The 56,479-nt window shown below is 62.1% G+C and carries 49 protein-coding genes and 1 pseudogene (1 of these 50 cut by a window edge); 25 read left to right on the forward strand and 25 right to left on the reverse strand.

Annotated features, from left to right (window positions below):
* Window positions 1-10 carry the end of an ATP-binding cassette domain-containing protein gene (locus tag C4K40_RS10005; RefSeq protein WP_053138606.1) on the forward strand. The gene continues 1,919 nt to the left of window position 1, outside the view, so only the last 10 of its 1,929 coding nucleotides appear in the window; the start codon falls outside the window, past its left edge; it ends in the stop codon at window positions 8-10.
* A gap of 90 nt (window positions 11-100) precedes the next feature.
* Here C4K40_RS10005 and C4K40_RS10010 read toward each other — a convergent pair whose 3' ends face one another.
* A complete protein-coding gene (locus tag C4K40_RS10010; protein WP_022643343.1) occupies window positions 101-538 on the reverse strand; it encodes a universal stress protein in 438 nt (145 codons plus the stop codon).
* Between the two features lie 97 nt (window positions 539-635).
* Between C4K40_RS10010 and C4K40_RS10015 the strand changes: the two genes are divergently transcribed.
* The 10 genes and pseudogenes from C4K40_RS10015 to C4K40_RS10065 all read left to right on the forward strand — a co-directional run bounded on the left by C4K40_RS10015 (window position 636) and on the right by C4K40_RS10065 (window position 11,755).
* A complete protein-coding gene (locus C4K40_RS10015) occupies window positions 636-1,073 on the forward strand; it encodes a hypothetical protein (RefSeq protein WP_053138609.1) in 438 nt (145 codons plus the stop codon).
* Window positions 1,074-1,637: 564 nt separating this feature from the next.
* The gene (gene fadB / locus C4K40_RS10025) at window positions 1,638-3,785 is read left to right on the forward strand and encodes a fatty acid oxidation complex subunit alpha FadB (protein ID WP_053138613.1); all 2,148 of its coding nucleotides are present in this window, start codon (window positions 1,638-1,640) and stop codon (window positions 3,783-3,785) included.
* A 28-nt stretch (window positions 3,786-3,813) separates the two neighbouring features.
* Entirely contained in the window at window positions 3,814-4,989 is a 1,176-nt protein-coding gene (gene fadA, locus C4K40_RS10030; RefSeq protein WP_031321318.1) for an acetyl-CoA C-acyltransferase FadA, read from the forward strand.
* An 86-nt stretch (window positions 4,990-5,075) separates the two neighbouring features.
* Window positions 5,076-5,312 (forward strand): DUF1653 domain-containing protein, encoded by a 237-nt coding sequence (locus C4K40_RS10035; RefSeq protein ID WP_019093731.1) that lies wholly within the window; start codon window positions 5,076-5,078, stop codon window positions 5,310-5,312.
* Between the two features lie 113 nt (window positions 5,313-5,425).
* Window positions 5,426-8,035 (forward strand): type I DNA topoisomerase, encoded by a 2,610-nt coding sequence (gene topA, locus C4K40_RS10040; protein WP_053138616.1) that lies wholly within the window; start codon window positions 5,426-5,428, stop codon window positions 8,033-8,035.
* A gap of 160 nt (window positions 8,036-8,195) precedes the next feature.
* Window positions 8,196-8,717: a DUF6586 family protein gene (locus C4K40_RS10045; protein ID WP_053138660.1), complete on the forward strand. Its 522-nt coding sequence runs from the start codon at window positions 8,196-8,198 to the stop codon at window positions 8,715-8,717.
* Between the two features lie 62 nt (window positions 8,718-8,779).
* Entirely contained in the window at window positions 8,780-9,808 is a 1,029-nt protein-coding gene (locus C4K40_RS10050) for a hypothetical protein (RefSeq protein ID WP_256224318.1), read from the forward strand.
* Window positions 9,808-10,824 carry a hypothetical protein gene (locus C4K40_RS10055; protein WP_053138623.1) on the forward strand — a complete coding sequence of 339 codons (1,017 nt, stop codon included), beginning with the start codon at window positions 9,808-9,810 and terminating at the stop codon, window positions 10,822-10,824. The genes C4K40_RS10050 and C4K40_RS10055 overlap by 1 nt, the downstream gene beginning before the upstream one ends.
* 4 nt (window positions 10,825-10,828) lie before the next feature.
* Window positions 10,829-11,385 (forward strand): annotated as a pseudogene (locus C4K40_RS10060) (LemA family protein).
* Between the two features lie 136 nt (window positions 11,386-11,521).
* Complete coding sequence (locus C4K40_RS10065) at window positions 11,522-11,755, forward strand: hypothetical protein (protein ID WP_083457029.1); 234 nt, start codon at window positions 11,522-11,524, stop codon at window positions 11,753-11,755.
* A 105-nt stretch (window positions 11,756-11,860) separates the two neighbouring features.
* Here C4K40_RS10065 and sulA read toward each other — a convergent pair whose 3' ends face one another.
* Together sulA and lexA are read right to left on the reverse strand one after the other, a co-directional pair.
* Window positions 11,861-12,334 carry an SOS-induced cell division inhibitor SulA gene (gene sulA / locus C4K40_RS10070; protein WP_053138626.1) on the reverse strand — a complete coding sequence of 158 codons (474 nt, stop codon included), beginning with the start codon at window positions 12,332-12,334 and terminating at the stop codon, window positions 11,861-11,863.
* Window positions 12,335-12,344: 10 nt separating this feature from the next.
* The gene (lexA, locus tag C4K40_RS10075; RefSeq protein WP_031321324.1) at window positions 12,345-12,950 is read right to left on the reverse strand and encodes a transcriptional repressor LexA; all 606 of its coding nucleotides are present in this window, start codon (window positions 12,948-12,950) and stop codon (window positions 12,345-12,347) included.
* Window positions 12,951-13,201: 251 nt separating this feature from the next.
* Here lexA and C4K40_RS10080 point away from each other — a divergent pair, with 251 nt between their 5' ends.
* Together C4K40_RS10080 and nagZ are read left to right on the forward strand one after the other, a co-directional pair.
* The gene (locus C4K40_RS10080) at window positions 13,202-13,909 is read left to right on the forward strand and encodes a TetR/AcrR family transcriptional regulator (RefSeq protein ID WP_022643354.1); all 708 of its coding nucleotides are present in this window, start codon (window positions 13,202-13,204) and stop codon (window positions 13,907-13,909) included.
* A 177-nt stretch (window positions 13,910-14,086) separates the two neighbouring features.
* A complete protein-coding gene (gene nagZ, locus C4K40_RS10085) occupies window positions 14,087-15,085 on the forward strand; it encodes a beta-N-acetylhexosaminidase (RefSeq protein WP_172681696.1) in 999 nt (332 codons plus the stop codon).
* Between the two features lie 23 nt (window positions 15,086-15,108).
* On the opposite strand, the gene C4K40_RS10090 is transcribed toward nagZ, so the two are convergent.
* From C4K40_RS10090 to mfd, 3 genes are read right to left on the reverse strand one after another with little or no spacing between them, the layout of a single operon-like run.
* On the reverse strand, window positions 15,109-17,799 hold the full coding sequence (locus tag C4K40_RS10090) for a DEAD/DEAH box helicase (protein WP_053138630.1): 2,691 nt from the start codon (window positions 17,797-17,799) through the stop codon (window positions 15,109-15,111).
* An 11-nt stretch (window positions 17,800-17,810) separates the two neighbouring features.
* Entirely contained in the window at window positions 17,811-18,380 is a 570-nt protein-coding gene (locus C4K40_RS10095) for a CsiV family protein (RefSeq protein WP_022643356.1), read from the reverse strand.
* A gap of 10 nt (window positions 18,381-18,390) precedes the next feature.
* Entirely contained in the window at window positions 18,391-21,840 is a 3,450-nt protein-coding gene (gene mfd / locus C4K40_RS10100) for a transcription-repair coupling factor (RefSeq protein WP_053138633.1), read from the reverse strand.
* A 353-nt stretch (window positions 21,841-22,193) separates the two neighbouring features.
* On the opposite strand from mfd, the gene C4K40_RS10105 reads away from it, so the two are divergent.
* Window positions 22,194-23,657 (forward strand): glyceraldehyde-3-phosphate dehydrogenase, encoded by a 1,464-nt coding sequence (locus C4K40_RS10105; protein ID WP_053138637.1) that lies wholly within the window; start codon window positions 22,194-22,196, stop codon window positions 23,655-23,657.
* A 70-nt stretch (window positions 23,658-23,727) separates the two neighbouring features.
* On the opposite strand, the gene C4K40_RS10110 is transcribed toward C4K40_RS10105, so the two are convergent.
* The gene (locus C4K40_RS10110) at window positions 23,728-25,029 is read right to left on the reverse strand and encodes an MFS transporter (protein WP_053138641.1); all 1,302 of its coding nucleotides are present in this window, start codon (window positions 25,027-25,029) and stop codon (window positions 23,728-23,730) included.
* A 291-nt stretch (window positions 25,030-25,320) separates the two neighbouring features.
* Here C4K40_RS10110 and C4K40_RS10115 point away from each other — a divergent pair, with 291 nt between their 5' ends.
* Both C4K40_RS10115 and sthA read left to right on the forward strand, forming a co-directional pair.
* On the forward strand, window positions 25,321-26,316 hold the full coding sequence (locus tag C4K40_RS10115) for an FAD:protein FMN transferase (protein ID WP_053138644.1): 996 nt from the start codon (window positions 25,321-25,323) through the stop codon (window positions 26,314-26,316).
* A 201-nt stretch (window positions 26,317-26,517) separates the two neighbouring features.
* Entirely contained in the window at window positions 26,518-27,912 is a 1,395-nt protein-coding gene (sthA, locus tag C4K40_RS10120; RefSeq protein ID WP_031321327.1) for a Si-specific NAD(P)(+) transhydrogenase, read from the forward strand.
* Window positions 27,913-27,954: 42 nt separating this feature from the next.
* On the opposite strand, the gene C4K40_RS10125 is transcribed toward sthA, so the two are convergent.
* Window positions 27,955-28,677: a glycerophosphodiester phosphodiesterase family protein gene (locus C4K40_RS10125; RefSeq protein ID WP_022643361.1), complete on the reverse strand. Its 723-nt coding sequence runs from the start codon at window positions 28,675-28,677 to the stop codon at window positions 27,955-27,957.
* A gap of 50 nt (window positions 28,678-28,727) precedes the next feature.
* Entirely contained in the window at window positions 28,728-29,315 is a 588-nt protein-coding gene (locus C4K40_RS10130) for a PilZ domain-containing protein (RefSeq protein WP_031321328.1), read from the reverse strand.
* Window positions 29,316-29,409: 94 nt separating this feature from the next.
* Here C4K40_RS10130 and C4K40_RS10135 point away from each other — a divergent pair, with 94 nt between their 5' ends.
* The 3 genes from C4K40_RS10135 (at window position 29,410) to C4K40_RS10145 (ending at window position 32,667) form a co-directional block, all read left to right on the forward strand.
* Entirely contained in the window at window positions 29,410-30,660 is a 1,251-nt protein-coding gene (locus C4K40_RS10135) for a lipoprotein-releasing ABC transporter permease subunit (protein WP_053138647.1), read from the forward strand.
* Between the two features lie 7 nt (window positions 30,661-30,667).
* Window positions 30,668-31,351, forward strand: coding sequence for a lipoprotein-releasing ABC transporter ATP-binding protein LolD (lolD, locus tag C4K40_RS10140; protein ID WP_022643364.1), 684 nt, complete (start codon window positions 30,668-30,670; stop codon window positions 31,349-31,351).
* 71 nt (window positions 31,352-31,422) lie between these two features.
* Window positions 31,423-32,667: a lipoprotein-releasing ABC transporter permease subunit gene (locus C4K40_RS10145; protein ID WP_053138649.1), complete on the forward strand. Its 1,245-nt coding sequence runs from the start codon at window positions 31,423-31,425 to the stop codon at window positions 32,665-32,667.
* A 36-nt stretch (window positions 32,668-32,703) separates the two neighbouring features.
* Here the strand turns inward: C4K40_RS10145 and C4K40_RS10150 are convergent, their stop codons facing one another.
* Window positions 32,704-34,065 carry a heavy metal sensor histidine kinase gene (locus C4K40_RS10150; protein WP_053138653.1) on the reverse strand — a complete coding sequence of 454 codons (1,362 nt, stop codon included), beginning with the start codon at window positions 34,063-34,065 and terminating at the stop codon, window positions 32,704-32,706.
* Window positions 34,065-34,745, reverse strand: coding sequence for a heavy metal response regulator transcription factor (locus C4K40_RS10155; RefSeq protein WP_022643367.1), 681 nt, complete (start codon window positions 34,743-34,745; stop codon window positions 34,065-34,067). Before C4K40_RS10155 ends, C4K40_RS10150 begins: the two co-directional genes overlap by 1 nt.
* Window positions 34,746-34,938: 193 nt before the next feature.
* Between C4K40_RS10155 and C4K40_RS10160 the strand changes: the two genes are divergently transcribed.
* Complete coding sequence (locus tag C4K40_RS10160; RefSeq protein ID WP_371263536.1) at window positions 34,939-35,469, forward strand: plastocyanin/azurin family copper-binding protein; 531 nt, start codon at window positions 34,939-34,941, stop codon at window positions 35,467-35,469.
* Window positions 35,470-35,537: 68 nt separating this feature from the next.
* Entirely contained in the window at window positions 35,538-36,368 is an 831-nt protein-coding gene (gene queF / locus C4K40_RS10165) for an NADPH-dependent 7-cyano-7-deazaguanine reductase QueF (RefSeq protein WP_022643369.1), read from the forward strand.
* A gap of 58 nt (window positions 36,369-36,426) precedes the next feature.
* Here queF and C4K40_RS10170 read toward each other — a convergent pair whose 3' ends face one another.
* Both C4K40_RS10170 and C4K40_RS10175 read right to left on the reverse strand, forming a co-directional pair.
* Complete coding sequence (locus C4K40_RS10170; protein WP_022643370.1) at window positions 36,427-36,690, reverse strand: DUF4404 family protein; 264 nt, start codon at window positions 36,688-36,690, stop codon at window positions 36,427-36,429.
* Between the two features lie 124 nt (window positions 36,691-36,814).
* Complete coding sequence (locus C4K40_RS10175; RefSeq protein ID WP_124421281.1) at window positions 36,815-37,435, reverse strand: HAD family phosphatase; 621 nt, start codon at window positions 37,433-37,435, stop codon at window positions 36,815-36,817.
* 191 nt (window positions 37,436-37,626) lie between these two features.
* On the opposite strand from C4K40_RS10175, the gene C4K40_RS10180 reads away from it, so the two are divergent.
* Window positions 37,627-38,313 (forward strand): VacJ family lipoprotein, encoded by a 687-nt coding sequence (locus tag C4K40_RS10180; RefSeq protein WP_031321331.1) that lies wholly within the window; start codon window positions 37,627-37,629, stop codon window positions 38,311-38,313.
* Window positions 38,314-38,392: 79 nt separating this feature from the next.
* Here C4K40_RS10180 and C4K40_RS10185 read toward each other — a convergent pair whose 3' ends face one another.
* A complete protein-coding gene (locus tag C4K40_RS10185) occupies window positions 38,393-38,692 on the reverse strand; it encodes a PilZ domain-containing protein (RefSeq protein ID WP_053138669.1) in 300 nt (99 codons plus the stop codon).
* 273 nt (window positions 38,693-38,965) lie between these two features.
* Between C4K40_RS10185 and rssB the strand changes: the two genes are divergently transcribed.
* Together rssB and rssC are read left to right on the forward strand one after the other, a co-directional pair.
* On the forward strand, window positions 38,966-40,147 hold the full coding sequence (rssB, locus tag C4K40_RS10190) for a two-component system response regulator RssB (protein ID WP_031321348.1): 1,182 nt from the start codon (window positions 38,966-38,968) through the stop codon (window positions 40,145-40,147).
* Window positions 40,147-40,629 (forward strand): anti-sigma factor antagonist RssC, encoded by a 483-nt coding sequence (rssC, locus tag C4K40_RS10195; protein WP_022643406.1) that lies wholly within the window; start codon window positions 40,147-40,149, stop codon window positions 40,627-40,629. The genes rssB and rssC overlap by 1 nt, the downstream gene beginning before the upstream one ends.
* A 75-nt stretch (window positions 40,630-40,704) precedes the next feature.
* Here rssC and tal read toward each other — a convergent pair whose 3' ends face one another.
* From tal to C4K40_RS10215, 3 genes are all read right to left on the reverse strand, one after another.
* The gene (tal, locus tag C4K40_RS10200; protein WP_022643376.1) at window positions 40,705-41,631 is read right to left on the reverse strand and encodes a transaldolase; all 927 of its coding nucleotides are present in this window, start codon (window positions 41,629-41,631) and stop codon (window positions 40,705-40,707) included.
* A gap of 178 nt (window positions 41,632-41,809) precedes the next feature.
* Window positions 41,810-42,820 carry a tRNA dihydrouridine(20/20a) synthase DusA gene (gene dusA, locus C4K40_RS10205; protein ID WP_053138672.1) on the reverse strand — a complete coding sequence of 337 codons (1,011 nt, stop codon included), beginning with the start codon at window positions 42,818-42,820 and terminating at the stop codon, window positions 41,810-41,812.
* A gap of 261 nt (window positions 42,821-43,081) precedes the next feature.
* The gene (locus C4K40_RS10215; protein ID WP_053138675.1) at window positions 43,082-43,969 is read right to left on the reverse strand and encodes a serine hydrolase; all 888 of its coding nucleotides are present in this window, start codon (window positions 43,967-43,969) and stop codon (window positions 43,082-43,084) included.
* Between the two features lie 211 nt (window positions 43,970-44,180).
* On the opposite strand from C4K40_RS10215, the gene C4K40_RS10220 reads away from it, so the two are divergent.
* On the forward strand, window positions 44,181-44,663 hold the full coding sequence (locus tag C4K40_RS10220) for a hypothetical protein (protein ID WP_053138678.1): 483 nt from the start codon (window positions 44,181-44,183) through the stop codon (window positions 44,661-44,663).
* A 96-nt stretch (window positions 44,664-44,759) separates the two neighbouring features.
* On the opposite strand, the gene C4K40_RS10225 is transcribed toward C4K40_RS10220, so the two are convergent.
* The 8 genes from C4K40_RS10225 to C4K40_RS32205 all read right to left on the reverse strand — a co-directional run bounded on the left by C4K40_RS10225 (window position 44,760) and on the right by C4K40_RS32205 (window position 56,048).
* Complete coding sequence (locus tag C4K40_RS10225) at window positions 44,760-45,263, reverse strand: SPOR domain-containing protein (protein ID WP_053138681.1); 504 nt, start codon at window positions 45,261-45,263, stop codon at window positions 44,760-44,762.
* Between the two features lie 138 nt (window positions 45,264-45,401).
* Complete coding sequence (locus C4K40_RS10230) at window positions 45,402-46,280, reverse strand: glycosyltransferase family 2 protein (protein ID WP_256224321.1); 879 nt, start codon at window positions 46,278-46,280, stop codon at window positions 45,402-45,404.
* 1 nt (window position 46,281) lies between these two features.
* A complete protein-coding gene (locus C4K40_RS10235) occupies window positions 46,282-47,385 on the reverse strand; it encodes a hypothetical protein (RefSeq protein WP_053138688.1) in 1,104 nt (367 codons plus the stop codon).
* Entirely contained in the window at window positions 47,382-49,463 is a 2,082-nt protein-coding gene (locus C4K40_RS10240) for a glycosyltransferase (RefSeq protein ID WP_053138693.1), read from the reverse strand. Before C4K40_RS10240 ends, C4K40_RS10235 begins: the two co-directional genes overlap by 4 nt.
* 25 nt (window positions 49,464-49,488) lie before the next feature.
* The gene (locus C4K40_RS10245) at window positions 49,489-50,505 is read right to left on the reverse strand and encodes a bifunctional 2-polyprenyl-6-hydroxyphenol methylase/3-demethylubiquinol 3-O-methyltransferase UbiG (RefSeq protein ID WP_256224323.1); all 1,017 of its coding nucleotides are present in this window, start codon (window positions 50,503-50,505) and stop codon (window positions 49,489-49,491) included.
* A gap of 38 nt (window positions 50,506-50,543) precedes the next feature.
* Window positions 50,544-52,700 (reverse strand): glycosyltransferase, encoded by a 2,157-nt coding sequence (locus C4K40_RS10250; RefSeq protein WP_022643410.1) that lies wholly within the window; start codon window positions 52,698-52,700, stop codon window positions 50,544-50,546.
* Between the two features lie 16 nt (window positions 52,701-52,716).
* Complete coding sequence (locus C4K40_RS10255) at window positions 52,717-53,409, reverse strand: 2OG-Fe(II) oxygenase family protein (RefSeq protein ID WP_031321353.1); 693 nt, start codon at window positions 53,407-53,409, stop codon at window positions 52,717-52,719.
* Window positions 53,410-53,525: 116 nt separating this feature from the next.
* A complete protein-coding gene (locus tag C4K40_RS32205; RefSeq protein ID WP_022643412.1) occupies window positions 53,526-56,048 on the reverse strand; it encodes a polysaccharide pyruvyl transferase family protein in 2,523 nt (840 codons plus the stop codon).
* Window positions 56,049-56,479: the final 431 nt, after the last annotated feature.

Consider the following 56,479-nt stretch of genomic DNA (forward strand, 5'->3'; position numbering starts at 1 on the left):
GGATGCCTGATTGCTGGATGCCTGATGCAAAAAGCCCGACTCCAGAGTCGGGCTTTTTGTCGGTGTGGTTGTCGCTTCATCAGTTCGGCAACGGCAAGCTTCAGCGCTTGGCCAGGTGTACCGCCAGCACGTCGCAAGGTGCTCCGTGCAGGACGTCGTTGGCGGTGGAGCCGAGCAACAGGGCCAGGCCATGGCGACCGTGGCTGCCGACCACGATCAGGTCGCACTCCTGCTCCTTGGCCAGGTGATGGATTTCCTGGCGCGGCTGGCCATAGGTCAGGTGGCTGTATTCCTTGGTCAGTTCCGGGTACTTGTTGATCAGGCGGTCGAGGCGTTCCTTGGCCTGGTCGAATTGTTGCTGCTGCAGTTGCGAGAGATCCATGGGGACGTCGCCACCGAAGGCCATCGCCATCGGTTCCACGATGTGCACCAGCGATAGCTTGGCGCCATTGCTCACCGACAGTTCGCGGGCCCGGTGGATAACAGGATCGCACTCTTCGGTTAGATCTACGGCGACCAGAATATGGTGGTAGGGCATGAGGCGCTCCTCCAGAGGATTGCAATAGCTTCAAGTATGGCTGGTTTAAAGCGGGTTGGTTGCAACGACCCGCTCATTGAGAATCGAGAGTACAGATATGACGGTCTGGATAGTGGTGTCAATCCTTGTGGTGGTCTTGAGTCCCTGGGCATGGCTACGACCTTCGCGTCGCCAGAGTGGCTTGATCGCCGTGCGCATGGAGGCTCGGCGCATGGGCCTGGCCATGCAGTTGGCGCCCCAGGAGTGGCCGCACTGGCTGGGCCAGCAGCCTCCGGACCCGTGCCCGCAATACCACCGCTCACGGCGTGGGGGGGCGGTGGCGTGCTGGAGTTATTGGCAAGTGGCCCCGGGAAGTTGGGTCAACCAATGGCGCGAGCCATGTGACGATGAGTCGCTGCTCCAGCACCTGCGAACCCTGCCCGCTGGTGTGTTCAAGGTGGAGGCCGACAAGCAGCTGATCGCCCTGTACTGGAATGAGCGGGGTGAGCCCCGGGTGTTGCAGGATATCGCCGCAGTACTCAAGGCCCTGGCTTGAGCGCCGAGCAAGTTGGGCGAGCCTGTGTGCCAGGCAATAAAAAGCCCGACTCAGCATCGGGCGGGGTGGCCAGGCAGGCCGGAAACTCTCATGAGGCCACCTTCGGGTGGCTTTTTGTTGCCTGGGACTCGGGTTTGAGACGGCATGCAGTTCCAGCAGCCATGCATGCGGCGTTGTTCGGATTTATTCCTGAAGCTTAGCCAGGGGTTGTCATGTCGGCGGGAGATTTAGGGCGATTTTTCTAAATATTGATCTTATGAATGACTGCAGATGCAGGGGCGTGTTGGTGGTCCGCAGCACCCAGGAATGACCGCAAAGTCGCGTTTCAAACAGCATTTCGGACGATTGACAATTAGCGGATTTTCCGTGAATGTGGCGTACCCAAATCAAACGGGCGTATGAAATGAGCGTTTGTATCTCAAGCGTCTCTATACAGATTCCCGATTATCGCGTTGGCGGGTGTGCCTGGCGGATTGGCGTTAGCATCGACGGTGACGTCAGTGCCATGCCAGAAGTTAGCGTCCGACGTGTACTGTTCAGCTTCCATATCGTGGAGATCAGTTGATGATTTACGAAGGTAAAGCCATCACGGTTAAGGCTCTTGAAAGCGGCATCGTCGAATTGAATTTCGACCTCAAGGGTGAGTCCGTCAACAAGTTCAACCGTCTAACCCTGAACGAATTGCGTCAGGCTGTTGACACCATCAAGGCAGATGCGTCGATCAAGGGCGTGATCGTCAGCAGTGGCAAGGACGTGTTCATCGTCGGCGCCGACATCACCGAGTTTGTCGACAACTTCAAGCTGCCGGATGCGGAGCTGGTGGCAGGCAACCTCGAAGCCAACAAGATCTTCAGCGATTTCGAAGACCTTGGCGTGCCTACCGTTGCCGCCATCAACGGCATCGCCCTGGGCGGCGGCCTGGAAATGTGCCTGGCAGCGGACTACCGCGTGATGTCCGCCAGCGCCAAGATCGGCCTGCCGGAAGTCAAGCTGGGCATCTACCCGGGCTTCGGCGGCACCGTGCGCCTGCCACGCCTGATCGGTACCGACAACGCCATCGAATGGATCGCCGCCGGCAAGGAAAACCGTGCCGAAGACGCGCTGAAGGTTGGTGCTGTGGATGCGGTGGTGGCCCCTGAGAAGCTCAAGGATGCTGCCCTGACCCTGCTCAAGGGCGCCATTTCCGGCGAGTTCGACTACAAGGCCAAGCGCCAGCCGAAGCTGGAGAAGATCAAGCTCAACGCCATCGAGCAGATGATGGCCTTCGAAACCGCCAAGGGTTTCGTGGCTGGCCAGGCGGGTCCTAACTACCCGGCTCCGGTCGAGGCGATCAAGACCATCCAGAAGGCCGCCAACTTCGGCCGCGACAAGGCCCTGGAAGTGGAAGCCGCAGGCTTCGTCAAGCTGGCCAAGACCTCGGCCGCCCAGAGCCTGATCGGCTTGTTCCTGAACGACCAGGAGCTCAAGCGCAAGGCCAAGGCCTACGACGAGATCGCCCAGGACGTGAAGCAGGCCGCTGTACTTGGCGCCGGCATCATGGGTGGCGGCATCGCCTATCAGTCGGCCTCCAAGGGCACGCCGATCCTGATGAAGGACATCAACGAGCACGGTATCGAGCAGGGCCTGGCGGAAGCCGCGAAACTGCTGGTTGGTCGTGTCGAGAAGGGCCGCATGACCGCAGCGAAGATGGCCGAAGTGCTCAACGGCATTCGTCCTACCCTGTCCTACGGCGACTTCGGCAACGTCGACCTGGTGGTCGAAGCCGTGGTCGAGAACCCCAAGGTCAAGCAAGCCGTACTGGCTGAAGTCGAAGCCCAGGTCAAGGAAGACGCGATCCTGGCGTCCAACACCTCGACCATTTCCATCAGCCTGTTGGCCAAGGCCCTCAAGCGTCCGGAAAACTTCGTCGGCATGCACTTCTTCAACCCCGTGCACATGATGCCGCTGGTGGAAGTGATCCGTGGCGAGAAGTCCAGTGAGCTGGCCGTCGCCACCACCGTTGCCTATGCCAAGAAAATGGGCAAGAACCCGATCGTGGTCAACGACTGCCCGGGCTTCCTGGTCAATCGCGTGCTGTTCCCGTACTTCGGCGGTTTCGCCAAGCTGGTCAGCGCTGGCGTGGACTTCGTACGCATCGACAAGATCATGGAGAAGTTCGGCTGGCCGATGGGCCCGGCCTACCTGATGGACGTGGTCGGCATCGACACCGGTCACCATGGTCGCGACGTGATGGCCGAAGGCTTCCCGGATCGCATGAAGGACGACCGCCGTTCGGCTATCGACGTGCTCTACGAGGCCAAGCGCCTGGGCCAGAAGAACGGCAAGGGTTTCTACGCCTACGAGACCGACAAGCGCGGCAAGCAGAAGAAGGTCGCCGATCCGTCGGTGCTGGAAGTGCTCAAGCCGATCGTCTACGAGCAGCGTGAAGTCACCGACGAAGACATCATCAACTGGATGATGATCCCGCTGTGCCTGGAAACCGTTCGTTGCCTGGAAGACGGCATCGTCGAGACGGCTGCCGAAGCCGACATGGGCCTGGTCTACGGTATTGGTTTCCCTCCATTCCGTGGCGGTGCGCTGCGCTACATCGATTCCATCGGTGTCGCCCAGTTCGTTGCCCTGGCCGACCAGTACGCCGATCTGGGCGCGCTGTACCACCCGACCGCGAAGCTGCGTGAAATGGCCAAGAACGGCCAGAGCTTCTTCGGTTAAGCGCCCACACTAGAGCGAGAGTGAACATATGAGCTTGAATCCTAGAGACGTCGTGATTGTCGACTTCGGTCGTACTCCGATGGGCCGCTCCAAGGGCGGCATGCACCGCAATACCCGTGCCGAAGACATGTCGGCACACCTGATCAGCAAGCTGCTGGAGCGCAACGCCAAGGTCGACCCGGCGGAAGTCGAAGATGTGATCTGGGGCTGCGTCAACCAGACCCTGGAGCAGGGCTGGAACATCGCCCGCATGGCATCGCTGATGACCCAGATCCCCCACACCTCGGCCGGCCAGACCGTCAGCCGCCTGTGCGGTTCGTCCATGAGCGCCCTGCACACCGCGGCGCAAGCGATCATGACCGGCAACGGCGACGTGTTCGTCGTTGGTGGTGTGGAGCACATGGGCCACGTGAGCATGATGCACGGCGTGGATCCGAACCCGCACCTGTCCCTGTACGCGGCGAAAGCCTCGGGCATGATGGGCCTGACCGCCGAGATGCTGGGCAAGATGCACGGCATCACCCGCGAACAGCAGGATGCCTTCGGCCTGCGCTCCCACCAGCTCGCCCACAAGGCGACCCTGGAGGGCAAGTTCAAGGACGAGATCATCCCGATGCAGGGTTACGACGAGAATGGCTTCCTGAAGCTGTTCGACTACGACGAAACCATTCGTCCGGATACCACTCTGGAGAGCCTGGCGGCCCTGAAGCCGGCGTTCAACCCCAAGGGCGGCACCGTGACTGCCGGTACTTCGTCGCAGATCACCGACGGCGCTTCGTGCATGATCGTGATGTCCGCCCAGCGTGCCCAGGACTTGGGCATCCAGCCGATGGCGGTGATCCGCTCGATGGCGGTAGCAGGTGTGGATCCGGCGATCATGGGCTATGGTCCAGTACCGGCCACGCAGAAAGCCCTGAAGCGTGCGGGCCTGGGAATCGCCGACATCGACTTCTTCGAGCTCAACGAAGCTTTCGCCGCACAGGCCCTGCCAGTGCTGAAAGATCTGAAAGTACTCGACAAGATGGACGAGAAGGTTAACCTGCACGGCGGCGCAATCGCCCTGGGTCACCCGTTCGGTTGTTCCGGCGCGCGTATCTCCGGGACTCTGCTCAATGTCATGAAGCAGAATGGCGGCACCTTCGGTGTCTCCACCATGTGCATCGGCCTTGGCCAGGGTATCTCGACCGTCTTCGAACGCGTTTAAGCGTTGGGTTGATGGAAGCCGGGGCCCTGTGCCCCGGTTTTTGTTTTTCTGAAGATTTTTAATTTTTTTTGCACGAGGGCCAGAGCATGCAGTTACAACCCGGGCTCTACCAGCATTACAAAGGGCCGCAGTACCGCGTCTTCAGCGTGGCGCGGCATTCGGAAACGGAAGAAGAAGTGGTGTTCTACCAAGCCCTGTATGGCGATTACGGCTTCTGGGTGCGTCCCTTGAGCATGTTCCTGGAGTCAGTCGAAGTTGACGGCGAGCAGGTCCCACGCTTTGCTTTGGTGCAGGCCGAACCCAGTCTTTTTTCACCGGCTTGAGCGCAGGTCGCGCGGTACCCTGCGCTTGACCTCACCTTGTTGCCACTATATATAGCGGTGCCGCGTCAGGCGCCATCCGCCTCAACTTCTCGAATTCAGGAATTTTCCGATCCATGGGCAAATCGCTGGTCATTGTGGAATCCCCGGCTAAGGCCAAGACCATCAACAAGTACTTGGGTAACCAATACGTGGTGAAGTCGAGTATCGGCCATATCCGAGACCTGCCCACCAGCGGTTCGGCAAGTGCCGCCAAGGAGCCAGCCGCCAAGCGTGGCAAGGCCGCAGGCGAGGCTCCGGCCCTGTCGCCGAAGGAAAAGGCGCGCAAGCAGCTGGTGGCGCGCATGGGCGTCGATCCCGAGCACGGCTGGAAAGCCAAGTACGAAATCCTTCCTGGCAAGGAAAAGGTCATCGAAGAGCTGCGCCGCCTTGCCAAGGATGCCGACACCATCTATCTCGCGACGGACTTGGACCGCGAAGGGGAAGCCATTGCCTGGCACCTGCGCGAGGCCATCGGTGGTGACGACGAGCGCTACAAGCGCGTGGTGTTCAACGAAATCACCAAGAAGGCGATCCAGGACGCCTTCTCCCAGCCGGGCGAGCTGGATATCCATCGGGTCAATGCCCAGCAGGCCCGGCGCTTCCTCGACCGCGTAGTGGGCTACATGGTGTCGCCGCTGCTGTGGGCCAAGATCGCCCGTGGCCTGTCCGCCGGTCGCGTGCAGTCGGTGGCGGTCAAGTTGGTAGTGGAGCGTGAGCGCGAAATCCGCGCGTTCATCCCCGAAGAATACTGGGAGGTGCATGCCGACCTCGGTACCGCGAAGAACGCCAAGGTGCGTTTCGAAGTGGCTCGCGAGAACGGCGAGGCCTTCAAGCCGCTCAACGAAGCCCAGGCCATGGCGGCCCTGGAGAAGCTCAAGGCGTCGTCCTACAGCGTCGCCAAGCGTGAAGACAAGCCCACCAGCAGCAAGCCTTCGGCGCCGTTCATCACTTCCACCCTGCAGCAGGCGGCGAGCAACCGCCTGGGCTTCGGGGTGAAGAAGACCATGATGATGGCCCAGCGCTTGTACGAAGCGGGCTACATCACCTACATGCGTACCGACTCCACCAACCTCTCGGCCGACGCCGTGGCGATGGCTCGTAGCTATATCGAGAGCGAATTCGGTGACAAGTACCTGCCAGCCTCGCCCAATGTCTACAGCAGCAAGGAAGGGGCCCAGGAGGCGCACGAAGCGATTCGTCCGTCCGATGTGCACACCCATCCGAGCAAGCTGTCGGGCATGGAGCGTGATGCCGAGCGCCTGTATGAGCTGATCTGGCGCCAGTTCGTGGCCTGCCAGATGCCTCCAGCACAATACTTGTCCACTACCGTCAGCGTTGCCGCCGGCGACTTCGAGCTGCGCGCCAAGGGCCGTATTCTCAAGTTCGACGGTTACACCCGGGTCATGCCCCAGGTGAGCAAGCCGGGCGATGACGATGTGCTGCCCGACATGGCCCAGGGCGAAGTCCTGAAGCTGATCAAGCTGGATCCGAGCCAGCACTTCACCAAGCCGCCGGCGCGCTACTCCGAGGCCAGCCTGGTGAAGGAGATGGAAAAGCGTGGCATCGGTCGTCCTTCGACCTATGCGGCGATCATCTCCACCATCCAGGATCGCGGCTACGTGACCCTGCACAACCGCCGCTTCTATTCGGAAAAGATGGGCGATATCGTCACCGAGCGCCTCTCCGAGAGCTTCTCCAACCTCATGGACTACGGCTTCACTGCCGGCATGGAAGAGAACCTCGACGATGTAGCCCAGGGCGAGCGTGACTGGAAGAACGTCCTCGACGAGTTCTATGGCGACTTCAAGAACAAGCTAGAGGTCGCGGAGGGCGCAGAAAGCGGTATGCGCGCCAACCAGCCGGTCATGACCGATATCCCGTGCCAGACCTGCGGTCGGCCGATGCAGATCCGTACGGCCTCCACAGGCGTGTTCCTGGGCTGCTCGGGTTACAGCCTGCCACCCAAGGAGCGCTGCAAGGCCACGGTCAACCTGGTTCCGGGCGACGAGATCGCGGCGGACGACGAGGGTGAGTCCGAATCCCTGGTGCTGCGCGGCAAGCATCGCTGCCCGATCTGCAGTACGGCGATGGACGCTTACCTGCTGGATGAAAAGCGCAAGCTGCATATCTGCGGCAACAATCCGGATTGCGCCGGCTATGAGATCGAAGAGGGCAACTACCGGATCAAGGGCTATGAAGGCCCGAGCCTGGAGTGCGACAAGTGCGGTAGCGAGATGCAGCTCAAGACCGGCCGTTTCGGCAAGTTCTTCGGTTGCACCAACCCGACCTGCAAGAACACCCGCAAGCTGCTGAAGAGCGGCGATGCGGCGCCGCCGAAGATGGATCCGGTGAAGATGCCCGAGCTCAAGTGCGAGAAGGTCAACGACACCTATATCCTGCGTGACGGTGCGTCGGGGTTGTTCCTGGCCGCCAGCCAGTTCCCGAAGAACCGCGAGACCCGCGCGCCACTGGTGCTCGAGCTGATCCCGCACAAGGACGAGATCGATCCGAAGTATCACTTCCTCTGCGAAGCGCCGCAAAAGGACCCGGAAGGTCGTCCAGCGGTTGTGCGCTACAGCCGCAAGACCAAAGAGCAGTACGTGCAGACCGAAGTCGATGGCAAGCCTACTGGTTGGCGCGCCTTCTACGACGGCGGCAGCTGGAAGGTCGAGGACAAGCGCTGAAGTCCCGTGAGCGCTGGTGGGCGACCTCCGCGCGGTGACTGACAAGGCCGCATGTTCCCTTGGAACATGCGGTCTTTCTTTTGGCTTGCGGCTGGTGGGAGCGATCCCTGAAACTGTGATACCCGCATCCGGCTCTGTTCTTATGGTGGAGGCTGCCTACATGGCCCATGAGCTCTATACCCGTACCAATCAGAAAATCTATTTCGCCGGTTTGGCCCTGGAGGCTTTGGCGCGGGCGCAAGAGGGGCGGGCGATGAATGCCCAGGCCCTGGTCCAGGCTGGTCGCGAATCGGTGTTGTTTCACCTGTACGGGGCGCTGCTCGGGTTGTGCCACGAGATTGCCGGGTTCTACCGATTGCCCCAGGCAGGTGCTTCCCGCGTGGAGCAGATCCTCAACCGTGAGGTGCTGGAAAACATCGCTATTCCCGAGCTGGCGGAGTTGGTCGAGCTGGCGCAGAGCCCGCAAAGCTGGCTGGCGCAGTTGCTGGCCGCCTATGGGGCTTTGCTCCAGCCGCCAAGGGCGCCCCACAAGCCCAAGGGCGATGTCACCCAGCCGTTGATCGTGGCGGTCAGCCTGGATGAAGAGGCGCCGCCAGAGCTGGGGCGTGAGGAGCTGGAAAGCTGGCGGCAGAATCTCAAGGCCTTGGCTATTCGTTTTCGGGACGGCTTGAACGAGTGTTGAGCCCGGACGCCGGCTGATCCGCCGTACGACTATTTGATCAAGGAAGATTCATGCTGTTCTTCTTGCGTGACCAGGCATTGGTTCGCCTGCTGAATGACTCTCAGGTGCGGGTCGCCCGTGCCCGCTCCAACGCGGATTTGCTGGAGGTGCTCGACAGGCTCGAGGTGTTTCCCGGTGGGCTGGAGTTCGATCATGTGCAGTCGATAGTCCTTCTGGTGCTGGCCTTTGCCGCCTTCGCCACGATGTGGTTGATGGATGGCATGGGCGGGATGTTCTGGCTGGGTCTAGCCCTGGTCTTTTCCAGCTACTACATCGGTAAAGGGCTTTCTGGATCGTCGACGGACCTGGCCGCCAGCATTGCTCGCAAATGTGCACTGTTCTGCAATGAGTTGAGCGAATTCGACAGTACCGCCGACTGGCGCCTGAAGAAGCTCAATAGTGAATTCATCGAATATCAGCGAGGCAATGAGCGGCGTCACATCGTCGACTCGGTCCAGGGCGTCTATCGGGGAGGTTGCCACCGGCTGGCGTTCGAATACCACCACCTGCAGTACGTTACCTCCAGCAACCAGCGTGGGCCGGGTGGCAGCTACAGGAAGGTCTTCGATACCTTCAATCGCTATAGCCTGGTGGTGGAGTTCCCTTGGGTGATGGATATCGCGGTTCGTTCCAGCCCTTTGCCGGCCCCACAGACGTTGCAGCCGTTCAAGACCGGTTGCAGCGCTTTCGATGAGACCTTCGTACTGCGAGGCAATGATCAGGCCGGTTGCGAGCGATTCGCCACGGCCGCGACCCTGGCTTTTTTGCTGGAGCTTGCGCGTCGCCTGGATCAGGTCAACCTGGAGTTTTCCAGTCAGGGGCGGCTCTGCCTGAGCTTTGGCGATGAGATCATGGCCCATGCCGATCTCGGGGCTTTGAGCGATCTTGCCGTGTTTCGCCAGCGGATTGAGGAGGGGGTTGAACTGCCTGGGCTGTTTCCGGTACTGGAATGGGTGCACCAGTTGGCGCTGCTGCAAGATGGTTCGGCCGATCAGTCCGTGCAGGACGATGTCCGGCAGAAGAGTCCTGGTGATCTGGTCAGGGAGGAATGATGCAGTTGCTAAAGCACGATGCCGAGTTGGTGCGCTTGCTGGGCGATTGCGATTCGGCAGTGGCGCGGGCTCGATCCAACGCGGATTTATTGGTGATTATCGACAGGCTCAAGTCCTTCAAGGGAGGGCTGCATTTCGATCATGCCCAGCCCTGGGTGTTGTTGCTGCTCGCCATCATGGCGGCGATTCCCGCCCTGGCAGGCGTGCTGCTGATGTGGTTTGCCACGGCATGCCTGGTATTCGCCAGCCTGTACATCTGGATGAGCCGGAAGGCGGCCGTTGATGAGCTGCCGAAGAAAATTGCCCGCAAGTGTTCGTTTCTCAGCAATGGCCTGCAGGACCCGAGTGCTTCTGCGGATGAGCGTTTCAACCAGTTGAGTGAAGAGTTCGCTGATTATGACCGTGGTAATGACAGCCGTCGTATAGAGGCCTCGGCCAAGGGGCTCTATCAGGGCCCACGCCATCAGTTGTCGTTTGTTTTCCACCACCTTCGCTATGTGAATTCGCATATCAAGAACCAGCCCAATAACGAAAGTGAAAGGGTTTACGAGAACTTCGATCGATACAGCCTGGTAATCGATTTTCCTTGGATCAAAGACGTTGTGGTGCTCAGTAACGCGCTAGATCAGAAGAAAGCCAGGCTAGAGGCTTTCGAGACGACTTTCGCTGACTTCAACCGCGCTTTCATACTCAATGGTGAGAGTGAGTTGGTCTGCGCGAAATTCGCGAAGCCCGCCACGCTGGTTTTTCTTCTGGGGCTTCATCGGCGATTGAAGAATGTGAACCTGGAGTTTTCCAGTCGAGGGCGTTTGTGCCTGAGTTTCGATGATGCCGAGGTCATGGCTTATGACGACCCGGGCACGTTCGAGGACCTGCAAGGCTTCTATGACAACATCGAGCGGGGATTGGCGTTGCCGAACCTGTTCCCGGTACTGGCCTTGGTGCATGAATTGGCGGAGTTACAAGACGATAATTTTGATCGCCCGTTGAAAGTCACTGAAGAAATGGAGCAGTAGGTTTATGGAGTTGCTATTGGTCGCTGCGATTGTCTTGTGTGTTATTGCCTATACGCATTACAACAAGATAGTCGGTGCTCACAACAAGGCGCAGCGAGCTTGGTCGGATGTATTGGTATACGAGCGGCAGCGGACCAAGGTCCTGGATATGCTGGAGCCGCAAGTGGCTGGTTTCCAGGCATACGAAAGCCAGTTGCTGGAGCGGATAGTCGAATTGCGTACTGCTATTGCCGGTTTGCCATCGGCAGCCGATGGCGACGCATTGAAGTCGGTGAGTCAGAGCGCCAAAGCCTTGTTGGGGGCTTGAGCCTCGCCTTTGAGGCTTATCCCGATCTCAAGTCAGTAGAGCTATTGAGTAATCTGATGCGTGAGGTTGCCGAGCAAGAGAGCAATATTGGTGCCGCCATTACCCTGTTCAACCTGAACGTAGAGCATTTCAATAACAGCATTCAGTTATTTCCCGGTTCGCTGATCAATCGGTTGAGTTTGAACAAGTCTCTGATCACACCTTTCTCGGACAGTCAGGCCGCGTCGGGTTTTGAATACAAGCCAAATTTTTGAAGAGGCTGGGAGGTTCTTGCGCTATTGGCTGGTATCTGGTCCTTCGAGGGGCGGCCAGCCGGACGCAAGCGATTCCCGCGCGAGGTTTGGGCGATGGCTGGTATAATCCCTCGCCTTTCGTGGAGAACAGATCTATATGCCAACGTCCTTTCTAGAAATTGTCGAGTTGCCAGACGGCCGTATCGAGCTGCGCAGGGCTGAAGACGAGGGTTCTCTGGTGACTTTGGATTTCTCCGAGGATGCCAAGGCCTTTCTGCAAGGCCAGCATGTGGAAGTGGCCAAGGCCATGCTGAGCGTCGGCGTACAAATGGCCGGTCGCTTGGTCGAGGGCGAAATCGAGAAGGAAGAGGGGCCGCGGGTTCTTCATTAAGGCCCGTCCATCGGTTTCTTCAGGCCACTCGTCGCGTTGTTTGGGCTTCTCCGTCCTGGAGAAGCCTTGAATCATTCAAGCGTGTTCCCAGCTATTTTCCGTTGTTTATCCCAGGCGGATATTCAGGCTTTGCGCCTCGCCGGTGCGTGCAGCACCGACCAGTTGTTGCCTGGCGCTGCCGCTCAGTGGATTAAGCCAACTGACCACTGTATGGCTACGGCCCAGGCGCAGGGCTTCGCATGCCAATTGTTGCGGGCTCTGGTTGCCGCGGGGGTGCAGTAGAAGGATGCGTTCGCGATTCAGGCCGGCATCCCGCAGCCAGGCCTGGGTCACGCTGGAGGGCGGGGCGATCAGGGTGAGCCAGCGGGCATCCTGGTCCTGGCTCAGTTCCCTGAGAATGGGGGCCAACAGGTTCAGGCAGTTCCCGGCGGCGCCACGTAATGACAGTTCGCTGAAAGCTTCTGGTGCGTTGTTCCAGGGCGATTCGGCTGCTTCCTTGAGAGCCGGCGCCAGGGGTTGGGCCAGGAATGCTTCGAATAGCGGAAGCTGTGCTTGCTGGGGGATATGGGGGAACTGCATGGAGCCTCCTTCAGCGGCGAATGACGCCGACACTCAAGCCTTCGATCACCAGTTCCTGATCTTTCAGGTTGACTTCGATGGGGGCGAATTCGGGGTTCTCGGCGATCAGCCAGACCTTGCTGCCTTCGCGCTTGAAGCGCTTGACCGTGACTTCGTCGCCGATGCGTGCCACGACCACCTGGCCGTTGCGGGCTTCGCGGGTGGTGTGCACGGCCAGCAGGTCGCCGTCGAAGATGCCGATGTCCTTCATGCTCATGCCGTTGACTCGTAGCAGGTAGTCGGCGCGCGGATGGAAGAAAGCCGGGTTGATGTTGCAGGACTCTTCGATGTGCTGCTGGGCGAGGATCGGTGCACCAGCGGCGACCCGGCCGATGATCGGCAGGGTGTCGTCGCTCTTGGCTTCGAAGCCCGGAATACGGATGCCGCGGGAGGCGCCCGGGGTCATCTCGATGGCGCCCTTGCGTGCCAGGGCCTTGAGGTGTTCCTCGGCGGCATTGGGGGATTTGAAGCCCAGTTCCTGCGCGATTTCGGCGCGGGTCGGCGGGTAGCCGTTGTCTTCGAGGCAACGTTTGATAAAAGCCAGAATCTCAGCTTGGCGTGGCGTCAGTTTTAGCATGTCGATCGCTCTGTCTTTTTATACAGTTGCTGGGATTATATACAGTGGACATGGCTTGGCAATCCTCCTTTTGCCATGTCCGGCCCGACGGTTGTCGTCCTGGTGTCGGAATCTGCCGGCCCGGGCAGGCTACAGGGGCCGGCAGGTATGATTAAATAGCGCGCCGGAAGGCCTCCGGAAGGGCAGGCAGGCTTGACATTGCAGAGCCTGAAACGTATGTTTCAAACAAGTGTTTGTCAGGCGGAGTAGCCATGGCCCAGTCGGAAACCGTTGAACGCATTCTCGATGCTGCCGAGCAGTTGTTCGCGGAAAAAGGTTTTGCCGAAACCTCGTTGCGCCTGATCACCAGCAAGGCCGGGGTCAACCTGGCGGCGGTGAATTACCATTTCGGTTCCAAGAAGGCCCTGATCCAGGCGGTGTTCTCGCGCTTCCTCGGGCCGTTCTGCATCAGCCTCGATCGTGAGCTGGAGCGGCGCCAGTCCAAGCCCGACAGCAAGCCGAGCCTGGAAGAGCTGCTGGAAATCCTGGTGGAACAAGCCTTGGTGGTACAGCCGCGCAGTGGCAACGACCTGTCGATCTTCATGCGCTTGCTGGGCTTGGCCTTCAGCCAGAGCCAGGGCCACCTGCGGCGTTACCTGGAAGACATGTACGGCAAGGTGTTCCGTCGCTACATGTTGTTGGTCAATGAAGCGGCGCCACGTATTCCACCGATCGAGTTGTTCTGGCGAGTGCACTTCATGCTGGGCGCGGCGGCGTTCAGCATGTCCGGGATCAAGGCCCTGCGGGCCATCGCCGAGACCGACTTCGGGGTCAACACTTCCATCGAGCAAGTGATGCGCCTGATGGTGCCGTTCCTGGCTGCCGGCATGCGTGCCGAAACCGGCGTCACCGACGAAGCCATGGCCAGTGCCCAGCTCAGGCCGCGCAGCAAGCCGGCCCCGGCGGCCGCCAAAGCCTGACCCTCCGGCTGGGCGCGACAGCTTACATCCGCTAAGCTAGCCGCCCATGCCGATTCTCGTTTTCCACTTCCGTACCTTCCCCTTCGCGACATCGATCGCCGTGGGCGCCCGTGTTTCGCGGCTGCCGGCGTCGATGGTGCGCGCATTCGTGTTTAAGGAAACTCTATGACCGCTGGCCTGCAAGGCTCCTTGATGGTGGACGTCGCCGGTACCTGGCTGACGGCCGAAGATCGCCACCTCCTGCGTCAGCCTGAGGTGGGTGGATTGATCATCTTTGCCCGCAATATCGAGCATCCACGCCAGGTGCGCGAGCTGTGCGCGGCGATCCGGGCGATCCGTCCCGACCTCCTGCTGGCGGTGGACCAGGAAGGTGGCCGGGTGCAGCGCTTGCGCCAGGGCTTCGTCCGCCTGCCGGCGATGCGTGCCCTGGCCGACAACCCGAATGCCGAGTACCTGGCCGAGCAGTGCGGCTGGGTCATGGCCACCGAAGTCCTGGCGGTTGGCCTGGATCTGAGTTTCGCGCCGGTGCTGGATCTCGATTACCAGCGTAGCGCTGTGGTGGGCACCCGGGCCTTCGAAGGCGATCCTGAGCGCGCCGCGCTGCTGGCCGGAGCCTTCATCCGGGGCATGAACAGCGCCGGCATGGCGGCCACCGGCAAGCACTTCCCCGGCCATGGCTGGGCCGAGGCGGACTCCCACGTGGCAATCCCCAATGACGAGCGCAGCCTGGAAGAGATCCGTGCCAAGGACCTGCTGCCATTCGCCCGCCTGAGCAAGCAGTTGGCGGCGGTCATGCCGGCCCATGTGATCTATCCGCAGGTCGACGGCCAGCCGGCCGGCTTCTCGCGGCGCTGGCTGCAGGACATCCTGCGTGGCGAGTTGCAGTTCGACGGGGTGATCTTCAGTGATGACCTGTCCATGGCTGGAGCCCATGTGGTGGGCGACGCCGCGAGCCGGATCGAGGCGGCCCTGAGCGCCGGGTGCGACATGGGCCTGGTGTGCAACGACCGTGCTGCCGCCGAGCTGGCCCTGAGCGCTGCCCAGCGCCTCAAGGTCAGCCCGTCGCCACGGATCGCGCGGATGCGTGGCCAAGCCTTCGCCGACCTGGAGTACAAGCAGGACCCTCGTTGGTTGATCGCACTGGCCGCGCTGCGCGAGGCGCAGTTGATCGACTGACCTCGCCCTCTCGACAGGCCGCCTCAGCGGCCTGTCTTGTTATCCGGCAGTGGGGCGAACAATGCCTCGATGTCCTCGCCCTGCAGTTTCCAGTCGCCAGCCTGGCGTCCATCCAGTACGCCTGCCGCCAATCCGGACTTTTCCTGCTGCAGGTGCTGGATTTTCTCTTCTACGGTACCCCGGGCGATCAGCTTGTAGACGAACACCGGTTTTTCCTGGCCGATGCGATAGGCCCGATCGGTAGCCTGGGTTTCGGTGGCCGGGTTCCACCAGGGGTCGTAGTGGATCACCGTGTCGGCCTCGGTCAGGTTCAGGCCGACCCCGCCGGCCTTGAGGCTGATGAGGAAGATCTGCAGCTTGCCGCTCTGGAAATCCCGCACTGGGGTGCGTCGGTCCCGGGTCTGGCCGGTGAGCAGGCCGTAGGTGATGTTGCGTCGCTTGAGCTCGATCTCGATCAGGCCCAGCATCGAGGTGAACTGCGAGAACAGCAGGATGCGACGGCCCTCATCGAACAGTTCCTCGAGCATGGTCATCAGGCTGTCGAGTTTGCCGGACGAACTGCCGCGGGCTGGCGGCGAGTCATTGACCAGGCGCAGGTCGCAGCACACCTGGCGCAGCTTGAGCAGCGCCTCGAGGATGATGATCTGGCTGCGCGCCACGCCCTTGCGGGTGATCTCGTCGCGAACCTTCTTGTCCATAGCCAGGCGCATGGTTTCGTAGACGTCGCGTTGCGCTTCGTTGAGCTCGACCCAGTGGATGATCTCGGTCTTGGGCGGCAGTTCGGTGGCCACTTGTTCCTTGGTGCGGCGCAAGAGGAACGGCTTGATCCGGCCGTTGAGGTGCTGCAGGCGCGCCTCGCTGGCTTGCTTCTCGATAGGCACCCGGTAGTCGCGATTGAAGCTCTTGGCGTCCCCCAGCCAGCCAGGCAGCAGGAAGTGGAACAGTGACCAGAGCTCGCCCAGGTGGTTCTCCAAAGGCGTGCCGGACAGGCACAGGCGCTGCCGGGCATTGAGCTGGCGGGTGGCCTGGGCGGCCTTGCTCGATGGGTTCTTGATGTACTGGGCTTCATCCAGGATCAGCACGTGCAGCGGCTGCGCGGCCAACTGCTCGATGTCCTTGGGGAGCAGGGCGTAGGTGGTCAGCAACAGGTCGTAGTCGGCCAACTGCGGAAAATGCTTCTTGCGCCCGGCGCCGTACAGCGCCAGGACCTTGAGCTGCGGCGTGAAATGCGCGGCCTCGTCCAGCCAGTTGGGGATCAGGCTGGTAGGCATCACCACCATGCACGGGCGGTCCAGGCGCCCGGCGTTTTTTTCGCTGAGGATGTGAGCCAGGGTCTGCAAGGTCTTGCCTAGGCCCATGTCGTCGGCCAGGATGCCGCCCACTTCCAGTTGGCGCAGCGACTGCATCCAGCTCAGGCCTTCGAGTTGATAGGGGCGCAGGGTCGCGTTGAGCCCCTCGGGGACTGACGCTGAATAGTCGCGGATGTCCCGCAAGCGCTGGGCGAAGCTGCGAATGTGTTCGCCACCCTCCCAAAGCAGCGGCAGTTCCTCGAGCGGGTTGAGGCGGATGGCGTCGGCGTTGCTCAGGCGCAGGGCCAGATCGCTGTTTTCCTGCAAGTAGAACTCGCCCAGGGTCGCCAGTACCGGTTTCAAGCGGCCATAGGGCAGCGCCACCTGCAGCGGGCCGTGCAGGGAGTTGGGGCGGTTGGGGATGTTCACCAGGATCAGCTCGTCGTCGCGGCGCTTGGCCAGGCGCTCCGGGTTGAGGATCTCGGTGTGCGAGCGCATCAGGTTGAGCAGGATCGGCAGCAGGCTCAGGCGTTCGCCGTTGACGATGATCCCCAGCTCAAGGTCGAACCAGTCCCGCCCCGGGGCTTCATCGACGCTGGCGTACCAGTCGTCCACCGCCGTCAGGTCGAAGCCGAAGCCCTCGTCGATCTGCAGCTCCCACTGTTGTTCGCGCAGCTTGGGCAACTCGTTGAGGGTGAAGGTCAGCCAGGCGCTGTCGTTGACCATCTCGTACAGCTCACCGGCGCTTTCCGCAAGCGCCTTGCTTTGCCGGGTGGCGATTTTGAAGCCCAGGGCGCGCAACTGCTCGCGGTAGGCCTGTTCCAGCTCCGGTTGGCGCTTGATGCGCAGGGTCTGTTGTTCCTGGTGGATGATCAGGTCGGCGTGCTTCTGGCCGCTGGCATATTCGCCCAGGTAGTTGAAGGACAGTGCGGCGCGGTGCTGGATGTAGCGCTGCATCTTGCCGTTGCGCGGCTCGAAGGCACTGAACTCGATGCTCGCCAGCCATAGTCGGGGCACCGGTCGCACGTCGTCCAGCAGTTGCTGGGGGGGAGCCGGTGGGCGGCGGCTGTCGAGCACGGCGGAGAGTTTCTCCAGGAGCTCGGCGTCTTTGGCCGCCGCCGGGTAGGCCAGGGTTTCCTCCACTTGCAGGAGGACGGCGGCGATGTGCTTGCAGTTGCTGTGTACCGGGCACGTGCAGTGGCCGTCGATCAGCAGCAGGTTGCCCTTGCTCGACTCGCGCAGGGTGATGGTCTGGCGGTAGACATTGCCGCCGGAGCCTTCGCAGCTGGCGGTGATAGCGCTGTCTCCGGCGCTGACGATACGCACGCGTTTTTCCAGGGCATAACGCCGGCCGCGCTCCAAGGCTTGTTCCTTGAAGCGGTTGACCCAGGACGGGGCCAGGGGTTTGGTCAGGGGCGGGGTCATAGGGACTTCGATCAGTCCGGAATTTCAGTTGGGGCAGGGCGCGGTGCCGGTGCGGTCAGCGAGGTGATCTTGATCAGCAGCGCCAGGTGGCCGTTATCCAGGTAGTTGAGCTGGCCATTCTTGGTGTGGCTCTGCTGCTTCAGGCGCTCACTGCGGGTCACCAGGCCGTTGCTGTCGATCTGGTTGACCCAGAAGTCGGCATTGACGTCGGTGAAGCGCCCGAGGGTCAGGCCCAGGGTGCCCTCGATGGGGAACTGGCCGAACTGCTCGGGCCCGTCGCTGATGGCGACCTTGACCGGGGTTTCCCCCAGGTTTTGTTGCCAGGCTCGGTGCAGCAGCACGCTGTAGTTGCCGCTGGCTCCGAGCTTCTCGACGATCCCGCCCAGGGCCGGGGTGCGCTGGCTGTCCGGCCCCAGGCGCTGGGCGCCGGCGGCCCAGTCCTCCGGCGCGGCGCGGCTGATGATCTGGGGTTCGGCATTCTGGCGTACCAGGATCATTTCCACCTGGTACAGGTCATCGGCCAGGGCCATTGGCGCGACGACCAGGGCCAGGAGCAGGGGCAAGGAGCGGAACAGGCGCATGGGGCGTCCTTCAAGCTGTTTTCGGGGTGAGGCTCTCAAGCAGGGCCTCCAATGTATTAAAGCGCTCTTCCGGGCGTTCCATCGGCACCATGAACTTGAACAGGGTCGCGCCTTCGAACTTGTAGCGCTTGGGCTGGCCCTGGATCAGCTTGATCAGCGCCAACGGGTCCACCGGCGTGTCCGCGGCGAACTCGATGCGCCCGCCCTGGGGGCCACCGTCGATCTTCTTGATCCCCAGTTGCTCGGCCTGGAGCTTGAGCTGGGTCAGGCGGATCAGGTTCTTGGTCGGCTCGGGCAGCAGGCCGAAGCGGTCGATCATCTCCACCTGCATGTCCTTCAGGCCATCTTCGTCGGTGGCCGAGGCGATGCGCTTGTAGAGAATCAGCCGGGCATGGACGTCCGGCAAGTAATCCTCGGGAATCAGCGCCGGCAAGCGCAGGTTGATTTCCGGGCCGCCGCCCAGGGGCTGGTCGAGGTTCGGCTGCTCGCCCTTGCGAATGGCCTTCACCGCCCGCTCCAGCATCTCCATGTACAGGGTGAAGCCGACGGCCTGGATCTGGCCGCTCTGGCCATCGCCCAGCAGCTCGCCGGCACCGCGGATTTCCAGGTCGTTGGTGGCCAGCACGAAACCGGCGCCCAGGTCCTGGGTGTTGGCGATGGCTTCCAGGCGCTTTTCTGCATCCGTGGTGATCTGCTGGCGTGGCGGGGTCAGCAGGTAGGCGTAGGCCTGGTGGTGGCTGCGACCGACGCGACCGCGCAACTGGTGCAGCTGGGCCAGGCCGAACTTGTCGGCGCGCTCGATGATGATGGTGTTGGCGCTGGGTACGTCGATGCCGGTCTCGATGATGGTCGAGGCGATCAGTACGTTGAAGCGCTTGTGATAGAAGTCGCTCATCACCTGTTCCAGCTCGCTCTCGCGCATCTGCCCGTGGCCGATGCCGATCCGCGCTTCGGGCACCAGTTCGGCGAGGTCGGCGGCGCATTTCTCGATGCTCTTCACATCGTTGTGCAGGTAGTACACCTGGCCGCCACGCAGCAGTTCACGCAGCAGGGCCTCCTTGACCGTGCTCTTGTTCTGCTCCATGACGAAGGTTCGCACCGACAGGCGCCGGGCCGGTGGCGTGGCGATGATCGACAGGTCGCGCATGCCCGAGACCGCCATGTTCAGCGTCCGCGGGATCGGGGTGGCGGTCAGGGTCAGGATGTCCACTTCGCTGCGCAGGGCCTTGAGCTGCTCCTTCTGGCGCACGCCGAAGCGGTGTTCCTCGTCGATGATCACCAGGCCCAGGTTCTTGATCTTCACATCGTCCTGCAAGAGCTTGTGAGTGCCGATGACGATGTCGATCTTGCCCTCGGCCAGGTCCGCCACGGCGGCGCTGACTTCCTTGGCCGACTTGAAGCGGCTCATGACCTCGACGGTCACCGGCCAGTCGGCGAAGCGATCGCGGAAGCTGTTGTAGTGCTGCTGGGCGAGCAGGGTGGTGGGGACCAGGATCGCCACCTGCTTGCCGCCATGCACGGCGATGAACGCGGCGCGCATGGCCACTTCGGTCTTGCCGAAGCCCACGTCGCCGCAGACCAGGCGGTCCATCGGCTTGGGCGAGAGCATGTCCTCGCGCACCGCTTCGATGGTGCTCTGCTGGTCCGGAGTCTCCTCGAAGGGGAAGCCGGCACTGAAGGTGGCGTAGTCGGCCTTGGGGTCGGCGAAGGCATAACCTTCCCGGGCCGCCCGGCGGGCATAGATATCCAGCAGCTCGGCGGCCACGTCGCGCACCTGTTCGGCGGCCTTGCGCTTGGCCTTTTGCCAAGCCTCGGAGCCCAGGCGGTGCAGGGGGGCGAGGGCATCGTCGCTGCCGGTGTAGCGGGCGATCAGGTGCAGGTTGGCCACCGGCACGTAGAGCTTGGCGCCCTCGGCGTACTCCAGGGTGAGGAATTCGGCGGCCTGGTTGTCGATCTCCAGGGTCGCCAGGCCCAGGTAGCGGCCCACGCCATGGTCGATGTGCACCACTGGCGCGCCTTCACGCAGCTCGGTGAGGTTCTTGATGACCGCGTCGTTGCTGGCGTCGGCGCGTTTCTCCCGGCGCCGACGCTGCATCACGCGCTGGCCGAACAGCGGGCTTTCGGCGACCAGCGCCAAAGCCGGCTCGTCCAGGGCCAGGCCTTCATCCAGGGGGGCGATGGTGATCGCCAGGCGCTCCTTGCTGGCGACGAAGTCCGGCCAGTTGTCGACGGTCCTGGGGCGCAGCTTGAGGCGCTCCAGCAGCTCCAGCAACACCTCCCGGCGCCCGGCGGATTCGGCGGTGAAGAGTATCCGCCCGGGGAATTCGTCGAGGAACCTGGAAAGGGCCGCCAGCGGCTGGTTGGCCTTGGCCTCGATGGCAAGATCTGGCAGCTCGCGCGCCGGGAAGCGCTCGCGGCCGACGCCGGTCTCGATGTCTTGCTGGCTGGCTACCACTCGTGGCCAGTTCTTCAGCCGGGCGAAGCAGTCTTCCACCGGCAGGAACAGCTCGGCTGGTGGCAGCAAGGGCCGCGAGGGGTCGATCCGGCGTTCTTCGTAGCGGTTGCGCACGTCGTTCCAGAAGTTTTCCGCGGCTTGCTCGATGCCCGGCAGGGAGAACACCTGGGTGTCCTGGGGCAGGTAGTCGAACAGGGTCGAGGTTTCTTCGAAGAACAGCGGCAGGTAATACTCGATGCCGGCGGGGGTGATCCCGCTGGTCAGGTCCTGGAAGATCGGGCAGCGGCGGAAGTCCACGTCGAAGCGTTCGCGAAAGCGTGCCTTGAAGCGGGTCACGGCTTCTTTCTGCAGGGGGAATTCCTTGGCCGGCAGCAGGCGCACCGAGTCGACCTTGTCGATGGAGCGCTGGTTTTCCGGGTCGAAGGTGCGCAGGGTCTCGATCTCGTCATCGAACAAGTCGATGCGGTAGGGCAGCTTGCTGCCCATGGGGAACAGGTCGATCAGCGCGCCACGCACGGTGAACTCACCGTGCTCGTAAACCGTGTCGACATAGCGATAGCCGCTGGCTTCCAGGCGGGTGCGCATCAGCTCCACGTCGAGCTTCTGGCCCACGTCCAGCACCAGGCTGCTGCCCAGCAGAAACTGGGTTGGCGCCAGGCGGTGCAGGGCGGTGGTGATCGGCACCACCAGCACGCCGTGCTCCAGTTCCGGCAGCCGATAGAGGCTGGCGATGCGCTGGGAAATGATGTCCTGGTGCGGCGAGAACAGGTCGTAGGGCAAGGTTTCCCAGTCAGGGAAATGCAGGACCGGCAGATCCGGGGCGAAGAAGCTCAGCTCCTGTTCCAGCCGGTCAGCGCTTTGGCTGTCGGCGGTCAGCAGGAGGGTGAAGCGCTTGGCGGCGCTGGCGGCTTCGGCGATGGCCAGGCTCAGGGCGGCACCGGGCAGATTGCCCCAGTGCTGTTTCCCGGTGGCGGCGGGGAGTAGCGGTAGACGCAGGACAGGCACGGACGGTCAAGCTCCAGGCGTTGCGACAAAGTCGGTAATTGTAACGGGCCGGGGTCGCCACTGTCAGTGGCTGATGTGTCGATTGGGCCAGTTAGGGAAAATGTAGTGGCAATGACAAAATAATCGGCTTTTGACGGCAAGATGTAGTGCCGATTTCGTGCGGTGTTACGGAGGGTTACGGACAGAAGGCCTGGCGCGGGTAAAAATTGGCGTCGCTGGAAGCCGCGTGTTTACTGGGCTGCAGCGCGGCGTCAATTTTTTTGCAAGGGCTTTTGTTACGTTCCGCACGACAGGCGCGCATTGCTAGAGGAGGCTCTGGGCGGCATAATGTAGCCCCTTTTTTCTGCCCCTACATGTGGAAGGTTCCCGTGACTCAGAAGCCCGACCAGTGTCTTGGTGAATGGATCGACCGTGAAGCACTCGCAGAAGCGATGATTCCGCTTATCGGTCAGCTCTACCGCAACAACAATGTGGTGAGCTCGATCTATGGCCGCAGCCTGATCAACCAGTCTGTCATCGCGATTCTCAAAGCTCACCGCTTTGCTCGCCATCGTCAGTCCGACGACAGCGAATTGTCCGTCCACGAAACGTTCCCTCTCCTGAAGGCCATGAGCGAGCTCAAGCTCGGCGCAGCCTCGGTTGATCTGGGCAAGTTGGCTGTCAAATTCAAAACCCAGGGCAATGGCCGCACCGCCGAACAGTTCGTTCGCGAAGAGCTGGCCGATGTCGTGGGCCAACAAAGCGCCTCGGCGCGCAAGGGCACTGACGTAGTGCTGTACGGCTTCGGTCGTATCGGTCGCCTGCTGGCGCGTATCCTGATCGAGAAGACCGGTGGCGGCGACGGCCTGCGCCTGCGCGCCATCGTGGTGCGCAAGGGCGCCGAGAACGACCTGACCAAGCGCGCCAGCCTGCTGCGTCGCGACTCGGTACATGGTTCGTTCAACGGCACCATCACCATCGATGAAGCAAACAACACCATCACCGCCAACGGCAACCTGATCCAGGTGATCTACGCCAAGAGCCCGAGTGAAGTCGACTACACCCAGTACGGCATCCACGATGCGCTGATCGTCGACAACACCGGTGTATGGCGCGATGCCGATGGCCTGGGCCAGCACCTGGCCTGCCCGGGCGCTGCCCGCGTGGTCCTGACCGCACCTGGCAAGGGCGCGCTGAAGAACATCGTGCACGGCATCAACCACGGTGAAATCACCCCTGACGACAAGATCGTTTCCGCTGCTTCTTGCACCACCAACGCCATCGTGCCGGTGCTCAAGGCCGTGAACGACCAGTACGGCATCGTCAATGGCCACGTCGAAACCGTTCACTCGTTCACCAACGACCAGAACCTGATCGACAACTTCCACAAGGGCAGCCGTCGTGGTCGCGCCGCGCCATTGAACATGGTGATCACCGAGACCGGTGCCGCCACCGCTGCCGCCAAGGCGCTGCCTGTGCTCAAGGGCAAGCTGACCGGCAACGCGATCCGTGTGCCGACGCCGAACGTGTCGATGGCCATCCTCAACCTGAACCTGGAAAAGGCCACCTCTCGCGACGAGATCAACGAGTACCTGCGCCAGACCGCCATGCACTCGGATCTGCACAAGCAGATCGACTTCGTCAATTCCCAGGAAGTGGTGTCCACCGACTTCGTCGGTTCGCGCCACGCCGGTGTGGTCGATGCTGAAGCCACCATCTGCAACGATAACCGCGTTGTCCTGTACGTCTGGTACGACAACGAATTCGGTTACAGCTGCCAGGTAGTGCGCGTGATGGAAGACATGGCTGGGGTAAACCCGCCAGCGTTCCCACGCTAAGCGTCTATCGATGTGAAAACGCCCCGACTTGTCGGGGCGTTTTTGTTTGTGGCGATTGCCCGCGATGGGTTTACTGAGCGCCGCCAGTCACGGCCGCCTGCGCGGTCCGCAGGGCATGGCGGTTGCCGTGGAACAGCACTAGGGTGGCGATCAGCCCCAGCACGGCGGCGCCGCTGAGCCAGATCCCGGGAGCGGCCTTGTTGTCCAGCACGTGGATCAGGTAGGTGCAGGCTGCCGGAGTGAAGCCGCCAAAGGTCGCGGTGGCCAGGCTATAGGCCAGGGAGAAACCGGTGGTGCGGACTTCGGCGGGCATGATTTCGGTCAAGGCCACCACCATGGCACCGTTGTACGAGCCGTAGAGGAAGGACAGCCATAGCTCGACGATCAACAGGTGGCTGAAGCTGGGGTTGGCCACCAGCCAGGACAACGCCGGATAAGCGGTGAGAATCGCCAGGATGGTGGCACCCAGCAGCAGTGGCTTGCGCCCGATCTTGTCCGACAGCGAACCCATGACCGGCAACCAGAAGAAGTTGGATGCGCCGATGCACACGGTCACCAGCAGCGAGTCCAAGTCGGACAGGTGCAATTCGGCTTTGCCGAAGGTCGGGGTGTAGGCGGTGATCAGGTAGAAGGACACGGTGGTCATCACCACCAGGGCCATGCCGGCGATGACGATGCCGAAGTTCTGGCCGATGGAGCGTACGATTTCCTGCAGGGTCGGACGATGCTTGCGTGCCTGGAATTCCGGGGTTTCCTCCAGGGAACGACGAATCATGAAGATGGCCGGCACGATCATGCAGCCCACCAGGAACGGTACGCGCCAGCCCCAGTCGCCCATCTGCTCCGGGCTCAGCCAGTGGTTCAGGCCTACGCCCAGCAAGCCGGCGAACACCACCGCGGCCTGTTGGCTCGCCGATTGCCAGCTGACGAAGAAGCCCTTGCGGCCGGGAGTGGAGATCTCGGCCAGGTATACCGACACGCCACCCAGCTCCACGCCGGCGGAGAAGCCCTGCAGCAGGCGGCCGAGCAGGACCAGCAGCGGTGCTGCCACCCCGAGGGTGGCGTAGCCGGGGACGCAGGCGATCAATACGGTGCCGGCGGCCATCAGCGCCAGGGTGATGATCAGGCCTTGGCGGCGGCCATGACGGTCGATGTAGGCGCCAAGGAAGATCGCCCCCAGGGGGCGCATCAGGAAGCCTGCGCCGAAGGTCGCCAGGGACAGCATCAGCGACGCGAAGGCGCTGTCGGCGGGGAAGAAGGTCTTGGCGATCGCCGTGGCGTAGAAGCCATAGACCATGAAGTCGAACATCTCGAGAAAGTTGCCGCTGACAACGCGAAAGATCGCCTTGCCTTTGCCCGTGGTCGTGGACATGTTTTGCACTCACTTTGGCTGTCTTGTTAGCAATCCCTGGTCATTGGTCGTCCTCACTGCAAAGGTGGGGGCGCGAGGCTGCACACTGAACAGTTTTGTAACAATATGTGTGTGGGCGGCGCCAGGCAACTAAAACTCTCGGTCATGGCCCGAGCCTCTGGTTCGTGGCTTTGCTATCGGCCTGGGCGCGCCGGGAACCTGGCGCCTGTCGCATAATGGCCCGTTGTTTGGCGGGCAGGCCCGGTAGGGCACGGATCGGAAGAGGTGGACTTGGCAGCTTGCAGGGGGTGGATGTGGTGCGTGGTGGTGGCGTCGCTGGCCGGGTGTGGCGCCGGGGAACGGCTGGAAACTGTCTCCGGTCCGACCATGGGCAGTACCTGGTCGGTGCAGTACGTCAAGCCGGAGGGCGGGCCTGCGGCCCCGGCGGTCAAGGCCGAAGTCGAGGCGATCCTGGCCGAAGTGGACCGGCAGATGTCCACCTATCGCAGCGATTCGGATATCGAAAGGTTCAATGGCTTGCCCGCCCACAGTTGCCAGCCCATGCCCGGGCCGGTACTGCAACTGGTCCGGCTTGGCGAGCAACTGTCCCGGGACAGTGACGGTGCCTTCGACCTGACGGTGGAGCCGCTGCTGGATCTCTGGGGATTCGGCCCGCAAGGGCGGGTCGAGAAGGTGCCGGACGTGGCAGCGCTGGCCCAGGTGCGCCAGCGTGTGGGGCATGGGTTGCTGCGCATCGAGGGCGCCCAACTGTGCAAGGACGCGGCGGTGGAGGTGGATTTCAACAGTATCGCTGCTGGCTACGCTGTGGATCGCATCGCGGCGCGGCTCGGGGAGCTGGGTATCTCCAGCTATCTCGCCGAGGCCACGGGCGAGCTCAAGGCGGCAGGGCGCAAGCCTGGAGGCGCACCCTGGCGCGTTGCCCTGGAGGAGCCCCGGGATGATCGGCAAGTGGCCGAGCGAGTGATCGCGGTGGACGGTTATGGCGTTTCCACCTCCGGCGACTACCGTCATTACTTCGAGCAGGATGGCCAGCGTTATTCCCCCACCTTCGATGCCCGGCTCGGCCGGCCCATTACCCACAAGCTGGCGGCGGTAACGGTGGTCCACCGCTCGGCGCTGATGGCCGATGGCTTGTCGACGTTGTTGCTGATCCTCGGTCCCGAGGCTGGTTGGGACTATGCAGAAAAACACGATATCGCCGCATTTTTTGTGCTGCGTGCCGATACAGGTTTCGTCACACGTGGCAATCCGGCGTTCGAGCAATTGTTCGCCGGGCAGGCCAACTGACCTTGCATGGGGTTGTGGGCGCCGTAGTGCAGGCAAAAGTAGCTTACGACGCGACCAAGGGTTAATGTGCGCGGCGTTGACGCTTCTATAGACTGTGCCCGGGTTCGTAACCGAGCCAAATTGATCCTTCATGTCGCTGGCCGCGGCATGATTTAGCCGTCGATGCCAAGCGGGCATCGCGGCCTGTTCTGAGGAGTACGCATGGCTGTCTACAACTACGACGTAGTGGTGCTGGGTTCAGGCCCCGCAGGAGAAGGTGCGGCGATGAACGCCGCGAAAGCAGGACGCAAGGTGGCGATGGTCGACAGCCGTCGCCAGGTCGGCGGTAACTGCACGCACCTGGGTACCATCCCGTCCAAGGCCTTGCGTCACTCGGTCCGGCAGATCATGCAGTTCAACACCAACCCGATGTTCCGGGCCATCGGCGAGCCGCGCTGGTTCTCCTTCCCGGACGTGCTCAAGAGCGCGGAGAAGGTCATCTCCAAGCAGGTGGCCTCGCGTACCGGCTACTACGCGCGCAATCGGGTCGACGTGTTCTTCGGTACCGGCAGCTTCGCCGACGAGCAGACGGTCGAAGTGGTCTGCGCCAATGGCGTGGTGGAAAAACTGGTGGCCAAGCACATCATCATCGCCACCGGCTCGCGTCCCTATCGCCCGGCGGACATCGATTTCAACCACCCGCGGATCTACGATAGCGACACCATCCTCAGCCTCGGCCATACCCCACGCAAGCTCATCGTCTATGGCGCCGGGGTGATCGGTTGCGAATACGCCTCGATCTTCAGCGGCCTTGGGGTGCTGGTGGAACTGGTGGACAACCGTGGCCAGTTGCTCAGCTTCCTGGACTCGGAGATTTCCCAGGCCCTGAGCTATCACTTCAGCAACAACAACATCACCGTGCGCCATAACGAAGAGTACGAGCGGGTCGAGGGTGTGGATAACGGCGTGATCCTGCACCTCAAGTCCGGCAAGAAGATCAAGGCCGACGCCTTGCTCTGGTGCAACGGCCGTACCGGCAACACCGACAAGCTGGGCATGGAGAACATCGGGATCAAGGTCAACGGCCGTGGCCAGATCGAGGTGGACGAGAACTACCGCACCAGCGTGCCGAACATCTATGGTGCCGGCGACGTGATCGGCTGGCCGAGCCTGGCCAGCGCCGCCCACGACCAGGGGCGCTCCGCTGCCGGCAGCATCGTCGACAATGGCAGCTGGCGTTTCGTCAACGACGTGCCGACCGGGATCTACACCATTCCCGAGATCAGCTCGATCGGCAAGAACGAGCAGGAACTGACCCAGGCCAAGGTGCCCTACGAAGTGGGCAAGGCGTTCTTCAAGGGCATGGCCCGGGCGCAGATCGCCGGTGAGCCGCAAGGCATGCTGAAGATCCTGTTCCACCGCGAGACCCTGGAGGTGCTGGGCGTGCACTGCTTCGGCTACCAGGCATCGGAGATCGTCCACATCGGCCAGGCGATCATGAACCAGCCGGGCGAGCTCAATACCCTGAAGTACTTCGTCAATACCACCTTCAACTACCCGACCATGGCCGAAGCCTATCGGGTAGCTGCGTACGACGGCCTCAACCGGCTTTTTTGAGCGGCTCCGGCCGGTGGCCTGAGCCGGCCGGGGAGACCGATTTCAGTAATTCTCGAGGGTGGCGCTGGCCAAACCGGGAAAGTCTGTAATCAGGCTGTCTACGCCGAAGTCGGCGAGCCTGCGCATCAGCGCTGGCTCGTTGACTGTCCACACTGACACATGCAGGCCCTGGCGCTGCGCCCGTTGCAGGCGTTCCGGGGTGCACAGGGTCCAGTTCAACGCAAGAATCTCGCAGCCATAGCTCTGGGCGACTTTCAACGGGTCGAGCCAGGCGTATTCGGCTACCAGTCCGCGGGACAGGTCCGGGGTCAGCTCCAGCGCGGCCTTGAGGACTTCGCGGGAACTCGAGGTCACGGTGACCTTATCCAGCAGGCCGAAGCGCTGGGCCATTTCGCGAATCGCCAGCACAGTGGTGGCGGCGCGGGTGCGCGAGGCGCTCTTGACCTCCAGCTGCCAGTGCTCGAAGTCGCATTTCTCGAACAATTCTTCCAGGCGTGGAATGGGGCAGGGGCTGACCCAGCCCGGCCCGCCCTTGCGCGCGTCGTAGGTCACCAGCTCGGCAGCGCTGTGCTCTACCACCTTGCCGCGTCGATCGGTGGTGCGCTTGAGGGTCGGGTCGTGGATCACCATCAGTTCCCCGTCCATGGACAGGTGCAGGTCGAGCTCGCAGCGGCGTACGCCGTGCTTGAGGCATTCCTGGAAGCTGGTCAGGGTGTTTTCCGGCGCTTCGCCCTTGGCGCCGCGATGGCCATAGATCAGGGTCACAATTGCTCCTTCAAGGGTGTGGTTGTTCTTCAGGGAGGGCCGGGCAGGGGTCAGCCGGCGGCTGGGTCGTTCTGTTCCCGGGCCTGGCGGCGTTGCTGGGCCTGTTTCTGCAGGATGTAGCGGGCCAGCAGCTGGCGCTGGGAGTCGGTCAAGGCTTCGAACTCGGTGCCGATCTCGAAGGTGCCGAAACCCTGGGGTTCGCAGTGGGTGACCTTGGCCCGCAGCAGCAGGCCCAGGGCCTGGGGCATCAACAGCAGCTTCACCGCCAGCTGGCTGCCGGTGGGATAGCACTGGTGATGGCTGAACTCGATGCCGCCTTCGGAGAGGATCACCCGCTGGGGTTCGCCGAACTTGCCCAGCACGGTCTGGGCCACCACCTGGCCGAGCAGGTCGATGCGCTTGTTCATGGCCTTGAGGTAGCTGGCCAGGGTGCGATCGCGCTCGCTGACCTGGCGTAGCAGGTGCTGGGATTCGAACTCGCTCAGGTGCAATTCGCTGAGCAGATTGAACAGCACGGACTCATCCTGCAACACTTCCTTGCTCGCCGCATCGTGGGCGGACAAGGGGCTAATTTCCAGTGCGATCGTGTCCTCGATACGGTAGTATTCGCGGCGATCTTCTTCATCTAATGTCGACATGGCGAACCCATGGTAGAGGCGGTGGTCTGAGTGTAAAGCTGCTTACCAGGCCTCGCCACAAGGACGTCTTCTTTTCCTCCGAACAAGCCCCGACATGTTCAGACCTCTGTTTGCTTTCATCGGCACGCGTTATACCCGTGCAAAGCGTCGCAACCATTTCGTGTCATTCATTTCCCTGACTTCGATGATCGGTCTCGCCCTCGGCGTGATCGTGATGATCGTGGTGCTGTCGGTGATGAATGGCTTCGACCATGAGATGCGCACCCGCGTGCTGGGCATGGTGCCCCACGCCACCATCGAATCCGGCGAGCCCATCAGTGACTGGCAGGGCCTGGCCGCCAAGGTCAAGGCCAATCCCCAGGTACTGGCGGTGGCGCCCTTCACCCAGATGCAGGGCCTGTTGACCAACAACGGCCAGGTGCAGAAGGTGTTGCTCAACGCCATCGACCCGGCCCAGGAACGCCAGGTCTCGATCATCGACCACTTCATGCAACAGGGACAGCTGGATGCCCTGGCGCCCGGCAGTTTCGGCATCGTCATCGGTGACAAGGCCGCCAACAAGCTGGGCGTCGGCCTGGGCGACAAGCTGACCTTCGTCGCCCCTGAGGTCTCGGTGACCCCGGCAGGCATGTTCCCGCGCATGAAGCGCTTCACCGTGGTGGGTATCTTCCACGTTGGCGCCGGCGAGATCGATGGCTACCTGGGCCTGACCAACCTCCAGGACCTGGGCCGCCTGCACCGCTGGAAGCCAGACCAGGTCCAGGGCTTGCGGTTGAAGTTCGACGACCTGTTCCAGGCGCCGCGCACGGCCTGGCAGATCGCCCAGGAGCTGGGCGAGAACCATTTCTACGCCCGTGACTGGACCCGCACCCATGGCAACCTGTACCAGGCCATCCGCATGGAAAAAGCCATGATCGGCCTGCTGTTGTTGCTGATCGTCGCGGTCGCCGCCTTCAACATCATCTCCACCCTGGTGATGGTGGTGAACGACAAGAAGGGCGACATCGCCATCCTGCGCACCCTGGGTGCCACGCCGGCGACCATCATGGCGATCTTCATGGTCCAGGGCACGGTGATCGGCGTGGTCGGTACCCTGATCGGCGCCGTGCTGGGCATGCTCGCGGCACTGAATGTCAGCGCTGCGATCGCCGGTCTCGAGCGCCTGATCGGACACAAGTTCCTCAATGCCGACGTGTACTTCATCGACTACCTGCCGTCCCAGCTGATGGCCGAGGACGTGTTGATGGTCTGCGGTGCGGCGTTGGTCCTGAGTTTCCTCGCCACCCTGTATCCTGCCTGGCGTGCGGCGCGCACCCAGCCTGCGGAGGCGCTACGTTATGAGTGAGTTGGGCATGAGTGAAAAAGCAATCCTGAGCTGCCGCGACCTGGGCAAGTCCTATGAGGAAGGCCCGGAGTCGGTGGTGGTCCTGTCCGGCCTGCAACTGGAACTGCATCCGGGCGAGCGGGTAGCCATCGTCGGCAGCTCCGGTTCCGGTAAAAGTACCTTGCTCAACCTGCTGGGCGGCCTGGATACCCCTTCCAAGGGCAGCGTCTGGCTGGCCGGCGAGGAGCTCTCGGCCCTGGGGGAAAAGGCCCGTGGCCAGCTGCGCAACCGCGCCCTGGGGTTCGTCTATCAGTTCCACCACCTGCTGCCGGAATTCACCGCCCTGGAGAACGTCTGCATGCCGCTGCTGATCGGTCGTACACCGATCCCGGAAGCCCGCCAGCGGGCCACGGCGCTGCTGGAGCGGGTCGGCCTGGCCCATCGTCTGGAACACAAGCCCGCCGAGCTGTCCGGTGGTGAGCGCCAGCGCGTGGCCATCGCCCGCGCCCTGGTGAACAAGCCGGGGCTGGTGATGCTCGATGAGCCCACCGGCAACCTCGATTCCCATACCGCCCAGGGCATCCAGGACCTGATGCTGGAACTCAGCACCTCGATGCGCACTGCCTTTTTGGTGGTGACCCACGACATGAACCTGGCCCGGCAGATGGATCGCGTATTGCACCTGCAAGAAGGTCACCTGGTCGCGATCTGACGCGACCGCACGCGGCGTCGGCGGCTCGTCGGCCGGCGCCGGGTCATTAATCTTTCCAGGGTGCCTTGCCCATGTTCCGACCCTTATCGATCTTTATCGGCACGCGCTACACCCGCGCCAAGCGGCGTAACCGCTTCGTTTCCTTCATTTCCATGACCTCGATGATCGGCCTTGCCCTGGGTGTGCTGGCGATGATCGTGGTGCTTTCGGTGATGAACGGCTTCCAGAGGGAAATGAGCTCGCGGATCCTCGGCATGGTGCCCCATGCCACCATCGTCGGGGTCAAGCCCATCGACGACTGGCAGCCGGTAGCCGCCGCAGCCTTGAGCAATCCGCAAGTCACCGCAGCGGTACCGTTCACCGAAATGGAGGGCATGCTGTCCTACAAGGGTGCGATGCAGCCGATCCAGATCAGCGGTATCGACCCGGCCCAGGAGGGCAAGGTCTCCATCGTCGCCCAGCACATCGTCCAGGGCAGCCTGCAGGACTTGAAGCCTGGCGAGTTCGGGGTGGTGGTCGGCGAGATCACGGCCCGGCGGTTTCGCCTGAATGTCGGCGACAAGCTGACCCTGATCGTGCCGGAAGTCAGCACGGCACCCGGTGGTATCACCCCGCGCATGCAGCGCCTGACGGTGGTGGGAGTGTTCAGGGTCGGTGCCGAGCTCGACGGTTCCATGGGCCTGATCCACGTGGTCGATGCCGCCCAGATGCAGCACTGGCAGCCCAACCAGGTGCAGAGCGTGCGCCTGGCGGTCAAGGACCTGTATGCCGCGCCGCAGGTCTCGGCGAACATTGCCAAGGACCTGGGGGCGGACTTCAGGGCCGATGACTGGACCCACACCCAAGGCAGCCTGTTCAGCGCGATGAAGATGGAAAAGACCATGATCGGCCTGCTCCTGCTGATGATTGTCGCGGTGGCGGCCTTCAACATCATCGCCACCCTGATCATGGTGGTGAACGACAAGGGCGCGGATATCGCGATCTTGCGCACCATCGGCGCCACTCCGCGGCAGATCATGGCGATCTTCATGGTCCAGGGGACGGTGATCGGCATCGTCGGCACCCTGATCGGCGGCGTGCTGGGCGTCCTGGCGGCGCTCAACGTGAGCGAGCTGGTGGGCTGGCTCGAACGCATCAGCGGCCAGCAGATCTTCAGCTCTGACGTGTACTTCGTCAGCAACCTGCCTTCGGAACTGCAGGGCGGCGATGTGGCACTGATCTGCAGCGCCGGGTTCATCCTGAGCTTCCTGGCGACGGTCTATCCCGCCTGGCGCGCCTCCAAGGTCGAACCGGCCCAGGCGCTGCGCTACTCCTGAGCCCAGGGCCCCTGCGCTGCGTCAGTGGCGCGGGGCTCAGGCTTGCTTGGGCAACTCGATCACGAAGCGGGTCCAGCCCGGGCCGGATTCGCAATGGATCTGTCCGCCATGGGCGCGGACTATCGACTGGGTGATGGCCAGCCCCAGCCCCGCATGTTCGCTGCTACCTTCACGGCGCGCCGGATCGGCCCGGTAGAACCGGTCGAACAGGCGTGGCAGCACTTCCTTGGCGATACCTTCGCCGCTGTTCTCGATGCTCAGTGACAGGTCCTTGGGGCGGTCGCTGATCTGCACCTGCACCGTGCCGGCAGCGGGAGTGAAGCGCAGTGCGTTGTCCAGCAGGTTGGACAGCGCCCGGCGCAGCATGCTGCGGTCCCCGGAGATCCGGGCGTTGCCTTCACGAGCGAGCTGCACTTGCGCGTCCTCGGCCAGGGGGCCGTAGAACTCCAGCAGCATGTCGGTCTCCTGGGCCAGGTCGAGCATTTCCCGTCGGGGGGCCAGCAGGCCATGGTCGGCCTTGGCCAGGTACAGCATGTCGTTGACCAACTGCGCCATCCATTGCAGTTCCTCGAGATTGCTGTGCAGGGCTTCGCGGTAGTCCTCGATGGGCCTGGGGCGGGTCAGGGTGACCTGGGTATGGGTCAGCAGGTTGGACAGCGGCGTGCGCAGTTCATGGGCGATGTCGGCGGAGAAGGCCGAGAGCCGCTGGAACGACTCATCGAGGCGACCGAGCATGGCGTTGAAGCTGCCGGCCAGTTCTGCCAATTCGGCGGGCATCTGCTCCGCCGGCAGGCGTTGGGTCAGGGAGTTGGCGGAGATGCCGGCCGCCACGCTGCCCATGCTGCGCAATGGGCGCAGGCCGCTCCGGGCCGCCCAGGCGCCGAGCAGGGCGGTGGCCAGTGCCGACAGGCCTACGGTGAGCCAGATCAAGTGCTGCATGCGCTGCAGGAAGTGCTGGTGATGGGTGATGTCCAGCAGCAAGGTCAGCCGTGGCGAGTCCGCCTGGCCGGGCACCAGCGCTGCGTTGTAGACCCGGTAGGCGGTTCCGGCCAGGTCCAGGCTGTGCAGTCCCTGGGTGGCGGGTAGCGGGGCGGGCAGGGCTGGCAAGGTATCGAACCAGGCCTGGCCATCGGCGGCGCCCACGCGCAGGGCCAGGTCCGGCTGGTGCTGCAGTTCATCTTGTAGTCGTGGCCGGTGGCGAGGAAAGTCCGCCGCCGTGGTGACGTCCTGCAAGGCGCTGCGCAGGGCGATCAGCTTGCCCTCCAGCAGTTGCTGGTCCAGTTCGACGAAGTGCGCCTGGCTCGCCCGGTTGAAGAGTATTCCGGCCAGCAACGAGACCACGGCGGTGCAGGCGGCGAACAGCAGCGCCAGGCGCCCGCTCAAGGACAGGCGGCGCATCAGGCCAGGCGCTCTTCGAGCACATACCCCATGCCGCGTACCGTATGGATCAGCTTGTTGGGATAGTCGTCATCGATCTTCAGGCGCAGGCGGCGGATCGCCACTTCGATGACGTTGGTGTCGCTGTCGAAGTTCATGTCCCAGACCTGGGACGCGATCAGCGACTTGGGCAAGACCTCGCCCTGGCGTCGCAGGAGCATCTCCAGCAGGGCGAACTCCTTGGCGGTCAGGTCGATGCGCTGGTTGCCACGTTCCACCCGGCGACGGATCAGGTCCAGGCGCAAGTCGGCCAGTTGCAGGCTGGTTTCCTGGGTCGCGCTGCCGCCCCGGCGCAGCAGGCTGCGAACCCGTGCCAGCAGTTCGGAGAAGGCGAAGGGCTTGACCAGGTAGTCGTCGGCGCCCAGTTCCAGGCCATGTACCCGGTCTTCCACCGCGTCGCGGGCGGTGAGGAACAGTACTGGCATCTCCAGCCCGGCCCCCCGTACTGCCTGCAGGATCTGCCAGCCGCTGCGGCCGGGGAGCATCACATCGAGGATCAGCAGCGCGTAGTCGCCGGTCAGCGCCAGGTGCTGGCCGGTATTGCCGTCCGCCACCAGTTCGGTATTGAAGCCGGCTTCGCTCAGGCCCTGGCGCAGGTAGTGGCCGGTCTTGGGTTGGTCTTCGACGATCAATAACTTCATGGCGGGACTCTTGGCATATGGAACCGGAGCTTTATACCTTGCAGGGGCGCTGCGCAGGTGAAGCTGACAAAGTTGTAATCTACTTGTCAGCTGGCTGGCAGCGGTCCGGTCCTAGAGTGTGGCACAGGCTCAATTCTGTTCTTGTCGGGGTTTGATGATGAATCTGCAAAAGTTGTTGTTGCAAAGCCGTTCCATGCTCGGTGCCTGCCTGATGCTGGCGGCAGCACCGCTCTGGGCGTCGCCGGCCACGTCCTATGATTTCGGCCAGCCGGCCGCGGCGGCCAAGGCCACGCGCAGTGTCGAGGTGGTGATGGGGGACATGACCTTCAACCCCAAGGCGCTGGAGGTCAAGGCCGGTGAAACGGTGCGTTTCGTGCTGATCAACAAGGGCCAGCTGTTGCATGAATTCAATCTGGGGGATGCGGCGATGCATGCCCGGCACCAGCAGGAAATGCTGCAGATGCAACAGAGCGGCATGCTGACCCCCACCGGCATGAAGGCCATGGGGCACGGTTCGATGGATCATGCCTCGATGGGGCACGGCTCCATGCCCGGGATGGCCCAGGGCATGCAACACGACGATCCCAATAGCGTGCTGGTGGAGCCGGGCAAGCAGGCCGAGCTGACCTGGACCTTCAGCAAAAGCGCCAGCCTGGAGTTCGCCTGCAATATCCCCGGGCACTACCAGGCCGGGATGGTCGGCAAGCTGACGGTCAGTCCATAGGCGGCCGGGGCTCAAAGGCGGGAGCAAAGGCTGTTAGAATCCGCTGATTCTTCAGTCAGGTTTCCGCCATGCATCCCGCAGCCGAACATTCGCCGCTGGGCAAGTCCAGTGAATACATCTCCACCTACACGCCATCGTTGCTGTTCCCCATCCCTCGGGCGGCGAAATGGGCCGAGCTAGGCTTGAGCGCCGAGACCCTGCCCTACCAGGGCGTGGATTTCTGGAACTGCTTCGAGCTGTCCTGGTTGCTGCCTTCGGGCAAGCCGGTGGTGGCCATCGGCGAGTTCAGCATTCCCGCCGACTCGCCGAACATCATCGAGTCCAAGTCCTTCAAGCTTTACCTCAACTCGCTGAACCAGACGCCGTTCGCCGATCGGGCCACGCTCGAAGCGACCTTGCGCAAGGACCTTTCGGCCGCTGCGGGCAAGCCGGTGACGGTGCATGTCCGCAGTCTTGGGGAAGTCGAGGCGCAAGGCCTGGTGGCGCTACCGGGCGTGTGCATCGACGATCTGGATATCAGCGTCGACAGCTACGAGCACCCGCGTCCCGAACTACTGCGCTGCGACAGCTCGCGGGTGGTGGAGGAGAGCTTGCACAGCCATCTGCTCAAGTCCAACTGTCCGGTGACCAGCCAGCCGGACTGGGGCAGCGTGGTGGTGCAATACCGTGGTGCGGCCCTGGACCATGCCAGTCTGCTGGCCTACCTGGTGAGCTTCCGCCAGCACTCTGACTTCCATGAGCAGTGCGTGGAGCGGATCTTCCTCGACCTGCAGCGCCTGCTCAAACCAGAGAAGCTCACTGTCTACGCGCGCTACGTGCGTCGCGGCGGGTTGGATATCAACCCTTACCGCAGTACCGAAACGGCGGACTTCGCCAATCACCGGTTGGTGCGCCAATAAACCAAAGCCCCGCTGTGATGGCGGGGCTTTGCATTTGGGCGCGTGCATCGAAGGTCGGTCAGATGCCGATGTTGCCCAGGGTCTGGACGATGTTGCGCAAGGTTCCGGCGATGGCCGGGTGCTCCAGTTCGAAGCGCTCGACGGCCAGGTTGACGCCATCGGCGAGGCTGGTGTCGTGGGTGCTGTTCTCCAGCTGCAGCTGCAGTTCGATCTGCTGCATCAGTTCTTGCAGGTTCTCGCGTTCGGCCGGCGACAGCGGCGGGTTCTGTTCCAATTGCTCGCGCAGGGTATCGAGTTGTTGTTGCAGTTCGCGGGCAGGCATGGCGTTCTCCCTTCAGTGATAGGCAGAGGGATGGACCGCGTGCCTGAGGCAAAGGTCCATGCCCACGGGATTTAGATTAATCCACCCGCAAGCGCCGTGCATGATCTTGATCAACAGGCGTATTTCAGGGTTTTTCGCCCTTGAGCCTTCGCAGCCCGATGTCCTCCAGGCAGGTGGTCAGTTCACCCAGGTGGTCGATCACCGAGTGCACTCCCAGGCCGAACAATTGCACCGTCGCCTTGCCGCGCTTGAGTTCGCGCTCCTGCTGGCTCAGGGCCTGCCACTCGCTGGGAGGCAGGCCGCACAGAGAACCGCAGGACGCGAGGCCGATGGTCCACAGGCCGGCATTTAGCCCCGACTGCAACAAATGCGGTTCGCCACTGACCAGCACGCAACCGTCCAGGCCCTTGACCTTGAGCGCCATCAAGGCCTGCCAGCAAGCGTCGGGAGCGGGCCAGGGGATTGTGGTTGCCGGAGCCGGCTCGATCCATTCCGGCAGCGCAGCGGCCAATTGGCGAGTGCTGGTGTCGGGCAGCTGTTCCAACCAGGCACAGGGTATGCCCTGTCGTTCCAGGTGCTGCAGGCTTTCCAGGGCGCCGGGTGTGGCCTGGAGTCGTTCCGGGGTGGGTTGCCATGCCGTTTGCAGGCGTGACAAGGCACCGAAGTCCACCAGGCAGCCACTGAGCCCGAAAAGCACCGCGGTCAGGGGGCGGGAGGGTTGGGCTGGGGTGTCGAGGTGGGGCATGGCGGCGTCCTTGAAGTGCCTTCCGAAACTAGCGGCAGAACATGACATCAAGGTTACAGCCAGGTGAATGCCCAGCTGATTCGTTCGTGCGGCTGGTGTCGATGCTGCCTAAAGCGGCACATCCGTTTTATACTCCGGGCCTAACCTCAGGGCATGACCCGATGAGAGAACAAGCCGAGGAGTTTCCTGCGATGCGCTGGAGCCGTTATCTAGTTCCACTATTTATGAGTGCCGGCGTGACGCTGGCTCCCCTGGCCGTCCAGGCGGCGGAGGAGGATCCGTGGGAAGGCGTCAACCGCCCGATCTTCACCTTCAACGATACCTTGGACACCTATGCCCTGAAGCCATTGGCCCAAGGCTATCAGGCGGTCACGCCGCAATTCCTGGAAGACGGCATCCACAACATGTTCCGCAACGTCGGTGACGTCGGCAACCTGTTCAACGACATCCTGCAGGCCAAGCCCCATGCCGCCGGTGTCGATACCGCGCGCCTGCTGATGAACACCACTCTGGGCCTGGCCGGCTTCTTCGATGTCGGCACCAAGATGGGCTTGCAACGCAACGATGAAGATTTTGGCCAGACCCTGGGTCACTGGGGCGTGGAGAGCGGTCCCTACGTGATGCTGCCGTTGCTGGGGCCGAGCACCCTGCGTGATGCGCCGGCCAAGTTCGTCGACAGCTACACCGCGCCTTATCGCTACATCAATGATGTTCCGGCGCGCAACATCGCCATGGGCGTGAACGTGGTCGATACCCGTGCCAGCCTGCTGGCGGCGGACAAGCTGATCCGCGGCGACAAATACACCTTCATTCGCAATGCTTATCTGCAGAACCGCGAGTTCAAGGTCAAGGATGGCAAGGTCGAAGACGATTTCTAGTCTTTGGAGGGTCTTGCGTTAGCGAAAAGGCGGCCATCAGGCTGCCTTTTTCATTGGCTTGTTTTCATTGCAGGAAGGGTTAGTTCATTTTAAGGATTGTAAGGCCAAGTTTCTGCCCTCCACCGTCCAGAGACTTGATCCACACCACCTCGGTATCCGCTTCCAGTCCCCGGAGCGCCGTGTGCTCGGAATCGATGCGCACACTCAATTGATCGCCGATCTGGAACGAGCGCGGAGTCTGGACTTGCATGCCGCCGCTGGAAAGGTCGATGCAGACCGCTTCGATCACCTGTCCCTGGTGGATCAGCGTGATCTCGGCATCTACCCGCATGCGGATGTAATCGCGCTTTTCGCTATAGTCACGCTGATTCTGATTCATGGGGTCCATCCTGCAATTGAGTTGCGGTTTTGACGGTTTTTATAACTCTCGGTGATTTGTGGTGTAAAGACGCCAAGCGACCATCGGCATGAGCTTGAAACGCCCCGCGGATGGGAGTACCGTCTGCGCCTTAGAAGGGCACCTCTGGCGGTCGGGCGTGCAGGATTCAAGATCCTGGCCTTGTCGGAGTGGCTAGAAAGCGAATCCAGTAGCGTGTCTCAGGCCCATGGCCAAGTCAGCTACGCCAACCCAATTCTGGCGCCGTTTGCCCACATGCAAAAAACCAGTGCCACGCTGCTGATAATCGATGACGACGAAGTAGTACGCGCGAGTCTCGCGGCCTATTTGGAAGACAGTGGCTTCAGCGTACTGCAGGCTGCCAATGGCCAGCAGGGTCTTCAGGTATTCGAGCGCGATAAACCCGACCTGGTGATCTGCGACCTGCGCATGCCGCAGATGGGCGGCCTCGAACTCATCCGTCAAGTGACCGAACTGTCATCGCAAACCCCCGTGATCGTGGTTTCAGGTGCTGGCGTGATGAACGATGCGGTGGAGGCCCTGCGCCTGGGCGCGGCGGACTACCTGATCAAGCCCCTGGAAGACCTGGCGGTACTCGAGCATTCCGTGCGTCGGGCCCTGGATCGTGCCCGCCTGCTGCTGGAGAACCAGCGCTACCGAGAAAAGCTCGAAGCGGCCAATCGTGAGCTGGAAGCCAGCCTGAACCTGCTCCAGGAAGACCAGAACGCCGGGCGCCAGGTGCAGATGAACATGCTGCCTACCAGCCCCTGGTCGATCGATGCCTTCAACTTCGCCCACCAGATCATCCCGTCGCTCTACCTGTCGGGGGATTTTGTCGACTATTTTCGCGTGGACGAGCGCCGAGTGGCGTTCTACCTGGCGGATGTCTCCGGTCATGGCGCGTCTTCGGCCTTCGTCACCGTACTGTTGAAGTTCATGACCACGCGCCTGTTGTTCGAGTCCAAGCGCAACGGCACCTTGCCGGAGTTCAAGCCGTCGCAGGTGCTGGGCCATATCAACCGGGGCCTGATCAGTTGTAAGCTGGGTAAACACGTCACGATGGTCGGTGGAGTCATCGACGAGGAGACTGGTTTGCTGACCTATAGCATTGGCGGGCACCTGCCGTTGCCGGTGTTGTATACACCAGACAGCGTGCGCTATCTGGAAGGGCGCGGTCTTCCGGTAGGTCTGTTCGACGAAGCGACCTATGAGGACCACATCCTGGAGTTGCCGCCGGTATTCAGCCTGTCGCTGATGTCCGATGGCATCCTGGACCTTTTGACCGAGCCTACACTCAAAGAGAAAGAAGCGGCCTTGCCTGAACGGGTGAAGGCTGCGGGCGGCAGCCTGGATGGCCTGCGGCAAGTTTTTGGATTGGCCACGCTAGGGGAGATGCCGGATGATATCGCCCTGTTAGTGTTGAGCAGGAACCTTTGATGAGTACCGGTAGAATCCAGTTCGCCGAGCAGGACGGCACCTTTGTCCTGAAATTCGTCGGTGAAGTGCGCCTGACCCTGTGTTCGGCGTTGGATGCGACTATTGAGCGGATCTTCACGGCGCTGAACTTCTCGGCGATCGTGATCGACCTGACGGAAACCCGCAGCATCGACAGCACCACCCTCGGCCTGCTGGCCAAGTTGTCGATCCTTTCGCGGCAGAAGGTTGGCCTGTTGCCCACCGTCGTCACCACCCACGAGGACATCACCCGGCTCCTGCAGTCCATGGGATTCGATCAGGTGTTCAACATCGTCGATCGCCCGGTGCCTTGTCCGGAGTGCCTGACCGACCTGCCGTCCCAGGACCAGTCGGAAGAAGTGGTGCGGGTCAAGGTGCTGGAGGCGCACAAGATCCTCATGGGGCTGAACGATTCCAACCGTGAAGCCTTTCATGACCTGGTGAATGCCCTGGAGCGTCACTGAGCGCTTGAAACCGGGCGATAAAAAAGGGCGAACCTGTGAGGGTTCGCCCTTTTTGCGTTCATGCCTTTCGTTCACTCAGAGCTTGGCAGTCAGCAGCGCCTCGAGCTTCTCCTGGTCACGGGCGAACTGGCGAATGCCTTCGGCCAGTTTTTCGGTGGCCATGGCGTCTTCATTGGATGCCCAGCGGAACTGCGCTTCGTTGAGGCTCTGGCGAGCTTCACCGGTCTTGCCCGGGCTCAGCTTGCGCTCCAGCTTGCCGGTGTCGGCTGCCAGTTTCTCGATCAGGTCCGGGCTGATGGTCAGGCGATCGCAGCCTGCCAGTTGCTCGATCTGGTTGAGGTTACGGAAGCTGGCGCCCATGACCACGGTCTTGTAGTCGTTGGCCTTGTAGTAGTTGTAGATACGGGTTACCGACTGCACGCCGGGATCGTCGGAGCTGGTGTAGTCATTGCCGGTGGCCTTCTTGTACCAGTCGTAGATCCGGCCCACGAATGGCGAGATCAGGAAAACCCCGGCATCGGCGCAAGCTACTGCCTGGGCGAAGGAGAACAGCAGTGTCAGGTTGGTCTGGATGCCTTCGCGCTCCAGCTTCTCGGCGGCCCGGATGCCTTCCCAGGTGGAAGCGATCTTGATCAGCACTCGATCGCGACCTACGCCGGCTTTCTCGTACAGGTCGATCAGGCGATGGGCTCGCTTGAGCATGGCATCGGTATCGAAAGACAGGCGGGCGTCGACCTCGGTGGAGATCCGGCCCGGGATCACCTTGAGGATCTCCTGGCCCACGGCAACGCCAAAACGGTCGCTGGCCAGGCCGACATCACCCTTGCAGTCGCTGACGCTGGCGCCGAGCAGGTCGGCATAACCGGGAATGGCCGCGGCCTTGAGCAGCAGCGAGGGGTTGGTGGTGGCATCCACCGGCTTGACCCGGGCGATGGCGTCGAAGTCGCCGGTGTCGGCCACCACGGTGGTGATTTTCTTCAGTTGTTCCAGCTTGGAAGTCATGAGCGTGCTCTGTCCTATGGGTCTGATGACATTACCCGAGCGCTGGCAGGCGCTCAAGGGCGCGGAATGCTTGCAATGGCCCCGAAAACCATGACCTGGAAACAGGTGTTTGAATGTCGGGGCATGGTCCAGATAAATACGATGCCAAAACCCGGGTCAGGTTCAACCTGGCTGACGCCTAGCGTCCTTCCAGCAATTGGCCGGCCTGGTCCAGCAGCGCCAGCGGATCCTTGCTCTTGTGGATATCCACCGACAACAGCTGGCGGAATTTGCGCGCCCCGGGAAAGCCGCTTCCCAGGCCCAGGACATGGCGAGTGATGTGGTGCATCGCGCCACCGCTGGCCAGGTGTTCGGCAATGTAGGGTCGTAATTGCGCCAGGGCCTCGGCCCGGGAAATCACCGGCGCGCTGCTGTTGAACAGTTGCTGATCCACCTCCGCCAGCAGATAGGGGTTGTGGTAGGCCTCGCGGCCCAGCATCACCCCATCGAAGGTCTGCAAATGTTCATGGCAGGCCTCCAGGGTCTTGATCCCGCCATTGAGGATGATCTCGAGCTGCGGGAAGTCCGCCTTCAATTGGGCTGCCACTTCGTAGCGCAACGGCGGGATCTCGCGGTTCTCCTTGGGCGACAGGCCTTCAAGGATCGCGATCCGGGCATGTACGGTAAAGCTCGTACAGCCGGCCTCATGCACCTGCCCAACGAAATCGCACAGTTCTGCATAGCTGTCCCGGCCGTTGATACCGATCCGATGCTTGACCGTCACCGGAATCGACACCGCGTCGCGCATCGCCTTCACGCAGTCGGCCACCAGCGCCGGATGAGCCATCAGGCAAGCGCCGATCATGTTGTTCTGCACGCGGTCGCTGGGACAGCCGACGTTGAGGTTGACCTCATCGTAGCCATGCTCCTGGGCCATCCGCGAGCAGGCGGCGAGGTCCGCCGGAGTGCTGCCGCCCAACTGCAGCGCCAGCGGGTGTTCGGATTGGTGATAACGCAGGAAGCGCTCATGATCGCCGTTGAGCAGGGCGCCCGTTGTGACCATCTCGGTATAGAGCAGCGTGTGCTTGGACAGCAGCCGCAAAAAATACCGGCAGTGCCGGTCCGTCCAATCCATCATCGGTGCAACGCTAAACCGCCGGGACAGCGTAGGGCTTGAGTTTACTGGGGTTGTAGCTGAATTCTGGACCATTTTGCTCTACGTGTTTCCGGTGTGTTTTGGGGCGTTTCTTGGATTTCTGCAGTACGAAGGCCCCTTCAGGGGCTGGTACGTAGCACGTCGGATATGGCGACTATCCGGGCAAGAAAACTGGCAGATGGGAAGCTGAGCTATACCGCTCGGATCCGCATCAAACGAAATGGATTGCAAGTTTACCAAGAGAGCCAGGTCTTCGCCTGTAAACAGCTTGCCCAGGCCCGGATACGCAGGCAGGCAAGCTGCACAGGCTTCGGTTCAGCACTCTCGTCGTAGGACCTGTACCAGTCGTTCAGCCACCAGAGTTTCTACCGTGCCTTCGCTGGCGCCTGCTGCAAAAGCGGCGCAGCAAGCCGATGTGTTGCCATCGCCGATTCGATAAACCGCGATCACGCTGCCTGGTCCGCAACCTGTGTGCCCGCCAAGCAAGAAACCGCCCTCGATTGAGCCCTGCATAAGACCCAGGCCATAGCCGGGCTCGATCCATGGTCGCCCTGGAATCGGGCCGCCCAATGTTCGAACTGTCTGCATTTCCTGAAGCAGATACGCTGAGAACAGTTGCCCGGAGAGCAAGCGATCCAAGAATAGCGCCGCTTGCGAAATCGGCCCGATCAGCAGGCCGTGATAGACCCAGGCGGGGTCATAGTTCGACGCGTTTCCTGCAGCCGTTACCTGTAGATCCGCTGCTGTTTTAGCGAAACGGACATTCGACACTCCCAGGGGCGCCAGTACACGTTGAGTGACCGCATCGCCCAGTTCAAGGTCGGTCACCCGCTCAATCAGCCTGCCCACCAACAGATAGCCAAGGTTCGAGTATCGCCAATGGGTGCCGGGAGCGTATCGGAGTCGAGCCCCGTCAAGGCGTTGCAGCATTTCCGCAGCTGGCCAAGCTGGTTCATTGTGGGCAACGGCGGCGTGATACTCCGCCAGCTCGCCATAGTCGGCCAGACCTGCTTCATGGCGTAGTAGCTGGCGTAATGTGAAGACTCGCTCGGGAACAGGGGCGTCCAGTTGCAACAGCCCGTCACGCACCAAAGACAGGGCGGTCGCCGCCAGGACTGTCTTGGTGAAGCTCCACCAGGGGACGATCAGCTCCGGGCCATCAGGCGTGGCAGGCTTACCATTTGCTATGAGCGAGCTGAACATGGATTTCCTTGGTGTTGAGCGGTTCGACAAAATACCCCATGCACGCTCATTGCCCGAAGACCCGCGATCCAGATAGGCGCTGGCAACGGACAAGCGATCAAGCCCATCCTCGATATACGCTAACGGCAATTGGCTAGCATGGACGCGGCGTTGTGGCTGAGCCAAAGTTCCGTCGTTTTCCCCTACGCCACATGCACATGGAGTGAATGTCATGCCTTCGATCAAGCTCGCCAGCCTCGCCATCGCCGTCATGGCCCTCACGGCCTGCGCCGTGCCTGGCAAAACCAGCAACCAGGACAATGAGGTCAAGCTCGCCGCGCAACGGTTGATTGGCCAACCGGCCAAGAAAGCCTTCGAGTTGTTCGGCAAACCCGACCAGGGCATGGGGCCTTCATCCTACGGCAGTGGTGGTTTCTATGCCTGGAACCGGGTGCAGACCCACCTGGGGCCCGACAAGGTGTTCGTACAGACCGGTACCGAGTATGTCGGCCAGCGCGAGACCTTGGTTGGTGTCGGCGGCCAGGGTGTCAGCGGTGTGATGCCGGTGAGCAGCGAGGCCGTCTATCGCAAGACGGGGTACTACGAGAACCAGACCGTGCTGGACTACTTCTGCAGCATCACCCTGTACACCGACAGCAAGAACATCATCACCGACGCCAGTGTGATCGATTGCCAGAGCCCCCAGCGGCGCTAGGTACTGTACCCAGGATTGTCCTAGGCAGGGTCATCGGTGCGTTCCGCCAGATCCGGCCTACGGGCTCCATCTCCAGACAGATCGATCCCGGTCTTGCTACCTCTTCACCGACCGCCATGTCACCAGGCCATCCAGGCCATGGCTGGATTTCAAGTACCTGAGCACGTTCTGTGCCTCGGCCTTTTCTTCAAAGGGGCCTGCGAAGGCATGCGGTGCTTCGTCGAGAATCGTCGGCAGATCGATCAGCGCCATCTGTGCTGTCAACTGGGCGAAAGCTTCATCCGTAGGGGCAGTGAAACGCACCACCCAGCCGCTACGATCCTCCAGAGCGATAGGTTCCACTTCGTTCCCGCAGTGCTTGCATCGTATGGCTGCGGCTTGAATGGCCTCAAGGCACATCGGGCAGGGCCGCAGATCCTCGTGCACCAGCGCGTCGATGCCAGTCTTCGCTACTCGTGGCAATAACAGTACGGCGGCCAGGGCGAGCCCTGGTAAGAAGAGAGCAATGGCCAGCCATCGAGGACCTGAGCGGCCGCGGGTGTTCGCGGCGTAGGCGGTCATGCCCATGAGCAGGAGCCAAGTGAGAAGCAGGATGTTCATTGCGACATTCTTGTCTTGAGGATTGAATTCAAAGATACGAAAGATGATGGGGGCGCACTCTATCAGCAAAAGATCGGCTTAATACGCGTGACTCTGCTGCAGGTAACGACCTTGTGAGAACAAGGCTGCGCAGATGAATCATCTGGCGTCGAAGACTTTCCCAAAGCGTTTCATCATGTGGTAACCCACCATGAAGCCAAATCTCATCCAGACGCCTATGCAGATGCCCCAAGACAAGGGCGAGGGGTAGTGCTTACGAAAGAACTTGCCATAGAAACGGAGCATGCCTCGGTGTTTGTGCCACTCGACAAATATCGGACGAGCCCGACTGCAGGCGCCCCAGGCGTGGAAGACCTTCACCTGTGGTACAAAGCAGACTTTCCAGCCTTCCAGGCGAAAGCGCATGCACAGATCCAGGTCTTCGCAGTGCAGGAAATAACCTTCATCCCAACCTCCAACGCTGTCCAGCGCTTCACGCTTGACCAGCATGCAGGCACCGGAAATGGCCTCGACGTTCACCGGTGTGCAAGGCAGTGCCTCTCGGTGCAGCAGGTAGTCGGAAAACCAGCGTGGCGACACTCGAGCCAGCCCTGACAGATTCAAGGCGCGCACCACTGCTCGACGCGGCGTAGGAAACACCCTGCGGCCCCCGGGTTGCTCACTTCCATCGAGATTGCACAACTGGCCGCCTGCCATGCCTCGCTCCTTGGAATGGGTCAGGGCTTGGAGCATGCCAGCGATTGCACCGGGCTGCAGTACGGTGTCCGGATTCAGGAACAAGATGTACGGCTGCAGGCATTGTTGTGCGCCAAGGTTGCAGGCTGCGGCGAATCCGATGTTGTTGCTGTTGCGCAGTATGACCAGGCGTTCGTGGCTGCCATGACAGATCTCCACCCTGCGCAGGCTATCGTCGTGGGAAGCATTGTCGACCAGAACCAGGCGGCCTGCATTCTCTGCCAGCACCGAAGCTATGCACTCCTCAAGCAGCGGGCCGGCATTGTAGTTGACGATCACCACGTCACAGGATCTCGGCATGGACCACCTCGAAGCGTTTTGCCCACGAATTGTTCTCGCGAAACGCAAGGGTGTTGCCTTTGGGTTCACTGAAGTCCAGAGCTTGTCGAGCGACTTGAGTGATGTCCCGGACCTCGTCGCAGAGGAATACTCCCGAAATATCCCGGCGGTTGGTCATTTCTCCGAATGCACTGCTGACCACCGGCAAACCCAGTGCCCGGTACTCGTAATACTTGATCGGATCGACGAAGCGAGTGAGATCGTTGCGCTTGAAGGGGATCAGCCCGACAGCGAATTCGGTCATGGCTTGCAGCGCATCGGCGTGGGACAGCGCCGGCAAAAGACGGATGTTGGTCGCCAGGGAGGTTGGCGCAGCGCCATATTGAGGGCCGATCAAACGTACTTCCGCGTCAGGAAAAGCCAGTGCCAGAGCCTGCACGAAATCCCAGTCGAACCATTTGGCCAGGGTTCCGACATAACCGAATACGGGCGCAGCCACCGCGCTACCGGAGCGACGCAGCCCCAGGGCGGGCAAGCGTTCGGTGGCGCAGGCATTGAGCAGCAATTGCGTGTGGACCCTTTGTCCTTGCCAATAGCGCTGCAAAGCCGAGCAGGAAGCCAAGGTGATGTCCACGGCCCGGGCGGTTTCGTGTTGGCGGCGACTCATGGAGCGGCGTGACCAGCCCCGGTAGAAGGCCGGTACGTTATCCATGACATCGTAGAAACTGCTGGCGAAAATCGGTTCACGCAACAACTGCAGGGCCAGCCTGGACGGCTTGCCTATGCCCAGCAGCGTGATGCCCTGGGCGAAATCTCGCACCTGGCGCACCAGGCCGCGCCAGAGCAGGCTGTTCAACCATCCCGATCCGGGCAGCGGCTCTATCGGCAGGGCCCGCGGACTGGCCAGCGTCAGCCAGGCGGGCTGCGGCTCACGCGGCCCCTGGGGCGGGCGTTGGCCGAGCAGGTCGGAGATTCCCGGCAGGCGCGTGGGATACGGTTCGACCCATAGCACCTGAGCCCGGGTCGCCGCGTGAAATTGGCGGACCAGTTCATGGGGACGCTGGGCAAAACTGTGCCAACTGACGGGTGAAAGGTAGACCAGCCTCATGACTTCTCCCGGGACACATGGGGTACCCAGGAGCGCTCCCACTTGGCTTCGTAAAGCGCCTTGTTGCGATTGAACAGTTGCTGGCGTTGGCCCTCGGGCATCCGATCGAACGACGCGGACAGGTGGTGGTGGATGAAGACGTCCTCGACGAAAGCACAAGACAACCCGATCTGCTCCACCCGCCGGCAATAATCGTCATCTTCGAAGAATCCCAGTCCGAAGGCCTCGTCCAGCGGGCCAACGCGCAGGTAGGTCGAGCGCGACAGCATCACGGCGAAGAAACCCAGGGTAGCGCAGGGCACCAATTGGCCGATGTGGCGCCAGGTGTATTGCCGGGCACAAGCGGGCATTTGCCCGAGGGTCCGGTAGCCGATGTCGATCCTGGCCTCGTTGCCGATGTTGTTGGTCACCGGCCCGACCAGGCCCAGCCCGGGATTGCGTTGCAGGTGCCGGCGCAGGCTCTGGGCCCAGCCGCAGGTGACCTGGGTATCGTTATTGAGCAGTGCCAGGTACTCGCCCCGGGCTTTGGCCAGGCCCAGGTTGTTGGCGGCGGCGAAGCCCAGGTTGCTGGTATTGAGGATCAGCTGGTGCCCGCCGCTGGCGGCCCACTGTCGCAGGAACTCGACGCTGCCGTCGCTGGAGGCATTGTCGACGACGATCAGCTCCAGTTCCCGGCCCGAAGGATCGGCGTCCAGGCTGGCCAGGCAGTCACGGGTGAAGGCGAGGTTATTGCACGTCACCACGATCACGCTGATCAACGGTTGCGTTTGGGGAGTCTCGGCCAGGGCCAGCAGCGTCCGTACTCTGTGGTTCCAGGTCTGTTGCCGGGCGAAGTCCTGGCGTTGCCGAGCCGCCTTGGCCGGTTCGGGCTCGTCCAGGGCTTGGGCGATGGCGGTGATGAAGGACTGCGCATCCCCGGCGATTCTCACCAAAGGGGTAAATTCATGCAGTTCGGGCAGGTCCACCGCGACTACCGGCTTGCCTGCGCTCAGGTACTCATAGACCTTCACCGGGTTGGTGGCCAGGGTCAGCGCCTGGATCCGGAACGGCAGGATGCACACGTCGAACGCATGCAGATAGGCGGACAGTTGTGTATAGGGGATTTCGCCGGTCAGCCTGACATTGGCGTGGCTGCGCAGTCGTGAGCCGACCTTTGCCGTGTCTGCGCCGATCAACAGCACTGTGCAATCGGCGAAGGCCTGGGCGATGGTCGATACCAGTTGCACGTCGAACCAGTCGGCCAGCGCACCGTAATAACCGATCACCTTGCGGCCGCTTGGGTCCCGGTGGCAGTGACGGGGAGCCTTGGAGAAATACTCGAAGTCGGCAGCGTTGCGTAGCAGGGCCTGTGGGCTATCGGCAAGGGTCGGACACTGTTGCTTCCAGTGCTGCGCGAGCCACTCCGAGGTGAAAAGGGTCAGGTCCGCCTCGCCCAGCAGTTGCTGCTCCAATGGCAGCAATCCATGGGCATTGTTGCCAAAGCCCTGGTGATGGTCCATGCAGTCATAGACCAGGTGATTGTTGGGCAGCAGCCTGGCTACCGGAAACCAGAATGGGTGCTGGACCAGCGAGACCACCCTTGGTGCGTCCACCCAGCCGAGGAACTGGCCCAGGCTGCGGCACAGCTGCCGGATCGTCCCGGCGTCGGGCGGGCCCTGGTAGATCACCGGCGCCTTGCAGGCGAACAGCCGTACCTCGAACAGCCGGCCCTGACGATCCAGGGAGCGTACGCTGAAGCCATCACGCAGGTCGTCTTCCAGGCTGGCTGCGATATAGAACACCCGCCGCCCCGCAAGGCTCAGGCCATGGGCCAACTGTTGTGGGCGTTGATAACGCAGATCCCAGTCGATGGCGCCCCATACCAGGTAGTCGGGCAATTGCGTTGGTGCTGCCGGTACCAAACCTGGCGCGGGGACGAACGGCCGGCTTGCCTGCTGGTAGCGGCGCAGCGCGCGCCAGGCTGGCAGCCAGGCGCTGCGGTACAAGCGTCTAACCAGGGCCTTGGCCGGCGTCGGTAGCGGCAAGCGCTGGTAGGCACTGCGCAGGTGCTTGAGCAGCTCAGCTGTGGGTTGGCTCATTACCAGGCTCTCGTCACGGACGATCTCAACGGCTGGTGTCCCAGGGTTTCGGGGTCGCGGCGACGATCACGAAATCGCTGTGCAGCGTGCCTGATTCGATCAAGCCGTCCTCGATGTCGAAGAGCATTTGCAGGATCCGCATAGCCTGCGGATCGTCATCCCGGAAGTTACCGGCAATGCCATGCAGCAAAAATTGCAGCAGGGTGCCGCCACAAGGGTTGAAGGCACGGATATCGAAATGCTCCTGGACCACCCGCAGGATGTCCTGGGAACGCACGGCTTCCGAGGGGTCGACCTTCACCACCTCCAGTGGATCGGGCAGTGGCACCTGGTTTTGCACCTGGCCATAGGAACCCTGGACGAAGGAATACCGCATCGAGGGCGGAATCAGGGCGAAGGCATGGCTGATGGCCGCGCACTGGGTTTCGTCGAAGGCGAAGTGATTGGCGCCGACGTACTCGTTGAGAAACAGCCAGCCGTCGGGCTTCAGCGCCTGGCGAACATTGGCGCAGACGCTTTCCAGTTCACGGATGTGGTGCATCGAGCCGTTGAACCAGACCGCGTCGTAATGGGCGCTGGGTAGCTCCGTACGCTCGACATCGAGCAACTGGTAATCGATGCTCCCGGCGCCCAGGAATGCCGCTTGGGCCCTGGCGGTGTCCAGGGCCGCGGGCGCGATGTCCAGGGCGTCGCAGTGCTGGAATGCCTTGAGGTTGTACAGGTCGCGCTCCAGGTCCCCGGTACCGCAGCCGACACTGAGCATGCGGGCCACGGGCAGGCGGTCGCCGAAAAAGGTGTCCAGGCAGTAGGACACCCAATAATCATGGCCGCTTCCTGCGGTAGCCTTCTGCTGGTGGCGTCGCTGGATGGCCGGTACTGCACGCCAGTAGACGTCTGCGGAAAACGGGTCCGAGCCAGCCTGGTTTTGCGACCAGTGTTCAGCGGTCCGGGCCTTGCGCCGCTGCTCTTCGGTTTCGTTGTCCACTGCGGTGGAGGAGGGCGCGACCGGCCCACTGAGTTTGTTGATGATGTTCTTCAGCACGCTTGGCCTCTTGTTCTGATTGGAGCCGATTGATGGGTTCAGTCAGCGATCCTTGATTTCGGGGCGTCCGCTTCCATCTCCCGGTGTCGTGGGCTGTGAGGCTTCCAGGTGCCCCACTTGCTTTCGAAATAGGCCTGGTTCCTGTCCCACAAGCGCTGGTACTCGCCGGTCGGGATCAGGGCCTTGAACGAGGCCTGGCCGTAGTGATGGATGAAGGCGTCCTCGGCGCATACGGTGCGCCAGCCCGCTGTCTGTACCCGGCGGCTGTAGTCATCGTCCTCGAACATGCCGATGCCGAAGGTCTCGTCGAGCCAGCCCACCTGCTCCAGCACTTCGCGGCGCAATGCCACGCAGAACATGGCGAGCATCGGGATATCGAAGCAACGCCCGTGATACTGGCTTGCGCGGCGGTCGGCGAAATCTTCCAGGCCATCGAGTCGCTGGTAGTCGATCCGGACCTTGGCTTCGTTGCCCACCGCATTGGTGGTGGGCCCCACCAGGCCGATCCCGGGGTCGGCCAGGTGGCGCAGCAGGGGCGTCAGCCAACCCCTGGGGACCACGGTGTCGTTGTTGAGCAGTACCAGGTAATCGCCTTGGGCGCGCCGCAGTCCTTGGTTGTTGGCGGCAGCGAAGCCGAGATTGCGCGCGTTGAGCACGATGTTCACCCGCGGCTCGGTACGGGCCAGGTAGCGCAGATAGTTACGGGTGTCATCACTGGAGGCGTTGTCGACGATGACCAGTTCGAGGTTGGGATAGGCGCTGTTATCCAGCAGGCTGTCGACACAGCCTCGGGTCAGCTGGACATTGTTGTAGGTGACGACCACCACCGAGACCTTCGGATACAGGGCCACCAGCGCGTCGCGGGTGTCCTCGAAGCGGTGCCGCCAGTCGTTGGCCCTGGCCAGTTCGATGCGCCGCTCCCAGCGCTGGAGGTCGGTTTCCTCCAGGGCCTTTTCGATCTGGGTCACGAAGCCTGGAGCTCCTTCGGCGAAGTACAGGTAGGGCGCGTAGAGCTGCATTTCCAGAAGCGGCACCGAGACTACCGGCTTGCCGGCGCTGATGAATTCGTAGAATTTCACCGGGTCTACGGCATGGGTCACGTTGTACAGGCGGAACGGAATGATGCAGACGTCGAACCGATACAGGTACTGCGGCATCTGGGTGTAGGGCTGGCGCCCAGTCAGGTGTACGTTGGGCAGTCGCTCGAGGCCGGCGAGGTCGTTGACGAATACATCGCCGACCAGCACCAGGTTCCATTTTGGCCGTTGCCGGGCGATGGCCGCGATCAGTTCCAGGTCGACCCATTCGGCCAGTGCGCCATAGAAACCAATCACCGGCCCTTGCAGATCGGCGAGCAAGGCATTGGGCGTGCAATGGCGGGCGAAGAATTCGAAGTCCACGCCGTTGCGCACCAGCACGCACCGGTGGCAGCGGCTGGCCCATTTGTCATACAGCACCGAAGCGGTGACGGTGACCAGGTCGGCTTGTTCCACCAGCACTTGTTCCTCGGCCAGCAACGGGGCGCCGATGTTCGGGAAGTCTTGCCATTCGTCCATGCAGTCGTACTGCACCAGCCAGCCTCGCTCCTGACGCAGGTGCAAGGCCAGGCGAGTCCAGTAGGGCAGGTGGACCACTGACACGGCAGTCTTGATTCGGAAGTCGGCGACCAGGTCCTGCAGGGCCTCGAGGTTGCTGCGCAGGTTGCCCGAGGTGATGCAGGTGGCGTAGGGATCCTGGGATGAGTGCCCGCGCAGGTGCACCTCGTAGACTCTCGGAGCCACTTCGCGTACCTGATATGGCTGTCCAGGCGTGGGGGCCAGGACGATATAGAACACCCGATAGCCATGGGCGGCGAACTGCGTCATCAGCTGCTGGGGGCGCTGGAACCTGGCTGACCAGTCGATATTGGCAAAGCACAGCAGGTCGAATGGCCCCTGGCTGTCCGGCGTCGTCGGTTGCGCGTCAACAGGGGGCAGTACGATTTCCGGCGCAGGCCTGGGCGCCAGCAACCGTGGGGCTGGCGCGATGGGGAGCGGATATTCGCTGCCACTGCCGACGGCCCCGTGACGCAGCAGTTGCAGGAGCATCCGCAGTGGGCGGGTCAGGCGCCAGGAGCGCGAGCGCCGCATATGCTCGATATGTGCCAGGGCGGCATCGCGCTCGACGATCGCCTGGGCATGTTCTTGTGCTGGCACTGGCGACGATCCTGGCTTATTCATGCTGGCTCACATAGGAGTGCAGGGGTGTCTGGTCATCCGCTGGCCACATGGAGCTCTGCGACCCGGGTCGGTAGAAGGTCACGGTCATGCTGCGTCGCGAGGTCCGACAACTGTCCACCACCGGCGAGACCGCATGCCATGAGCTTTGGCTCCGTACCAGGAGCGCCGAGCTGCCCACCAGTGGCGGGATTACCGCGACGACGTCTTGCGGGTCCGCCGAGCGCAGAATGTTCAGGCAACCGCCATCCTCGACGCTCCACGTATCGTTGAAGTAGAGGATGTGGGTCACCAGCTTGTCGTCCAGGTCCAGGTGTGGGCCCAGGCAAGCCTGGGGGCCGTAATGGAAGACGTTGACCTCCATCGGCGCCGTACGCAGGTCCATGTCGGCCAGCATCGACAAGGCCAGGCGATAGGCTGGCCGGGTCAGTTCGGTGGCCAGTTGCAACCAGCTCGGACTCAGGCCCTGGGCGTGGACTATACGTCCGGTGCCCAACTCCACCAGTTGTCGTGCCTGGTACTCGTAGTCCTTTTCCCCGCCATAGCCGTATACCCGCTTGAACGCATCGTGGGGGTAGCTGGCCGCCAGCGTGGCGGCATCATCGGCCGAGTACAGGCCATCGATCCGGCCCCAGCGAAAGGGCTGCTGGTGCAACGGTTGGTGGGCGAGCATCTTCAGGTCCAGCAGCATGTTCTTCCTCCTTGAATCCATGTCATGTGCGACGCAGTGTTGCGGTGCCACGCAAGGAGCCGGGGCCACGGCCAGTCCCATTCGACGTGGGACTGGTCCGTGGCGGGCCATTGTCATTCCTGAAACTGTTGTAACTGCCGCATTTGCCGGCGCAGCTCATCGAGTTCGGCGCGCTGGCGCAGGCACTCCTCACGCCACTCCTGTTGTTGGCCTTCCAGCAGGTTGGGCAGGTCTTGCCAGAGCCGGTTCATCCATTGGCGGGTAGGGCGGCGACCTTGACGGATCAGTTCGGCCACCCTGTCCCAGTGTTCGCGCAGCTGCTCCCTGGCCGCTTCCAGGCGAGGGCAGGGGGACCGGCGTCGCAGGCGTTCGAGGAACCACTCCAGGGCGATGGGCTCGCCGTTCGGCAGCGGGTAGATGCCTTGGTAGTCGAGCAGGGCGGTGTACTTGCCCGTGTGCAGATTGGCCGAACAGAAGATGGGGACACCGAAAGCCAGGGCGCTGATCGCCAGGTGATAGCTGTGGCCGATCACGCCTTCGGCATGTCCGAGAATTTCCGCCAGCAACAGTGGCTCTGGCCAGTAGGGCAGGGTCACCGCTCGCGGCAGGTCGTCGCCAAGGATCGATTCATGGTCGCCCAGCACCGGACCTATGGGCAGCAGCAAGAGTTGCCACTGCTCCAGGTCGGTGCCTTGGGTTTTCCACAATTGCAGGAAGTTCTCCAGGCCGGCGATCGTGTGCACCACCAGGTATCGACGGCCCAGGCCTGCCTGTTTGCACAATTGGCGATACTCGGCCGAGGGCTGTTGCAGGTCGACGAGATTGGCCAGGCCGAAGGCGGTATCCGGCAGCACCTCGACCTGCGCCTGTTCGCTAAGTGCCGACAAGGCCTCCCGGGACAGGGCGTCGCGTACCCGTACATGGGGACTTAGCTCAAGGGACAGTTGGAGCAGCGGTCGGGCCCAGGACGGGATCTCGTTGCAATGCATGCCCGGGGCATTCCAGATCAGCGGCACATCGTGTTGCAGGGCCAGGAGGGCAGGGGACAGCCAGTAGCCGGTGGGGTGGTGGATCAGCGGCGTCGGCGGGTAATAGCCGACGGCCACCAACTTGTCGAAGCGAACGATGAAGCCGCCGCCGATCAACATCCCATCCAGGGAGTCCACCAACTCGGGCAGCTCGCTTACTGAAGTCACGTCGTAGGGCCACTGCGGGGTGCGGCGTTGGTGATAAGAGAAGGGACGCAGTTGCACTGCCCCCAGGCGCGACTGCAGTTCGCGCTCGGCGATGATGGGGAACAGCAGGTCGCCGTAGTTGGCAACATCGAAGGTGCCGAGGATCGCTACCCGCCAAGGTTTGTCCGCTGAGCGGGGGGCTGCTCTGGCGATACTCGGCTGCTCAGGCTCGACCGCACGGATATCCAGGTCGACGAGGCCGAGAAAATGCTTGTCCCCCGGCAAGATATCGAAGGCCAGGGGCGCGACCTGTTTTTCGATCAGTTGGGACGTCTCCTCGGTTTCCCCATTCATCAGCTTGAGGGTGACGTGATAGCGCCCGGGCGCCAGGTTGGCGGCAAATCTCAAGCGTGTGCTGGTGCTGCACCAGCCTTGCTGTGGGGCCTGGCGTGCCAAGGCCACATTGGCTCCTGCGACCACCAGCAGCCTAGCCTCCTGCACAGTCAGGCTGAGATTGGGACGTGCGACCTGGTCGCTGACCAGGGCCTGGACCTCGATCTCCACCGGGTCGCCATGGACAAAGCTGCAGTATGAGGTCCCCGTGGCACTGAACAGCGCCGAAGCGATCTGGCCTTCGTGGGTACCGAAGGCGATGCCCTGGTCTTGGGCGAGTGCAGGTTTGCTGGTGACCTGGATCGCACCATCACTGGCCCAGCGTCGCTGCTCGTCGCGCATATCCAGCAAATAGAGTTCGGCCATTTCCTCAGGTGCACCACTGCCCCGGACTTCGCCGTTGCGCAGGTACAGAACCCGGTTGCAGAAGCGCTTGACCATGCTCATGTCGTGGGACACGAATAACAGCGTGGTGCCCTGGTGGGTCAGGCGTTCGAGGCGTTCCAGGCACTTGAACTGGAACGAGGCATCGCCGACGGCCAGCGCCTCGTCGACGATCAGGATGTCCGGTTCGACGCACACCGAGACGGCGAACGCCAGGCGCACCAGCATGCCGCTGGAATAGGTCTTGGTAGGTTGGTCGATGAATTCGCCAATGTTGGCGAAGGCCACTATCTCTTCGAAGCGCGCTTCTGTTTCTTCGCGAGTGAGGCCTAGTACCGTAGCGTTGAGATAGACATTCTCGCGGCCAGTGAACTCCGGGTTGAATCCCGATCCCAGCTCCAGCAGGGCGGCGATTCGTCCGTGACTGGTCACGCTGCCCGAGGACGCGCTGACGATACCGCAGATCAATTGCAGCAGGGTCGATTTGCCGCTGCCGTTGCGGCCAATGATGCCCAGGCTTTCGCCTTTGCGCACCTCCAGCGAGACATCCTTGACCGCCCAGAACGAGCGATAGCGCTGCCTGCTGTTGGGTAACAGTATCTGCAGCAGGCGATCCCTGGGATGGTCGTAGATCTGGTAGCACTTACCCAGGCCCTGGGTCCTGATAGCCAGGTCAGTGCACATGGGCGCAAGCCCCCAAACCGGATATGGCGCGATGGTCGATCAGGAGCCGAAGCCGCTGCTGGCGCATGGGCCGGAAACTGAAACGCTCGAGTGTGATGCCCCTGGTCAACTTCCACTCCTTGGCGGTCAACTATTCCAGCATCGCGATTTGCCCGACCAAGCGGCGCGGGGAAATGGGTCGATGTGTTGGGTTCGGTACAGTTATTTTTGGAATTGTTTATAGACCAGAATTTCCCACATCGAAGGTGGGGAAATGATTCTTTCTGATAAAGGGGATGCTAGTAAAGAGCCATCAGCAAAAATCTCCAGTCTGTGGCTGCTTGGCTGGCCGGTCAGCTTGTGGCCGGTTGGTTTGGGAGAGCTGCATTGGGTGGGGGGCGTTGTGCGATACTGCGCCGCCCCAGCGGTCGTCGGCCAAGACGCATAGCGGA

The sequence above is a fragment of the Pseudomonas sp. CMR5c genome (assembly GCF_003850545.1).
Lineage (GTDB): Bacteria > Pseudomonadota > Gammaproteobacteria > Pseudomonadales > Pseudomonadaceae > Aquipseudomonas > Aquipseudomonas piscis.

What these genes read in the sequence shown, in the direction of transcription:
- fadA (WP_031321318.1), top strand. Translation starts at nt 3,814, where the DNA reads ATGAGCTTGAATCCTAGAGACGTCGTGATTGTCGACTTCGGTCGTACT.
- C4K40_RS10155 (WP_022643367.1), bottom strand. Translation starts at nt 34,745, where the DNA reads ATGAAGTTATTGATCGTCGAAGACCAACCCAAGACCGGCCACTACCTG.
- lolD (WP_022643364.1), top strand. Translation starts at nt 30,668, where the DNA reads ATGAGTGAAAAAGCAATCCTGAGCTGCCGCGACCTGGGCAAGTCCTAT.
- sthA (WP_031321327.1), top strand. Translation starts at nt 26,518, where the DNA reads ATGGCTGTCTACAACTACGACGTAGTGGTGCTGGGTTCAGGCCCCGCA.
- lexA (WP_031321324.1), bottom strand. Translation starts at nt 12,950, where the DNA reads ATGCTAAAACTGACGCCACGCCAAGCTGAGATTCTGGCTTTTATCAAA.
- fadB (WP_053138613.1), top strand. Translation starts at nt 1,638, where the DNA reads ATGATTTACGAAGGTAAAGCCATCACGGTTAAGGCTCTTGAAAGCGGC.
- C4K40_RS10095 (WP_022643356.1), bottom strand. Translation starts at nt 18,380, where the DNA reads ATGCGCCTGTTCCGCTCCTTGCCCCTGCTCCTGGCCCTGGTCGTCGCG.
- topA (WP_053138616.1), top strand. Translation starts at nt 5,426, where the DNA reads ATGGGCAAATCGCTGGTCATTGTGGAATCCCCGGCTAAGGCCAAGACC.
- C4K40_RS10090 (WP_053138630.1), bottom strand. Translation starts at nt 17,799, where the DNA reads ATGACCCCGCCCCTGACCAAACCCCTGGCCCCGTCCTGGGTCAACCGC.
- C4K40_RS10130 (WP_031321328.1), bottom strand. Translation starts at nt 29,315, where the DNA reads ATGTCGACATTAGATGAAGAAGATCGCCGCGAATACTACCGTATCGAG.
- C4K40_RS10055 (WP_053138623.1), top strand. Translation starts at nt 9,808, where the DNA reads ATGCAGTTGCTAAAGCACGATGCCGAGTTGGTGCGCTTGCTGGGCGAT.
- C4K40_RS10215 (WP_053138675.1), bottom strand. Translation starts at nt 43,969, where the DNA reads ATGTTCAGCTCGCTCATAGCAAATGGTAAGCCTGCCACGCCTGATGGC.
- C4K40_RS10010 (WP_022643343.1), bottom strand. Translation starts at nt 538, where the DNA reads ATGCCCTACCACCATATTCTGGTCGCCGTAGATCTAACCGAAGAGTGC.
- C4K40_RS10185 (WP_053138669.1), bottom strand. Translation starts at nt 38,692, where the DNA reads ATGAATCAGAATCAGCGTGACTATAGCGAAAAGCGCGATTACATCCGC.
- dusA (WP_053138672.1), bottom strand. Translation starts at nt 42,820, where the DNA reads ATGGTCCAGAATTCAGCTACAACCCCAGTAAACTCAAGCCCTACGCTG.
- C4K40_RS10160 (WP_371263536.1), top strand. Translation starts at nt 34,939, where the DNA reads ATGCTCGGTGCCTGCCTGATGCTGGCGGCAGCACCGCTCTGGGCGTCG.
- C4K40_RS10035 (WP_019093731.1), top strand. Translation starts at nt 5,076, where the DNA reads ATGCAGTTACAACCCGGGCTCTACCAGCATTACAAAGGGCCGCAGTAC.
- C4K40_RS10065 (WP_083457029.1), top strand. Translation starts at nt 11,522, where the DNA reads ATGCCAACGTCCTTTCTAGAAATTGTCGAGTTGCCAGACGGCCGTATC.
- C4K40_RS10225 (WP_053138681.1), bottom strand. Translation starts at nt 45,263, where the DNA reads ATGAACATCCTGCTTCTCACTTGGCTCCTGCTCATGGGCATGACCGCC.
- C4K40_RS10015 (WP_053138609.1), top strand. Translation starts at nt 636, where the DNA reads ATGACGGTCTGGATAGTGGTGTCAATCCTTGTGGTGGTCTTGAGTCCC.
- rssB (WP_031321348.1), top strand. Translation starts at nt 38,966, where the DNA reads ATGCAAAAAACCAGTGCCACGCTGCTGATAATCGATGACGACGAAGTA.
- C4K40_RS10240 (WP_053138693.1), bottom strand. Translation starts at nt 49,463, where the DNA reads ATGAGCCAACCCACAGCTGAGCTGCTCAAGCACCTGCGCAGTGCCTAC.
- C4K40_RS10110 (WP_053138641.1), bottom strand. Translation starts at nt 25,029, where the DNA reads ATGTCCACGACCACGGGCAAAGGCAAGGCGATCTTTCGCGTTGTCAGC.
- queF (WP_022643369.1), top strand. Translation starts at nt 35,538, where the DNA reads ATGCATCCCGCAGCCGAACATTCGCCGCTGGGCAAGTCCAGTGAATAC.
- C4K40_RS10115 (WP_053138644.1), top strand. Translation starts at nt 25,321, where the DNA reads ATGTGGTGCGTGGTGGTGGCGTCGCTGGCCGGGTGTGGCGCCGGGGAA.
- sulA (WP_053138626.1), bottom strand. Translation starts at nt 12,334, where the DNA reads ATGCAGTTCCCCCATATCCCCCAGCAAGCACAGCTTCCGCTATTCGAA.
- C4K40_RS10105 (WP_053138637.1), top strand. Translation starts at nt 22,194, where the DNA reads ATGTGGAAGGTTCCCGTGACTCAGAAGCCCGACCAGTGTCTTGGTGAA.
- C4K40_RS10180 (WP_031321331.1), top strand. Translation starts at nt 37,627, where the DNA reads ATGCGCTGGAGCCGTTATCTAGTTCCACTATTTATGAGTGCCGGCGTG.
- C4K40_RS10045 (WP_053138660.1), top strand. Translation starts at nt 8,196, where the DNA reads ATGGCCCATGAGCTCTATACCCGTACCAATCAGAAAATCTATTTCGCC.
- tal (WP_022643376.1), bottom strand. Translation starts at nt 41,631, where the DNA reads ATGACTTCCAAGCTGGAACAACTGAAGAAAATCACCACCGTGGTGGCC.
- C4K40_RS10170 (WP_022643370.1), bottom strand. Translation starts at nt 36,690, where the DNA reads ATGCCTGCCCGCGAACTGCAACAACAACTCGATACCCTGCGCGAGCAA.
- C4K40_RS10175 (WP_124421281.1), bottom strand. Translation starts at nt 37,435, where the DNA reads ATGCCCCACCTCGACACCCCAGCCCAACCCTCCCGCCCCCTGACCGCG.
- C4K40_RS32205 (WP_022643412.1), bottom strand. Translation starts at nt 56,048, where the DNA reads ATGTGCACTGACCTGGCTATCAGGACCCAGGGCCTGGGTAAGTGCTAC.
- C4K40_RS10080 (WP_022643354.1), top strand. Translation starts at nt 13,202, where the DNA reads ATGGCCCAGTCGGAAACCGTTGAACGCATTCTCGATGCTGCCGAGCAG.
- C4K40_RS10135 (WP_053138647.1), top strand. Translation starts at nt 29,410, where the DNA reads ATGTTCAGACCTCTGTTTGCTTTCATCGGCACGCGTTATACCCGTGCA.
- C4K40_RS10220 (WP_053138678.1), top strand. Translation starts at nt 44,181, where the DNA reads ATGCCTTCGATCAAGCTCGCCAGCCTCGCCATCGCCGTCATGGCCCTC.
- C4K40_RS10150 (WP_053138653.1), bottom strand. Translation starts at nt 34,065, where the DNA reads ATGCGCCGCCTGTCCTTGAGCGGGCGCCTGGCGCTGCTGTTCGCCGCC.
- C4K40_RS10145 (WP_053138649.1), top strand. Translation starts at nt 31,423, where the DNA reads ATGTTCCGACCCTTATCGATCTTTATCGGCACGCGCTACACCCGCGCC.
- rssC (WP_022643406.1), top strand. Translation starts at nt 40,147, where the DNA reads ATGAGTACCGGTAGAATCCAGTTCGCCGAGCAGGACGGCACCTTTGTC.
- C4K40_RS10235 (WP_053138688.1), bottom strand. Translation starts at nt 47,385, where the DNA reads ATGAGGCTGGTCTACCTTTCACCCGTCAGTTGGCACAGTTTTGCCCAG.